This window comes from Thioclava sp. DLFJ4-1 (assembly GCF_002020145.1).
Classification (GTDB): domain Bacteria; phylum Pseudomonadota; class Alphaproteobacteria; order Rhodobacterales; family Rhodobacteraceae; genus Thioclava; species Thioclava sediminum.
Window position 1 is genome coordinate 222310 of record NZ_MPZT01000005.1, and the last position, 57294, is coordinate 279603.

The 57294-nt window shown below is 63.6% G+C and carries 52 protein-coding genes (1 of these 52 only partly in view); 24 read left to right on the plus strand and 28 right to left on the minus strand.

Annotation, left to right across the window (positions count from 1 at the left end; all coding sequences use genetic code 11):
• Positions 1-336 precede the first annotated feature (336 nt).
• Positions 337-1350 carry an NAD-dependent epimerase/dehydratase family protein gene (locus BMI85_RS16455; protein WP_078602048.1) on the plus strand — a complete coding sequence of 338 codons (1014 nt, stop codon included), beginning with the start codon at positions 337-339 and terminating at the stop codon, positions 1348-1350.
• Positions 1351-1434: 84 nt separating this feature from the next.
• Entirely contained in the window at positions 1435-2613 is a 1179-nt protein-coding gene (locus tag BMI85_RS16460; RefSeq protein ID WP_078602049.1) for an MFS transporter, read from the plus strand.
• On the opposite strand, the gene BMI85_RS16465 is transcribed toward BMI85_RS16460, so the two are convergent.
• The 7 genes from BMI85_RS16465 to ectA all read right to left on the minus strand — a co-directional run bounded on the left by BMI85_RS16465 (position 2610) and on the right by ectA (position 11434).
• A complete protein-coding gene (locus tag BMI85_RS16465) occupies positions 2610-4892 on the minus strand; it encodes an FdhF/YdeP family oxidoreductase (protein WP_078602050.1) in 2283 nt (760 codons plus the stop codon). The genes BMI85_RS16460 and BMI85_RS16465 overlap by 4 nt on opposite strands.
• Before the next feature lie 186 nt (positions 4893-5078).
• Complete coding sequence (cydB, locus tag BMI85_RS16470) at positions 5079-6092, minus strand: cytochrome d ubiquinol oxidase subunit II (protein ID WP_078571393.1); 1014 nt, start codon at positions 6090-6092, stop codon at positions 5079-5081.
• Positions 6089-7501: a cytochrome ubiquinol oxidase subunit I gene (locus BMI85_RS16475; protein ID WP_210402377.1), complete on the minus strand. Its 1413-nt coding sequence runs from the start codon at positions 7499-7501 to the stop codon at positions 6089-6091. The genes cydB and BMI85_RS16475 overlap by 4 nt, the downstream gene beginning before the upstream one ends.
• Before the next feature lie 171 nt (positions 7502-7672).
• Positions 7673-9103, minus strand: coding sequence for an aspartate kinase (locus BMI85_RS16480; protein WP_281481441.1), 1431 nt, complete (start codon positions 9101-9103; stop codon positions 7673-7675).
• A gap of 10 nt (positions 9104-9113) precedes the next feature.
• The gene (locus BMI85_RS16485) at positions 9114-9515 is read right to left on the minus strand and encodes an ectoine synthase (protein ID WP_075775937.1); all 402 of its coding nucleotides are present in this window, start codon (positions 9513-9515) and stop codon (positions 9114-9116) included.
• A gap of 53 nt (positions 9516-9568) precedes the next feature.
• The gene (ectB, locus tag BMI85_RS16490; protein ID WP_143595143.1) at positions 9569-10855 is read right to left on the minus strand and encodes a diaminobutyrate--2-oxoglutarate transaminase; all 1287 of its coding nucleotides are present in this window, start codon (positions 10853-10855) and stop codon (positions 9569-9571) included.
• A 48-nt stretch (positions 10856-10903) separates the two neighbouring features.
• Positions 10904-11434: a diaminobutyrate acetyltransferase gene (gene ectA, locus BMI85_RS16495; RefSeq protein WP_232621702.1), complete on the minus strand. Its 531-nt coding sequence runs from the start codon at positions 11432-11434 to the stop codon at positions 10904-10906.
• Between the two features lie 253 nt (positions 11435-11687).
• On the opposite strand from ectA, the gene BMI85_RS16500 reads away from it, so the two are divergent.
• Positions 11688-12167, plus strand: coding sequence for a MarR family transcriptional regulator (locus tag BMI85_RS16500; protein WP_078522117.1), 480 nt, complete (start codon positions 11688-11690; stop codon positions 12165-12167).
• On the opposite strand, the gene BMI85_RS16505 is transcribed toward BMI85_RS16500, so the two are convergent.
• Together BMI85_RS16505 and BMI85_RS16510 are read right to left on the minus strand one after the other, a co-directional pair.
• Positions 12168-12953: a metallophosphoesterase family protein gene (locus BMI85_RS16505; RefSeq protein ID WP_078602054.1), complete on the minus strand. Its 786-nt coding sequence runs from the start codon at positions 12951-12953 to the stop codon at positions 12168-12170. It abuts the gene before it with no gap.
• The gene (locus BMI85_RS16510) at positions 12950-14035 is read right to left on the minus strand and encodes a diacylglycerol kinase family protein (protein ID WP_078602055.1); all 1086 of its coding nucleotides are present in this window, start codon (positions 14033-14035) and stop codon (positions 12950-12952) included. Before BMI85_RS16510 ends, BMI85_RS16505 begins: the two co-directional genes overlap by 4 nt.
• A 249-nt stretch (positions 14036-14284) precedes the next feature.
• On the opposite strand from BMI85_RS16510, the gene BMI85_RS16515 reads away from it, so the two are divergent.
• From BMI85_RS16515 to BMI85_RS16525, 3 genes are all read left to right on the plus strand, one after another.
• Positions 14285-15292 carry an ABC transporter substrate-binding protein gene (locus BMI85_RS16515; RefSeq protein ID WP_078602056.1) on the plus strand — a complete coding sequence of 336 codons (1008 nt, stop codon included), beginning with the start codon at positions 14285-14287 and terminating at the stop codon, positions 15290-15292.
• A gap of 92 nt (positions 15293-15384) precedes the next feature.
• Entirely contained in the window at positions 15385-16296 is a 912-nt protein-coding gene (locus tag BMI85_RS16520; RefSeq protein ID WP_078602057.1) for a proline/glycine betaine ABC transporter permease, read from the plus strand.
• A complete protein-coding gene (locus BMI85_RS16525; protein ID WP_078602058.1) occupies positions 16289-17389 on the plus strand; it encodes a glycine betaine/L-proline ABC transporter ATP-binding protein in 1101 nt (366 codons plus the stop codon). Before BMI85_RS16520 ends, BMI85_RS16525 begins: the two co-directional genes overlap by 8 nt.
• Before the next feature lie 50 nt (positions 17390-17439).
• Here BMI85_RS16525 and BMI85_RS16530 read toward each other — a convergent pair whose 3' ends face one another.
• Positions 17440-17742: a hypothetical protein gene (locus BMI85_RS16530; protein ID WP_078545282.1), complete on the minus strand. Its 303-nt coding sequence runs from the start codon at positions 17740-17742 to the stop codon at positions 17440-17442.
• 318 nt (positions 17743-18060) lie between these two features.
• Between BMI85_RS16530 and BMI85_RS16535 the strand changes: the two genes are divergently transcribed.
• Positions 18061-19317 (plus strand): efflux RND transporter periplasmic adaptor subunit, encoded by a 1257-nt coding sequence (locus BMI85_RS16535; protein ID WP_078602059.1) that lies wholly within the window; start codon positions 18061-18063, stop codon positions 19315-19317.
• Between the two features lie 10 nt (positions 19318-19327).
• Positions 19328-22396 (plus strand): efflux RND transporter permease subunit, encoded by a 3069-nt coding sequence (locus tag BMI85_RS16540; RefSeq protein WP_078602060.1) that lies wholly within the window; start codon positions 19328-19330, stop codon positions 22394-22396.
• A gap of 143 nt (positions 22397-22539) precedes the next feature.
• Here BMI85_RS16540 and ptsP read toward each other — a convergent pair whose 3' ends face one another.
• The 4 genes from ptsP to BMI85_RS16560 all read right to left on the minus strand — a co-directional run bounded on the left by ptsP (position 22540) and on the right by BMI85_RS16560 (position 27944).
• Positions 22540-24783 (minus strand): phosphoenolpyruvate--protein phosphotransferase, encoded by a 2244-nt coding sequence (gene ptsP / locus BMI85_RS16545; RefSeq protein WP_078571412.1) that lies wholly within the window; start codon positions 24781-24783, stop codon positions 22540-22542.
• Between the two features lie 40 nt (positions 24784-24823).
• The gene (locus BMI85_RS16550; protein WP_078521836.1) at positions 24824-26077 is read right to left on the minus strand and encodes an aspartate kinase; all 1254 of its coding nucleotides are present in this window, start codon (positions 26075-26077) and stop codon (positions 24824-24826) included.
• Positions 26078-26233: 156 nt separating this feature from the next.
• Positions 26234-26668, minus strand: a complete 435-nt coding sequence (locus BMI85_RS16555; RefSeq protein ID WP_078602061.1) for a DUF1178 family protein — start codon at positions 26666-26668, stop codon at positions 26234-26236.
• 67 nt (positions 26669-26735) lie between these two features.
• Complete coding sequence (locus tag BMI85_RS16560) at positions 26736-27944, minus strand: glycosyltransferase N-terminal domain-containing protein (RefSeq protein ID WP_078602207.1); 1209 nt, start codon at positions 27942-27944, stop codon at positions 26736-26738.
• 168 nt (positions 27945-28112) lie between these two features.
• Between BMI85_RS16560 and BMI85_RS16565 the strand changes: the two genes are divergently transcribed.
• The gene (locus tag BMI85_RS16565; protein ID WP_078602062.1) at positions 28113-29708 is read left to right on the plus strand and encodes an FAD-dependent oxidoreductase; all 1596 of its coding nucleotides are present in this window, start codon (positions 28113-28115) and stop codon (positions 29706-29708) included.
• Positions 29709-29847: 139 nt separating this feature from the next.
• Here BMI85_RS16565 and BMI85_RS16570 read toward each other — a convergent pair whose 3' ends face one another.
• Positions 29848-30603: an EcsC family protein gene (locus tag BMI85_RS16570; RefSeq protein ID WP_078545270.1), complete on the minus strand. Its 756-nt coding sequence runs from the start codon at positions 30601-30603 to the stop codon at positions 29848-29850.
• Between the two features lie 48 nt (positions 30604-30651).
• Positions 30652-31134 carry an N-acetyltransferase gene (locus BMI85_RS16575; RefSeq protein WP_078545268.1) on the minus strand — a complete coding sequence of 161 codons (483 nt, stop codon included), beginning with the start codon at positions 31132-31134 and terminating at the stop codon, positions 30652-30654.
• A gap of 77 nt (positions 31135-31211) precedes the next feature.
• On the opposite strand from BMI85_RS16575, the gene BMI85_RS16580 reads away from it, so the two are divergent.
• The gene (locus tag BMI85_RS16580; RefSeq protein WP_078602063.1) at positions 31212-31811 is read left to right on the plus strand and encodes a flavin reductase family protein; all 600 of its coding nucleotides are present in this window, start codon (positions 31212-31214) and stop codon (positions 31809-31811) included.
• Here BMI85_RS16580 and BMI85_RS16585 read toward each other — a convergent pair.
• A complete protein-coding gene (locus BMI85_RS16585) occupies positions 31801-32679 on the minus strand; it encodes a DMT family transporter (protein ID WP_078602064.1) in 879 nt (292 codons plus the stop codon). The two genes, BMI85_RS16580 and BMI85_RS16585, sit on opposite strands and share 11 nt — an antisense overlap.
• A gap of 137 nt (positions 32680-32816) precedes the next feature.
• Between BMI85_RS16585 and BMI85_RS16590 the strand changes: the two genes are divergently transcribed.
• Genes BMI85_RS16590 through BMI85_RS16600 form a run of 3 tightly spaced genes read left to right on the plus strand, consistent with a single transcriptional unit; the run spans position 32817 to position 34646 of the window.
• Positions 32817-33689, plus strand: coding sequence for an S-methyl-5'-thioadenosine phosphorylase (locus BMI85_RS16590; protein WP_078602065.1), 873 nt, complete (start codon positions 32817-32819; stop codon positions 33687-33689).
• A 7-nt stretch (positions 33690-33696) separates the two neighbouring features.
• Positions 33697-34227, plus strand: coding sequence for an adenine phosphoribosyltransferase (locus BMI85_RS16595; protein ID WP_078521850.1), 531 nt, complete (start codon positions 33697-33699; stop codon positions 34225-34227).
• Positions 34224-34646: an NUDIX hydrolase gene (locus tag BMI85_RS16600; RefSeq protein WP_078602066.1), complete on the plus strand. Its 423-nt coding sequence runs from the start codon at positions 34224-34226 to the stop codon at positions 34644-34646. The genes BMI85_RS16595 and BMI85_RS16600 overlap by 4 nt, the downstream gene beginning before the upstream one ends.
• A 123-nt stretch (positions 34647-34769) precedes the next feature.
• Here the strand turns inward: BMI85_RS16600 and BMI85_RS16605 are convergent, their stop codons facing one another.
• From BMI85_RS16605 to coxB, 10 genes are all read right to left on the minus strand, one after another.
• The gene (locus BMI85_RS16605; protein ID WP_078602067.1) at positions 34770-36173 is read right to left on the minus strand and encodes an FAD-binding oxidoreductase; all 1404 of its coding nucleotides are present in this window, start codon (positions 36171-36173) and stop codon (positions 34770-34772) included.
• 134 nt (positions 36174-36307) lie between these two features.
• Complete coding sequence (locus tag BMI85_RS16610; protein ID WP_078521856.1) at positions 36308-36892, minus strand: GNAT family protein; 585 nt, start codon at positions 36890-36892, stop codon at positions 36308-36310.
• Complete coding sequence (locus BMI85_RS16615; protein WP_078602068.1) at positions 36892-38151, minus strand: pitrilysin family protein; 1260 nt, start codon at positions 38149-38151, stop codon at positions 36892-36894. Before BMI85_RS16615 ends, BMI85_RS16610 begins: the two co-directional genes overlap by 1 nt.
• Positions 38148-39545 carry a threonine synthase gene (gene thrC / locus BMI85_RS16620; protein WP_078602069.1) on the minus strand — a complete coding sequence of 466 codons (1398 nt, stop codon included), beginning with the start codon at positions 39543-39545 and terminating at the stop codon, positions 38148-38150. Before thrC ends, BMI85_RS16615 begins: the two co-directional genes overlap by 4 nt.
• A 9-nt stretch (positions 39546-39554) precedes the next feature.
• On the minus strand, positions 39555-40235 hold the full coding sequence (locus BMI85_RS16625) for an SURF1 family protein (RefSeq protein WP_078602070.1): 681 nt from the start codon (positions 40233-40235) through the stop codon (positions 39555-39557).
• A 72-nt stretch (positions 40236-40307) separates the two neighbouring features.
• A complete protein-coding gene (locus BMI85_RS16630) occupies positions 40308-41111 on the minus strand; it encodes a cytochrome c oxidase subunit 3 (protein WP_078602071.1) in 804 nt (267 codons plus the stop codon).
• Between the two features lie 17 nt (positions 41112-41128).
• Complete coding sequence (locus BMI85_RS16635; RefSeq protein WP_078521866.1) at positions 41129-41722, minus strand: cytochrome c oxidase assembly protein; 594 nt, start codon at positions 41720-41722, stop codon at positions 41129-41131.
• Positions 41719-41913 carry a hypothetical protein gene (locus BMI85_RS16640; protein WP_078540229.1) on the minus strand — a complete coding sequence of 65 codons (195 nt, stop codon included), beginning with the start codon at positions 41911-41913 and terminating at the stop codon, positions 41719-41721. The genes BMI85_RS16635 and BMI85_RS16640 overlap by 4 nt, the downstream gene beginning before the upstream one ends.
• Before the next feature lie 3 nt (positions 41914-41916).
• A complete protein-coding gene (gene cyoE / locus BMI85_RS16645) occupies positions 41917-42852 on the minus strand; it encodes a heme o synthase (protein ID WP_078545244.1) in 936 nt (311 codons plus the stop codon).
• A 34-nt stretch (positions 42853-42886) separates the two neighbouring features.
• Complete coding sequence (gene coxB, locus BMI85_RS16650) at positions 42887-43765, minus strand: cytochrome c oxidase subunit II (protein ID WP_093476891.1); 879 nt, start codon at positions 43763-43765, stop codon at positions 42887-42889.
• A 168-nt stretch (positions 43766-43933) separates the two neighbouring features.
• Between coxB and tldD the strand changes: the two genes are divergently transcribed.
• From tldD to BMI85_RS16675, 5 genes are all read left to right on the plus strand, one after another.
• Positions 43934-45358: a metalloprotease TldD gene (gene tldD / locus BMI85_RS16655; protein ID WP_078540231.1), complete on the plus strand. Its 1425-nt coding sequence runs from the start codon at positions 43934-43936 to the stop codon at positions 45356-45358.
• A 195-nt stretch (positions 45359-45553) separates the two neighbouring features.
• Positions 45554-46684 carry a DNA-processing protein DprA gene (gene dprA / locus BMI85_RS16660; protein WP_078602072.1) on the plus strand — a complete coding sequence of 377 codons (1131 nt, stop codon included), beginning with the start codon at positions 45554-45556 and terminating at the stop codon, positions 46682-46684.
• 102 nt (positions 46685-46786) lie between these two features.
• Positions 46787-49390, plus strand: coding sequence for a type I DNA topoisomerase (gene topA, locus BMI85_RS16665; protein ID WP_078602073.1), 2604 nt, complete (start codon positions 46787-46789; stop codon positions 49388-49390).
• Positions 49391-49626: 236 nt separating this feature from the next.
• Positions 49627-50331: a CoA transferase subunit A gene (locus BMI85_RS16670; RefSeq protein ID WP_078521876.1), complete on the plus strand. Its 705-nt coding sequence runs from the start codon at positions 49627-49629 to the stop codon at positions 50329-50331.
• 3 nt (positions 50332-50334) lie between these two features.
• Positions 50335-50964: a CoA transferase subunit B gene (locus BMI85_RS16675; RefSeq protein WP_078602074.1), complete on the plus strand. Its 630-nt coding sequence runs from the start codon at positions 50335-50337 to the stop codon at positions 50962-50964.
• Between the two features lie 36 nt (positions 50965-51000).
• Here BMI85_RS16675 and BMI85_RS16680 read toward each other — a convergent pair whose 3' ends face one another.
• The gene (locus BMI85_RS16680) at positions 51001-51891 is read right to left on the minus strand and encodes a lytic transglycosylase domain-containing protein (RefSeq protein WP_078602075.1); all 891 of its coding nucleotides are present in this window, start codon (positions 51889-51891) and stop codon (positions 51001-51003) included.
• 354 nt (positions 51892-52245) lie between these two features.
• Here BMI85_RS16680 and BMI85_RS16685 point away from each other — a divergent pair, with 354 nt between their 5' ends.
• The 6 genes from BMI85_RS16685 to BMI85_RS16710 all read left to right on the plus strand — a co-directional run.
• Positions 52246-52515, plus strand: a complete 270-nt coding sequence (locus BMI85_RS16685; RefSeq protein WP_078602076.1) for a hypothetical protein — start codon at positions 52246-52248, stop codon at positions 52513-52515.
• A gap of 194 nt (positions 52516-52709) precedes the next feature.
• Entirely contained in the window at positions 52710-52931 is a 222-nt protein-coding gene (locus BMI85_RS16690) for a hypothetical protein (RefSeq protein ID WP_143595147.1), read from the plus strand.
• Between the two features lie 115 nt (positions 52932-53046).
• Positions 53047-53916: a Flp pilus assembly protein CpaB gene (gene cpaB / locus BMI85_RS16695; protein WP_078602077.1), complete on the plus strand. Its 870-nt coding sequence runs from the start codon at positions 53047-53049 to the stop codon at positions 53914-53916.
• Between the two features lie 210 nt (positions 53917-54126).
• Positions 54127-55518, plus strand: a complete 1392-nt coding sequence (locus BMI85_RS16700; protein ID WP_078545230.1) for a type II and III secretion system protein family protein — start codon at positions 54127-54129, stop codon at positions 55516-55518.
• 17 nt (positions 55519-55535) lie between these two features.
• Positions 55536-56165: an OmpA family protein gene (locus tag BMI85_RS16705; protein ID WP_078545228.1), complete on the plus strand. Its 630-nt coding sequence runs from the start codon at positions 55536-55538 to the stop codon at positions 56163-56165.
• A 261-nt stretch (positions 56166-56426) separates the two neighbouring features.
• Positions 56427-57294: the 5' portion of an AAA family ATPase gene (locus tag BMI85_RS16710; RefSeq protein ID WP_078521890.1), read on the plus strand. 401 nt of this gene lie beyond the right edge of the window; only the first 868 of its 1269 coding nucleotides appear in the window; its start codon is at positions 56427-56429; its stop codon lies off the right edge, out of view.

Genomic DNA, 57294 nt, shown 5'->3' on the forward strand with positions numbered 1-57294 from the left:
CCACCGGGGGCGTATAGTGCGTTTGCCTCGCGCACGCAACTCCCGCGTTTTCGCGCAATCGGGGCGGTGTCACGGCTAGCGCGCGCCCTGCCCCACCGGGCCGGTCGCCCGAAGGTTACGCACCTCAGGCGTGGTATGGCGCCTCCGATCTCTCGCCGCCCCATCACGATGCCGCGATGAGCCAGCCGCTGGTCTAGATTGACGCCAACGCGCCGGTCGGCGAGCCCGAGCAGACGAGGCTGTCCACACGGCCGGGGCGTTCTCTTATCCCGCGCGGCGCTTGACCTTCCCGCCCCCCGCTCGCTACTGCAGATGCAGCATTTGCGAGGGACATTCATGACGCGCATCCTGATCACCGGCACCGCAGGTTTCATCGGCTACCATCTGGCGAAGCTGCTGCTCGACGAGGGCTATCGGGTGCATGGCTATGACGGGATGACCGACTACTATGATGTCGCCCTGAAACAGCGCCGCCATGCGATGCTGCTGCAGAACCCGAATTTCTCCGCGACCGAGGGGATGCTCGAAGATCTCGAAACCTTCGACGCGATGGCGGATGAGTTCGAACCGGAGATCATCGTCCATCTCGCAGCGCAGGCCGGCGTGCGCTACAGCCTTGAACAACCCCGCGCCTATATCGACGCGAACATCGTCGGCACCTTCAACGTGATGGAGGCCGCGCGCCGCCACGAGGTACAGCACCTTCTGATGGCGTCGACCTCGTCGGTCTACGGGGCGAACGAGGACATGCCATATGCCGAGACCGACAAGGCCGACACGCAGCTGACGATCTATGCGGCGACGAAGAAGGCGACCGAGTCGATGGGCCATTCCTATGCTCATCTGTGGAACCTGCCGACGACGATGTTCCGCTTCTTCACGGTCTACGGGCCGTGGGGCCGTCCCGACATGGCGCTGTTCAAGTTCACCGATGCGATCCTGAACGACCGCCCCATCGACATCTATAATCACGGCGAGATGTATCGCGACTTCACCTATGTCGAAGACCTCGTGCGCGGCATCCGCCTGTTGATCGACGCAGTCCCCGAGCGCCCCGCCTCGCGCGACGAGATCGCCGAGGGCGACAGCCTCTCGCCCGTGGCCCCCTACCGGATCGTCAATATCGGCAATTCGGACAAGGTGAAGCTTCTGGACTTCGTCGATGCGCTGGAGGCCGAGCTGGGCCGCCCCGCGCAGCGCAATTACATGGAGATGCAGAAAGGCGACGTGCCCGCGACCTGGGCCGATGCCTCGCTTCTGCAATCCCTCACCGGATACCGTCCGCAGACCGATGTGCGCGAGGGGATCGCGAAATTCGTGGCATGGTTCCGCGACTATTACGGGAAATAACCCCTCCTCCCCTTGCCGCAGCGCAGCAATCGCCTAAGTCACGGGGCTGATACTCGGCGCTACACCTATTTTCGGAGACTACCCATGACGCTCGAACCCCGCCACGCGCGGGCCGTGATCCTGTCGCTGGCCCTCGGCACTTTCGGTATCGGCGTGATCGAGTTCGCGTCCATGGGGCTGCTGCCCTATTACGCGGCCGATTTCGGGATCTCCGAGGCGCGGGCGGGTCATGCGATCTCGGCCTATGCGCTTGGCGTTGTGATCGGCGCGCCGCTTCTGGCGGTAATCGGGGCGAAAATCCCGCGCAAGCAGTTCCTGATCGGGTTGATGGGCTTCTATGCGGTGGCGAACCTTCTGGCCGGGTTCGCGCCGAACATGGATAGCTTCATGGCGGCGCGCTTCGCCTCGGGCCTGCCGCATGGCGCCTATTTCGGGATGGCGATGCTGTTCGCCGCCGATCTGATGCCCGTGGGCAAACGGGCGCAGGGCATCGCGATGGTGATCACCGGGCTGACCATCGCGAATATCGTGGGCGTGCCGCTCGCAGGTGCGATCGGGCAGAATTTCGGCTGGCGCTGGGGCTTTGCCATCGTCGCGGTGATCTGCGCGGCCTCAGCATTGATGATCGCGCGCGTCGCTCCCGCGACACCGCGCGACCCGAATGCCAGCCCGATGCGCGAGCTGGGCGCGCTGGCCAATCGCTCGGTCTGGCTGACGCTGCTGGTGGGTTCGATCGGCTTCGGCGGCATCTTCGCGGTCTATTCCTATCTGTCGGCGGCGATGATCGACACGCAGGCGGGCCCCGCCTGGACGATCCCCGTGGCGCTTTCCGCCTTTGGCGTGGGCGGCACGCTGGGCAACTGGATTTCGGGCAAGCTGTCGGATTGGTCGCGCTTCGGCGCAGGCGTGATCCTGCTTTGCGGGATGATCGTGATGTCGATCCTCTACACCTTCACGATCGGCAACTGGGTCGCGATGTCGGTGGCGATGATCGCACTCGGGTCGACCGCCGGGATGGTGATCCCGATGCAGATGCGGCTGATGGAGGTCGCGGGCGAGGCCCAGACACTCGCCGCCGCCCTCAACCACGCGGCTTTCAACCTCGCCAATGCGATCGGGCCGTTCCTTGCCGGGATCGCGCTTGCGAACGGCTATGGCTGGACGGCTACCGGCTATGTCGGCGCGGGGCTGGCGGCGGCTGGGCTCGTCTTCCTTGCCATCGCATGGCTCGATAGCCGCCGCCCCGCCGCCGTTCCTGCTTAGGCCTTCTCGATGCGGACCGGGACGCCCTTGGAGCCGGGGGTCTTCGACAGCTCGTCATTGAGCCCCACCGGCACCAGCACGTTGCATTCCGGGTAATAGCCTCCGACCGTGCCGCGCGGCAGCTCGAAGGTGATGACGCTCAGCCCGGTCTTGCGACGCGCGACGCCGTCATCCATGTCGCCGTGGACCACGACCGGATCGCCGTGCTCGAGCCCCAGATCGGCCATGTCGATCTTGTTCATCAGCAGCACGTCGCGCGTCCCTTCGATGCCGCGGAACCGGTCCGAATAGCCATAGATCGTGGTATTGAACTGATCGTTCGAGCGCATGGTGATCATCCGGAAACGGCCCGGCTTGTCCTCGAAGCCAAGCGCGTTGAGCTTGGAAGGCGTGGTGAATTCCAGCTTGCCGCTTTCCGTCTTCCAGATGCGATCATGCGCCGGGTTGCCGCGCCAGAACCCGCCCGGTTCGTTCATCCGCTCGTTGAAGCCGCGGAAGTCGTCCGGATACGTCGCTTCGATCAGATCGCGGACGACGGAATAATCCTTCACCCATTCGTCCCATTGCAGCTTCGGGTTCGGATCGCAGGCGGCTTTCGCAATGCCGCAGGTGATGGCCAGTTCGGATTTCAGCTTGTCCGAGGCGGGCGCGCTTTTGCCAAGCGAGCCGTGGATCTTCGAAAAGCTGTCCTCGACCGAGACATATTGATTGCCGCTCTCCTGCTCGTCCTTCTCGGACCGGCTGAGACACGGCAGAATATAGGCCACCTCGCCCGGATAGAGATGCGAGCGGTTGAGCTTGGTCGAGATCATCACCGTCAGCTTCTGCTTCGGCCACGCCTCTTCGATCCGCTCGCTATCGGGCAGCGCGCGCACGAGGTTGCCGCCAAGCGAGAACATGGCAGAGACCTTGCCCTCCATCATCGCCTGCGCCGCGTCGACGATGTGGTAGCCGTCTTCCTGCGGCGGCTCGAAGCCGTAAAGCTCGCGGAGCTTATCCATCGGGATCAGCTTGGCCTTCTCGGCAATGCCGACGGTCCGCTGGCCCTGCACGTTGGAGTGTCCGCGCACCGGACAGCAGCCCGCGCCCTTGCGCCCGATATTACCGCGCAGCGCGAGGAAGTTCACCAGCATCCCGATATTGGTCGCGCCATGGGCGTGCTGGGTCAGCCCCATCCCATAGACGCCGATGACCTTCTCGGCATGGATATAGACATCCGCCGCCTGACGCAGTTCGGCCTCGGACAGCCCGCATTCCTCGGTGATCTTGTCCCACGGCGTCGTGCGGCAGAAGGTCAGAAACCCGTCATAATTGACCGCGTGTTCCTTCAGGAAGTCCCAGTCGATGATCGCCGAGCGGCCCTGTGCCTGCGCTTTTTCGTCCTCTTCGATGACCGCCTTGCACAGGCCGGTCAGCGCCGCGATATCCGAGCCCGCTTTGAGCTGGTGATATTGATCGGAGATGATCGTCTCACGCCCCGTCGCCATGTCACGGATGTTCTGCGGATCGACGAAGCTGACGAGCCCCTGCTCTTTCACCGGGTTGAAGGTGACGATCTTCGCGCCCCGATCCTTCGCCGCCTTCAGCGGATGCAGGAAGCGCGGCGAGTTGGTGCCGGGGTTCTGGCCGAAGAAGAAGTAGCAATCGGTCTCTTCAAGGTCTTCCCAAAGCACCGTGCCCACCGACGAGCCGATCACCTTCTTCAGGCCGACCGACGTCGTCTCGTGACACATATTCGAACTTTGCGGCAGGTTGTTGTTGCCATAGGCGCGGGCCATCAGCGCCCAGAGATAGCTGGCCTCCAGACCCGCATGGCCCGATGAGTAGAACACGACTTCCTTCTTCGGCAGACCTTTCAGGATCGACCCGATCTCCGAGAAGGCCTCGTCCCAGCTCACCTCGACATAGCGATCGGTGGCGCGGTCGTAGCGCATCGGCGCGGTCAGACGGCCGGTCTTCTCCAGCTCGTGGTCGGACCAGTCCATCAGGTCAGCAACCGTGTGGTCGTCCCAGAATTCCGGCGTGTGACGCGACTTGGTCATCTCCCACAGCGTCGCCTTCGCCCCGTTCTCGCAGAATTCGAACGGGTGGTAATTGGCGGGTTTCGGGAAAGCACAGGACGAGCACATGAGACCGCCCGGTTTGTTCTGACGCTCCAGCTCGCGCAGCACATCCGGCGAGGGCCAGGAGTCGCCAAAGACCCGGGCAATGCCCCGCATCGAGCCCCAACCACCGGAGGGGCCGCTTTCTTCGGGTAGTTTATCAAGCTTGTCAGACATGGCGCGTCGCTCCTCCGGGGTCGATCCGCGCATATGAAATTGCGCGCGCCCCGAGGGGCGCGCGCAGGCCAGCCGACCGGCTGAGGACCGCAGAGGGAAAGGCTCTGCATATGATGCGCGGGATGTGGGTCACATCGTTCCAACCCTGCCTGCGCCCGGTCGGTTCCGGCCGTCCCGTAGCCTCACTCAGTAGTGATGCTCATGCTCCGATGTCTTGCCGCGGAACACCCAATAGGCATAGGCCGTATAAGCGAGAATGATCGGCAGGAAGATCGCCGCGCCGACCAGAATGAAGCCCTGCGACATCGCCGTGGTCGACGCCTCGCGGATCGTGATCGAGGCGGGCACGATATAGGGGAAGATCGACAGACCGAGCCCCATGAAGCACAGGATGAAGATCGCAATCCCCGAAAGATAGGCGACCACGCCGCGATCCGATCGAATGGCAGTCCAGTAGCCGAAGCCCGCCACCATCAGCAACAGCGGCACCACGGCGCTCCAGATGACGCCCGGCCACTGGAACCAGCGGTGATAATATTCGGGATGCAGGAACGGCGTCGCGAGCGAGGCGAGAGCGATAAACCCGAGTGTCACGATCAGCGACACCTGCCCGACGCGCCGCGCCAGATCGTAAAGCCCGTGCGAGGTCTTGATGACGAGCCAGGCCGAACCCAGCATCACATAGCCCGCGACCAGCGCCAGCGCCGTGCCGAGCGAGAACCAACTCACCCAGTCGAACGGGCCGCCGGTGAAGGTGCGCCCGGTCACTTCGGGGCCGCGCAGCAGCCCACCGAGGATCGCGCCCTGCGCCAGTGTCGCGATCAGCGAGCCGCCGAAGAACGCCTTGTCCCAGAGCTTCTGCCAGCGCCTGGTCTTGCCGCGAAATTCGAAGGCCACGCCACGAAAGGCGAGCGAGAGCAGCATGATGATGATCGGCACATAAAGCGCGTTGAGGATGATCCCGTAAGCCAGCGGGAAAACGGCGAGCAGACCGCCGCCCCCCATCACCAACCATGTCTCGTTACCGTCCCAGACCGGCGCGACCGAATTCATCGCGCGGGTGCGGTTCTCCTCGGAGCCGAGGAAGGGAAAGAGGATGCCAATGCCGAGGTCGAACCCGTCGAGCACCACATAGGTCAGGATCGCGAAGGCGATGATCGCGGCCCAGATGTCGGGCAGATAATGGGCGAAGCCGCTCATACGTGGGCCTCCTCTTTCTCGGTCGTCACATCATTGGCGAGCATCGCGCCCGCCACGCCGCCGGCGCGCTGGGGTGTGTTCTCGACGGGCTCCGCCGACTCCGGCCCGCGCCGCATCAGTCGCAGCAGGTAGAAAGTGCCCGAACCGAACAGGAAGGCGTAAACGACCACGAAGCCGATCAGCGCCGCCCAGGCTGCGCCATGGCTGAGGTTCGACACCGATTCCGCGGTCGTGAAGTGGCCATAGACCGTATAGGGCTGGCGGCCGAATTCGGTGGTGAACCAGCCCATGATGATCGCGAGGAACCCGCCCGGCGCGAAGACCAGCGCCACTTTGTGGAACAGCCCCGGCTCGTGCAGGCGCTTGCGCCACATCAGCCAGCCGCCCCAGAGCCCGATCGCCGCGAAGGCGAAGCCGAGCCCCACCATGATGCGGAAAGTGAAGAAGACGATCGTCATCGGCGGGCGTTCATTCGGCGGGAAGTCCCCGAGGCCGGGCACCTCGCCGTCGAGCGAGTGTGTCAGGATCAGCGAGGACGCATAGGGCACCTCGATCTTGTAATCGGTGCGCTCCTGGCTCGGGTTCGGAATGCCGAACAGGATCAGGCCCGCGCCCTTGCTGGTTTCCCAATGCCCTTCCACCGCCGCGATCTTGGCGGGCTGGTGTTCGAGCGTGTTGAGCCCGTGCTGGTCGCCTGCGAAAATCTGGATCGGCGCGGTCACGAGGATCATCGCCACCGCCATGCGGAACATCGTGCGCACCGCGTCATCCGCCGTGCCCTTGATGTGGTGCCAAGCCCCGACCCCGGCCACGACGAGCGCCGTGGTCAGGTAGGCCGCCAGCACCATATGCACGAAGCGATAGGGCAGCGAGGGGTTGAAGATCACCTCCCACCAGTTCTGCGGGATGAATTGGCCGACATCGTTCATCGCGAAGCCCGCGGGCGTCTGCATCCAGCTGTTGACCGAGAGGATCCAGAAGGCCGAGAGCAACGTGCCGAAGGCCACCATCGTCACGGCGAACATGTAGATCCACTTGTTCACGCGGTTGCGTCCGAAGAGCATGATCCCGAGGAAACCGGCCTCGAGGAAGAAGGCGGTCATCACCTCGTAGCCCATCAACGGCCCGATCACCGGTCCCGCCTTGTCGGAGAAATGCGCGAAGTTCAGGCCGAACTCGTAGGACATCACGACGCCAGAGACGACGCCCATCCCGAAGACCACTGCAAAGATATGTTTCCAGAACTCGAAGATCCTCAGGAAGACCTCCTTGCCGGTAATCATCCGCAGGGCTTCCAGCACCATCAGGTAACTTGCCGTCCCGATGGAGAAGGCTGGAAAGACGATATGCGCCGAGACGACGAAGGCGAATTGCGCCCGCGCCAGATCGAGTGTCGGTATGTCGAAAATGCTCATGGCCGTCCGCGTTTCTGCACGTTGCGTGATAAGAACTAGACTTGCCCGAGGATACGGCAACCGCCGGAACGTGGTTCAAAGCCCAACTGGGACGGGTTGTCGCAGCCAAAGAAAAAAGCCCGCACGGAGATCCGCACGGGCTTCATCAGTTCAATGTCGCTTATTTCAGGCGACTTGTTTGAGGGCGCTTTCTTCCGGGATGAACTCCTCATGGAGCGCCTTGATAACGGGTTTCAGATCACCGCGTTCGAGCACGAATTGCACATCGACATTGCGCGGACCCTGAGTCGCGCCGAGGCTTTCCATGCCGTCCTTGGCGATTGCCTGCAGACCTCGGGTCAGAACCGAGAGGCCCTTCAGGTCACGCCCGATGACCGAAGCCATCGACAGCATCCGCGCCGAGATTTCCGCCGACGGGTAAATCTCGCAGAGGTCTTTCTCGACCTTCTGGAGCACTTCGATCGGCGCGTCGACATAGTGCGTGATCGTGTTGGCGTTCGACGCTTTCGACACGATGCGCACGCCATGACGCGTCAGCACTTCGAGTATCTTGGCGTCGTAACCCTTCACGCCGACCATGTCCTGTTCGAACACTTCCAGCGCGATGATATCGAGCCCGGTCACCATCTCGACCGCCGCTTCCTTGGCAGGCTTGTCGTCGATCAGCGTGCCCGGATCGCCCGGGTCGAACGCGTTGGTGACGCGCAGCGGAACATCCGCCTGGCGCAGGGTTTTGGCGGCTTTCGGGTGGATCGCCTCCATGCCCATGTTCGACATCTGGTCGGCCACGTCATAGTTGGTGTGGCCTAGCTTGCGCACCTTGCCTTCGCCCACCAGCTTCGGGTCGGCAGAGGACAGATGGAATTCCTTATGGATGATTGCCTCGCGCGCGCCGGTGAGGGCTGCGAGCATTGAGAAGGTCACCTCGGAATAGCCACGGTCGAATTCCCGCATCAGGCCTTCGGCGCATTGCGCATATCCCGTCACGATCGGCATTTCGGACGCCGGGTCGACATCCTTCATCGCCCCCATGATCCGGCCTTCGAGGTCGTGATCGGTCTCGTCGCGCCAACCGGAGAGGTCGACGAGACGTGCGTTCACGCCGTTGCGCTGCAGCAGGAGCGTGGTGACGAAGGCCGAATGCGCCTCGCCCAGACCCGACAGCAATTCGCGGATCTGCAGCATGTGCTGCGAGAGGCGGAAGTGCCCGTAGGAGCACAGGCGCTGCAGGTCGATCAGGCAGTTGCGCGCGCCTTCGATACGCTCACGCACGAATTCGGTGGCCTGCGAGATGTCGCCCGGATGCGTCAGCACGCTCTCATGGGCTTCGACCATCGCCGACGAGACGCGGCTCAGCGCCTCGTGCCAGCCATGTTCGCTGTCGGCTTTTGCGAATTGCGCATAGACGCCCGCCTCGCCCGACTTCTTATGTTCGAGCAGCAGATTGGTGATGCCACCAAACGCCGAGACGACGAAAATGCGGTTGTAAAGATCGGCGCCCTTGCGGTCTCCGATGAACAGCGTGTCGAGCAGTTCGTCCACGCGGCTCATCGAGGTGCCGCCGATCTTTTCGACTGTGTGATTCTGGTGGGTCAATTTGGCCCCCTTACGAATTTTCCAGTTCTTCGGCCGGCGCATAAGAGCCGTCCTCACGGTGAACTTCGTTGCCGGTCACCGGCGGGTTGAAGCAGCAGGCCATGACGAGGTCTTCGTCCCCTGCTACCAGACGATGGTGGTCATGCAGGTTCAGCGCATACATGACACCCGGCTTGATTTCGTGGCGCGTGCCGTTGTCGAGCTCGGTGATGTGGCCGTTGCCCGAGATGCAGTAGACGCTCTCGAAATGGTGCTTGTAGTGGAACGTGTGGTCCGAACCGGCCTTCAGCGTCGTGATGTGGAAGCTGAAGCCCATCTTGTCGTCGGCGAGCAGCATGCGCACGCTGCTCCAATCGGCGTCGGACACGTCGCGGTCGGTGTTTTTAAGCTTGTTGAAATCACGAACGATCATGTGATGTGTCTCCGTATCTGAATTTCTTGGTCGCTGGGGGAGGCAGCGACGGATTACTCCGCCGCGATGTCCGTGCGCTCGCCGGTCACCTCGGTGGCGGCTTCGCGCAGGATTTCCAGCCCCTTGCGGAATTGTTCCATCGGCGTGGTCAGCGGTGCGAGGACCTTCACGACCTGGTCGTCATTGCCCGAGGTTTCGATCACGAGACCTTTTTCGAAGCAGCGACCGCAGATCGCCGAAGCCAGCTCGCCGGTGCCGACATCGACACCCTGCATCAGACCACGGCCCTTGAGGAAGGCACCCGGCACGAGATCGGCCACGGCGGCCAGACCTTCACGCAGCACGTCCGATTTCACGGCCAGTTCCTTCTGGAACTTGTCGTCGGCCCAGAACTTCTCGATCGCCACAGTGGCGGTCACGAAGGCATGGGTGTTGCCGCGGAAGGTACCGTTATGCTCGGCCGGGCCGAACACGTCGTAGTCGGGACGCACCAGAACCATCGCCATCGGCATGCCGAAGCCCGAGATCGACTTCGCCTGGGTCACGACGTCCGGCATCACGTCCATCTCCTCGAAGGAGAAGAAGGTGCCGGTGCGGCCGCAGCCTGCCTGAATGTCGTCGATGATGAACAGCGCACCGTGCTTGCGGGCGACTTGCTCGACGCCTTTCACGAATTCCGGGCTTGCGGCGTTGAGGCCGCCCTCGCCCTGAACCGTCTCCAGCATGATCGCCGCCGGAGCGTCGATACCGCCCGAGGCGTCCGAGAGCATCTGGTCGAGCAGCGCGACCGAATCCACACCATCGGCATAGGCGTCGTACGGCATGCGGGTCACGCCATGCGTGTCCATGCCGGCGCCACCGCGGTGGTAGCCGTTACCGGTCGCCGCCAGCGCACCCATGGTCACGCCATGGAAGCCGTTGGTGAAGGCAATGATGTTGGTGCGGCCGGTCGCCTTGCGCGCGATTTTCATCGCGGCTTCGACGGCATTCGCACCGGTCGGGCCGATGAACATCAGCTTATGGTCCATGCCGCGCGGCGCGAGGATGTGCTCCTCGAACGCGCTCAGGAACTTGGCCTTGCTGTCGGTGTGCAGGTCGAGCGCGTGACCCATCTTGTTTTCGGTCAGGTGCTCAATCAGCGCCTGCTTCATGTCCGGGTCGTTGTGCCCGTAGTTCAGCGACGAGCAACCGGCGAGGAAGTCGATATAGGTGTTGCCCTCGGCGTCGGTCAGCTCCGAGCCTTGCGCGCTGGTGAAAACGGTATCGAAGCCACGGCAGTAGGAGCGGGCCTCAGATTCGCGTTGGGTAAAGATCGTTTTATCCGTCGAATGAACGGTCATGGGGGACTCCATAGAATTGGGGGAATGAGGAGGGTGCGCGGCCTGAGATCAGGCGGCGGCACGCGCCTCCTCGGGGAAGGTGATGGTGACCATATGCTCGGTCGAGGCATGGCCGTCGAAATGGTCTTCTTCGTGGAAGTGCGCCTCATCGGTCAACTCGCCGCCCATCGAACGTGCGAAGGAGCGGAAGAGCGCCCAGCTCGCTTCGTTGCTTTCGGTGATGGTCGTCTTCAGCTTGGTGCAGTCTTCGGCGACGTCGCGCTGGATGAGGTGGCGCAGCATGCGCTTACCAAGGCCAAGACCGCGTGCGTCGGGGGAAACAGCCACTTGCCACACGAAGAACGTGTCGGGCTCGGACGGGGCGATGTAGCCCGAAATCCAGCCGACGACTTCGCCTTCGCGCTCGACGAGGACACAGGTGTCCCCGAAGTGATCGCACTGCAGAAGGTTGCAATACATCGAATTTTCATCAAGCGGCTTGCAGCGGCGGATCAGCTTCCAGATTTCGCTGCCGTCTTCGGACTCCGGCTTACGGAAGACCAGTTTAGAACCCTTCTTGATCGACTCGACTTGCGGCACGGCTCTTTCCTCTCGTTTGCTTCGGTAGCCTAAGTAGTTCATGTGGTCGAAAATTTCAACCACCTAACTAATGGAACCCGGAAAAGTTCCGCTCATAGCCTTATATTCTTGCTTATAAGCCCTAAATACCATTAGCATGACAAAGCAAATGAGTAAAAACGAACACGATAAACTTAGCAAAGCCAAGCAATTGCAGAGCACGGAACTCTCTGCGATACTGGGTCGTCTTGATAAAAAAGGGGCCCGCCGCCTGATGGAGCGTGTCGATACGAGCCTGATCGCTTTGCGTAGAATCCTGCGCGCGACCGAAATGTTCGGCCGCGACCTGGCCAAGGCTGCCGGGCTGACGCCTGCGCAGTTCCGCGTGCTGCAGGTGATTTCCGAAAAAGGTTGGTCCACACCGAAGGCGATCGCACAGCGCATGGGCGTGAGTCAGGCAACGATGACGGCGCTGATCGACAAGCTCGAGCGCAAGGGCATGGTGACCCGTCAGCGCTCCGAGCGCGACCGCCGTCAGACCGATATCGTGATTACCGAACTTGGCGCGAGCGCGATCGACGAGGCCCCCGATGCGCTGCAACAGATCTTCGTGCGCCGCTTCGAGGCGCTGGAAGACTGGGAGCAGGCGCAGATCATTGCCTCGCTCGAGCGCGTGGCCTCGATGCTCGACGCGCATGACATCGACGCGGCGCCGGTTCTGGATTGGGGCGACATTTCGGGCAAGCCGAACTGATCAGCCTTTGACCCAAGCCCCATCGGGGCCCCGCGTGAACTCGTCGGCCCCGATTGGCTCGAAGCTCATGTCGCGCGCGCCATAGAGCGTGATCGACAGAGCGTCGCGCCCCCCTTCAATCACGTTGAACGTATTGGGCTCGCCGCGCAGCCGCGAGGACAGGCCCGTCCCCGCCTGCACGAACAGAATGCCAGGCACCGCCGAGAAAGGCGCCACCGATCCGGTGTGCAGATGCCCCGAGAGCACGAGATCCGCGCCGCAGTCCGACATCCCCTCCAGCGCATCCCCTGCCCCGTCCATGAGCGCCTTGTCGACTTCGGGCCCATGTTCGAGCGGATGGTGCATCACCGCGATTCGCAGCCTCTCGCCCGCCTCGCCGAATTCCCGACACAGGCGGGAGATCGTCCGCTCGGGCACCTTGCCGCGCTGCCAGGCGAAGCGGTTCACGGTGTTCACGCCGACCGCCTTGAGGTGATCGGTCTCGAAAACTGGCTCCAGATTATGATTGATCGCGGATTTGTAGCGCCCGAAGGGTTTGAGCATCCGCAGGAAGAGATTGTCGAGCGGTGTGTCGTGGTTCCCGGGCACCGAAAGGGTCTCGCTTTCGATCTGCTCCACGAACAGCCGCGCCTGCGCGAACTGGCCGCGCCGGGCGCGCTGCGTGAAGTCCCCGGAGATCACCGTCAGGTCCGGCGCGAGCCGGTTCACCGCTGTCAGCAGCGGCGCCTCGAGCTCGGGCAGGCTGCGCCCGAAATGCAGATCGGAAAGGTGAACGATACGGGTCATGCGGTCGTGTCTTGGGTCTCGTTTTCTGTGTCCTTGGCCGGCAGCACGATCCAGAGCGGCGCGTCGGACATCTTGAAGCGGAACGGGCTTTCTTCGCGGCACTTCTCACCGTCGAAGGCCAGCAGGCCGCGCCCGCGGGCGGTTTCGATCTCGAAGGATTTTGCGCGGATCAATTCGTAATCCTCGCCCTGCTTGGTCTTGCGGCGCACCAGCCGCGCCGACAGGCGGAAGAGGTCGCGACGGCTCTGCGCCTTCGCCACCAGCACCGCGAAGGCGTCGTCACTGATGACCGTCGCCCCGTCGAGCCCGAAGAAATCGAGCTGATAGGCTGAGCGCGCGATGAAGACGAGCGCGGTGCGACGGTTCCTGGTCTCCCCGTCCGCCGTAATTTTCAGCCGCATCGGGCGCTGGAAGCGCAGGAAGGTCTTGACGACCGACCAATGCGCAACGATCCGGCGACGGCCCCAGCGGGCGTAAATATCTTCGCGCGCCTTGAGGATCGACGGGTAGATCCCAAGCGACGCGTTGTTCAGGAACACCTGCCCGTTCACCTCGCCGACCCGGATCGGATGTGCATTGCCTTCGCGGATCGCGCGCGCCGCCTCCTCCGGATCCTCGGAGAGTCGCAGCCCGCGCGCGAAGAAGTTGAACGTGCCGAGCGGCAGCACCGCCATCGGCACCTCCTGCCCCACCAGCGCACCCGCGACGGCCATTGCAGTGCCGTCGCCGCCGGCTGCGACGATCATCTCCGCACCGTCGTCGAGCGCCTTGCGCACGGTCGCCACAATGTCGCTTTCCGGGGACCAGCGGTAAAGGGACGCACCGTCACCAAGCGCATCCATCGCGCGGCGGATCGCCTCTTCATCTTTTGCGTTGCCGCCCGAAGAGGGGTTCGCAATCAACGCGACCGCTTGTCGGCGCAATGCGACGCTCGGCTCCGGCGGGGTGCCATTCGTCAATTTTTCATCGCCTTTTTCGTCCTTCAACCCGGACTGGAGCGCGGATTTCGCGTCTCGATCCACGAGGCTTTCAGGCCCCGTATCATTCTCCGGTTTGACGGAATCCTTTGGCTCGGCAGTCATGATGTCACCTCTTCGTCGCGGCTGTAACGCCGCAGGGAGGTGGAAAGGTCCGTGAAAAGGTTGCGCCTCGGGACTTGGTTATTTACGACATAGAGTGTCGGAATTTGGCAAGTCTTGCGACCGTTATCGCGTGAGCGTGACTGTGCGAAGATTCCAACCTGGGGAAAAACGGGGACTTAACGCGACCGATATCACGGCGGCAGCCCGCGCGGATCGCTTCAATCAAAGCTGCCACAACAGGAGAACTGTATGAACAAGAAAGCGCTTGCTGCGTTACTGACGGCACTGCCGCTGGCGACCTTCTCGGCGCCCGCCTTCGCCGCCGATGGCGAATGTGGTTCCGTTACCGAAGCCGAAATGAACTGGGCTTCGGCCGGGGTCGCTGCTTGGGTCGACAAGATCATTCTCGAAAACGGCTACGGCTGTGACGTGACGCTGGTGACCGGCGACACGATGCCCACCTTCACCTCGATGAACGAGAAGGGCGAGCCCGACATCGCACCCGAGCTTTGGGTGAACGCGGTGAAAGTCGCGCTCGACAAGGCCGTCAGCGAAGATCGCCTCGTGATCGCTGCCGAAATCCTCAAGGATGGCGGCGAAGAAGGCTGGTGGATCCCGAAATACGTCGCCGACGAGCACCCCGAGATCAAGACGGTCGACGATGCGCTGGCGCATCCCGATCTGTTCCCCGATCCCGAAGAGCCGTCCATCGGTGGCGTCTACAACTGCCCGTCGGGATGGAACTGCCAGATCTCGACCGCGAACCGCTTCAAGGCTCACAAGGCCGAGGAGAAGGGCTTCAAGCTGGTCGACACCGGTTCGGCTGCGGGCCTCGACGGCTCGATCGCCAATGCCTACGAGTCCAAGAAGGGCTGGCTGGGTTACTACTGGGCCCCGACCGCGATCCTCGGCAAATACCCGATGGTCAAGCTCGACGCGGGCGTCGAGGGCGACAAGGAAGCCTGGGACAAGTGCAACTCGCAGGCCGATTGCGTCGATCCCAAGCCCAACGCCTACCCGACCTCGGACGTGTACACGGTCGTGACCAAGGAATTCGCCGAGAACAACGCAGTTGCGATGGACTACCTTGGCAAGCGTGAATGGTCGAACAAGACCGTGGGCGAATTCCTCGCATGGCAGGCCGACAACCAAGGCACCAACGAGGACACCGCTTACTACTTCCTCGAGAACTATCCGGACGTCTGGAAGGCATGGCTTTCTGACGACGTGATCAAGAAGGTCGAGGACGCGCTCTGAGCGGGCGATCCGAGATTTTGGCGCGCGTGAGGGGAGCCTCGCGCGCGTTTTCTTTTAACCGGCGCAAATAATCGACCGGAGGACATAACAAGATGGCATCTTCATGCTGGGGCTTGCCGGAACTGATGTGTGAGTTCCCTTCCCTTCCCAACTCCACCCTGCGCCACATGCGCATGGGCATCGACGACGGGTTTCGCGGCATCGTCCGCGCCTATTCCGATCAAATCGACGCGGCCACCCGGCCGCTTCAATGGTTTCTCAACACCCTCGAACACGCCTTCGTGGACACGCCTTGGTTCGTCATCTTCGCGTTGATCCTCGTCGTGGTGTGGTTCGCCTCGCGCAATGTGAAGATCGTGATCGGCTCCTCCCTGGGCCTTGCCTTCATCGGTATCTTCGGACTGTGGGAAGACACGATGACCACCCTCGCGATGGTCACGGTAGCGACGCTGATCGCGATCATCCTCGGCCTGCCGATCGGCATCCTGATGGCGCGCTCGGACCGGATGCAGAAAATCCTGACGCCGGTGCTCGATGTCATGCAGACCATGCCATCCTTCGTCTACCTGATCCCGGTCGTCGTGATCTTCGGTATCGGCAAGGTGCCCGGCGTGATCGCCGTTGTGATCTACGCGATTCCGCCGATGATCCGCCTGACCAATCTGGGCATCCGCCTCGTGGACAAGGAAGTCATCGAAGCCGCGGACGCCTTCGGCGCCAATCCCCGTCAGAAGCTCTGGGGCGTGCAGCTCCCGCTGTCGCTGCCGACGATCATGGCGGGCGTCAACCAGACCATCATGATGGCGCTGGCGATGGTCGTCGTGGCCTCGATGGTCGGCGTTGGTGGCCTCGGTAAAAACGTGCTGCAGGCGATTAACAACCAGTTCTTCACCATCGGCTTCCTGAACGGTTTCGCACTCGTTGCGATCGCGATCATCTTCGACCGCGCGAGCCAGGCGTTCGGCAAGCGGCTGCAGAAACATTCGGAGGCCGGCCATGACTGATGCCACGACCAACACCGATACCGGCAACCGCTCGGGCATCGAGATCCGCAATCTCTACAAGATCTTCGGGGCGCGCCCCAAGGATTACGTGGAGAAGGTGCAGGCCGGCATGGGCAAGGAAGAGCTTAACGACAAGCACAAGCACGTTCTGGGCCTGCAGGACATCAACCTTACCCTGCCGCCGGGCAAGATCTCGGTGATCATGGGCCTGTCGGGCTCGGGCAAGTCGACGCTCATCCGCCACATCAACGGGCTGATCATGCCCACGGCCGGGGAGATCCTCTATAACGGCCGCGACGTGGTGAAGATGAACGAAGAGGAACTGCGGGAATTCCGTCGCCATGAGACGGCGATGGTGTTCCAGAAGTTCGCGCTTCTGCCGCACCGGACCGTGCTGGAAAACACCTGCTACGGGCTGGATATCCAAGGGGTCGACCGGTCGAAATCGGAACCGATCGCGAAGAAATGGATCGAGCGCGTCGGGCTCGCGGGCTACGAGGATAACTATCCGAACCAGCTCTCGGGCGGGATGCAGCAGCGGGTGGGCCTCGCCCGCGCGCTGGCCAACGACGCGGACATCCTGTTGATGGACGAAGCGTTCTCGGCACTCGATCCGCTGATCCGGATGGATATGCAGAAGGTGCTTCTGGACCTGCAGGCCGAGCTGAAGAAGACCATCGTCTTCATCACCCACGACCTCGACGAGGCGCTGCGCCTTGGCGACAAGATCGCGATCCTGCGTGACGGCGCGCTCAATCAGGTCGGCACGGGGCAGGAAATCGTGCTGCGCCCGGCGAACGAGTACATCGCCGAGTTCGTGCGCGAGGTGAACCGTGGCCGGGTTATCCGTGCCGAGACCATCGCCTTGCCTCTGCCCGAGGGCGAGTTGCCGAAGATGAAGGTGAAAGCCAGCTCGGTGCTCGAAAAGATCGCGCGCCGGATGGCCGATGCCGAGGTGCGTACGGCGACGGTTGTCGACGCGGCCAACAAGCCGATCGGCATGGTCGACATGACGACGATCCTGACCGCCATGGTGACGCCCGCAAGCGTCGAAGAAGGCGATGACGAGGTCGAGGAAGACAGCGCCGCCTGAAGACTACTGGGTCGCCGCGTAAGCGTGGCGGCCCTGCCCGGCCAGTGCCGTCAGAGCCAGCTGGGTCCACGGCGCGACAATCGCGTCATATTGGCGCTGGTGTGGTTTCCGATCTGCGTGATCGACGCCGAAATCGCCCGATCCGCCGTTTGCCCCCGCAAAAGCGCAAATGCCGCAGCCTCCGCCGCAGCTACGACCGCCACGGGTTTTTCCTGCACCATCTGGAGCGATTCGAGCGGGGAGACATCCCAGAGCCCCATCATTCCCGCGACGCGCATCGAAATCACCGCTTGGGCCTCAAAGCCGATCCGCGCGGCCTCGAAGCCGATGCGCATAAAAGACAGGGGATCCATATAAACTCCTAAAACCAGACATCGCTGCAAAGCGACGTCAGGTCGTCAGGATCGCAGGTACAGGTTGAGATAATGCACTCTTCTTCACCGTCGAGCACAGAAAAATCAGATTTTCGCGAGGTGAGCATTCGTGAAGCCCTGTAATTGCTCTCACGCACAGACTTTCCGCCTTGCCTTCACGGCACTGTGACCCATCCTTTTAACGTCACTCGCGTATTGACATGACAAGGACGTGAACCAAATGGTTCAGAAATCGCGCGCAGCTCGGCCGGCGGGGTCGTATTTGCGTGCAAACAGGGATTTTGACGGGACAGCCAAATGATCAAACGCCTCCTCATCGCCCTCGTCGCGCTCATCCTCGTGGTGGGTGGCGTCGTCGGCTACAATCTTTTCCGCTCGAAGATGATCGCGCAGTTCTTCGCAAACATGACGCAGCCCCCCGTGGCGGTTTCGGTCAGCGAAGTGAAGCCGATCACCTGGCAGCCGGGCCTCGAGGCGATCGGCACCGCCGCCGCCGTGCGCGGCACCGAACTGGCCGTCGAAATGGGCGGCACCGTGCAGGAGATCCATTTCAAGGCGAATGACAAGGTCGAGAAGGGCCAGGTCCTCATGCAGATCGACGACAGCTCCGAGCGCGCCGATCTGGCCTCGGCCAAGGCCGCGCAGGATCTGGCGGAGACCAATCTCAAGCGCGCACGCCAGCTTGCCGACCGGGGCGTGTCCGCCACGTCCAATCTCGATCAGGCTGAAGCCAGCGCGCAGGAAGCGCGCGCAAGCGTCGCGAAGCTGCAGGCCGTGCTCGAGAAGAAGCGCCTGACCGCGCCCTTCGCAGGCATCATCGGCATCCCGCAGGTGGAGGTCGGTCAGTATGTCGGCACCGGCACCACCTATGCGACGCTGCAGGATCGCGACCACATGCGCGTCGATTTCACCCTGTCCGAACAGCAGGCGCGTCACGCCGAAGCGGGCCAGACCGTCAAGGTGAAGACCGAGGACGGCTCGGTCGATCTGGAAGGCAAGATCACCGGCATCGAGCCCAAGATCGACCCGAATTCGCGGCTCGTGACCCTGCGCGCCGAGGTGCCCAATGGCGAAGGAAAGCTGACGCCCGGCCAGTTCGTCCATGTCACGGTCGTGCTGCCCTCCGAGGACAACGTGATCGCGCTGCCGCAAACGGTGGTGAGCTCCAACCTCTACGGCGACTCGGTCTTCGTGGTGCGCAAGCAAACGCCCGAAGGCGCGGACCAGCCGCAACTGGTGGCCAAGCAGGTCTTCATCACGCTCGGACGCCGCTCGGGCACGCTCGTCGAAGTGACGAAGGGGCTGAAGGCGGGCGACATGGTCGTCAACGCGGGCCAGAACAAGCTGAACTCCGGCGCGACGGTGAGCATCGACAACGCGATTTCGCCCGATCCCGACGCGCCTTCCACCGAAGAGGTGATGAAAGCCTTCGGCATGGAGGGCAACGCGCAGGCAAACTCCGACGCGACGTCGGACGCTTCCGCGGATAGCGCTTCGGACGCCGCCTCTGACGGGGCATCGGACACGACATCAGACGGCGCGAAGGCGCAGTAAGGCCAAGCCCATGAACATCTCCGAGATCTTCATCCGCCGCCCCGTCCTGTCGATGGTGCTGGGCGCGTTCATGCTCCTGCTGGGCGCACAGGCGTATTTCAACCTGCCCGTCCGCCAATATCCGGAAGTCGAGGAAACGGTGGTCACGATCACCACCGCCTATCCCGGCGCCTCGCCCGAACTGATTCAGGGCTTCATCACCTCGCCGCTGGCCGCCGCCGTGGCGACTACTGAGAACGTCGATTACGTCACCACCCAGTCGCGGCCCTCGGCCTCGGTCATTTCGGTCCACATGAAGCTCGGGTCGAACTCCGACGCGGCGATGACCGAGGTGCTCTCGAAGGTGCAGCAGGTCAAAGGCCAGCTGCCCTCGGCGGCGAAGGATCCGGTGATCCAGAAGGGCACCGGCCAGACCTTCGCGCTGATGTATCTCGCGGCGCTCAACCCCAACATGACACCCGAGCAGCTGACCGAATATCTGCGCCGGGTGATCCGTCCGCGCATGTCCACGATTCCGGGCGTGGCCCAGACCCAGATCATCGGCGCTTCCGATTACGCGATGCGGGTCTGGATCGATCCGGACAAGCTCGCCGCGCGCGGCGTCACGGCATCGGAAGTCGTGGGTGCGATTCAGGCGTCGAATTTCCTCTCGGCCCCGGGCAAGACGAAGAACGAGTACGTCGCCCAGTCGATCACGCTGCAATCCACGCTGCAAACGCCCGAAGCCTTCGGCAAGCTGCCGATCTCGGGCAAGGGCGATGACGTGGTGCGGCTGCGCGATGTCGCGAAGATCGAACTCGCCAAGGCCTCCGAGAACGAGATCGTCACTTTCGAGGGCAAGGAGGGCACGTTCCTCGGCGTCTACCCGACGCCCGCCGCCAACCCGCTCGATACGGCGGCGGCAGTGCGCAAGGCGCTGCCCGACATCAACGCCTCGCTCCCCGAAGGGATGAAAATCCAGCTGGTCTACGACTCGACCGAGACGATCTCGGCCTCGATCCACGAGGTATTCAAGACCATCGGCGAAGCGGTCGCGATCGTGACCGTGGTGATCTTGCTGTTCCTCGGCTCGCTGCGCTCCGTCGCGATGCCCATCGTGACCATTCCGCTCTCGCTGATCGGGGTGCTCGCGGTGCTCTTGGCGCTGGGATACTCGATCAACCTTCTCACATTGCTGGCAATGGTGCTGGCGATCGGGCTCGTTGTCGATGACGCGATCGTGGTGGTGGAGAATATCCACCGACATATTGAAGAGGGAATGAAACCGATCCCGGCGGCCGTGCAGGGCATGAAAGAGATCACCGGGCCGGTCATCGCGATGACGATCACGCTGGCCGCGGTGCTCGCGCCTCTGGGCTTCACCGGCGGGCTGACGGGGCAGTTGTTCCGGGAATTCGCCTTCGCGCTGGCGGGGTCGGTGATCCTGTCGGGGATCATCGCACTGACGATCACGCCGATGATGTCGGGCCGCCTGCTGAGACATGGCGAGTCCAAGGGCTTCCAGGCCTTCGTCGACCGCAATTTCGACCGGCTCTCGGGTTGGTACGGGCGGCGCGTCGATGGCTCGCTCGATCTGCGGGGGATCACCCTTCTCATCGTCGCCTCGCTCGTGGGCGTGACCGGGTTCATGCTGATGAACACCAATTCCGAGCTTGCCCCGGATGAGGATAACGGTGCGCTCTTCGCGATCCTGAACGGGCCGCGCTACGCGACCAGCGAGTACACCCAGAAATATATCGACCAGGTCGGGCGCGACACGGCCGATATTCCCGAAGTGCGCACCGATTTCTCGATCGCGGGCTTCGGCGGGGACAGCTCTCAGGGCATCTATATCTGGGCGCTAAAAGACTGGGCGGACCGCACCCGTAGCCAGAAGGAAATCCAGCAGGAAATTCAGGGCGATCTCGGCAAATCGACCGGGTTGAAAGGCTTTGCCTTCGCCCCGCCGTCGCTGCCGGGCACCGGGGGCGGCCTGCCGATCTCGGTGGTGATCCAGTCGATCCACTCCGCGAAACGCGTCGCCGAGGTGGCCGAGGAGATCAAGAACAAGGCGCAGGCCTCGGGCAAATTCATCGTCGTGCAGAACTCGCTCAACTTCGACAGCCCGCAGGTCAATGTCACGATCGACCGCGACCGGGCGGCGGCGCTGAACGTGCCGGTCTCGGATATCGGCTCGACCTTGGGCTTGCTGGTGGGCGAGGCGTCGGTGGCGCAGTTCGACCGCGACTCCAACAGCTACGACATCATCCCGCAGGTGCCGCAGCGGTTCCGCGCGAATCCCGAAGAGCTGGGCCGTTACTTCGTGCGCTCGTCCTCGGGGGCGATGATCCCGCTGTCGTCGCTCGTGAAGATCGACACCGGGGTGAACGCGTCTTCGATCGAACAGTTCGACCAGTTGAACGCGGCCACGATCACGGCACTGCCGCTGCCCGGTGGCTCCACCGGCGAGGGCGTGCAGACCATCGTCGACATCGCCAAGCAGGTGATGCCCGAAGGTTTCTATGTGAACTATTCGGGCCAGTCGCGGATCGAGACGCAGCAGGGCAACACCATCCTGATCGCCTTCGCGGCGGCCGTGCTGGTGATCTACCTCGTGCTCGCCGCCCAGTTCGAGAGCTTCCGCGACCCCTTCATCATCATGATGACGGTGCCGCTGACGATCTTCGGGGCCGTGCTGCCGCTGAACCTCGGGTTGGGCACGCTCAACATCTATTCCGAGGTGGGGCTGATCACGCTGGTCGGTCTGATCACGAAACACGGTATCCTGATGGTCGAGTTCGCCAATCAGCAGCGCGAGCAATCGGGCCTCACCCGCAGGCAGGCCATCGTGAAGGCCGCGCAGACCCGTCTGCGTCCGATCCTGATGACCACCGCCGCAATGGCGCTGGCCGTGGTGCCGCTGATCCTCGCGCAAGGCGCGGGCGCAGAGGCGCGCAAGGCGATGGGCCTCGTGATCTTCTCGGGGATCCTGATCGGGACGATGTTCACGCTGTTCGTGGTGCCGATGTTCTACACGTTCATCGCGCCCTCGGATAAATCCTTCAAGGAAGCGGAAGCGAAACGTCTGGCCGCAGGCTGACGCATGAAAACAAGGCTGGGGGCTTCGCGCCCCCAGACCCCCGCGGGATATTTGGGCCAAGGCGAAGTGTCAGAGCTTCGCCGTGGCCCAAAATCATTCCGGGGGTGAGATTTCGTGGATAGGAGCGGCAGCCCCTGCCCCGCTCAGAGATGGGCGAGGTAACTCGTCACGGCAGGGCGCACGCTGGATTGGCCGGCATTGCGCGCCTGCTGGATCACCTGCCGCAGCTCGCCCAGATCGGCGCGGCGGATCAGGTGTTTGACCGGGCCGATCGAGGCGGGCCGCATCGAGAGCGTACGGATGCCGAGCGCCGCGAAGGTCAGCGACTCGATCGGGCGGCCCGCATCCTCGCCGCAGAAGCTGAGTTGGGTGTCCGAGACCGCACAGCGCGCGATGATCCGTTCTAGGAAGTTCAGGAACGACCCGTCGAGCGTATCGTAGCGGCGGCGCACGCGTTCGTTCTCGCGGTCGGCGGCGAAGAAGAACTGCTTCAGGTCGTTGCCGCCGATGGAGATGAAATCGCAATCGCGGTAGAAGCTGTCGGGCGCGAAGCCGAGGCTCGGGGTTTCCAGCATCGCGCCGATGCGCAGCTCTTCGGGCACGGGGCGGCCCATCTGCGCCTCGCGGTCGCGGACCCGCAGCAGCGTGTCGCGCGCGGCGTAGAATTCCTCTGGCAGCGCGATGAAAGGGAACATGATCGAGGTCGGGCGGCCGTCGGCTGCGCGCAGCAGCGCCTGCAGCTGCATCCGCAGGATCCCCGGCTTGTCGAGCCCCACCCTCAGCGCGCGCCAGCCCATCGCGGGGTTCGGCTCGTCCTGCGGCTTCATGTAGGGCACGACCTTGTCGGAGCCGATATCGAGCGTCCGGAAATTCACCCGCTTGCCGTCGGCGGCATCCATCACCCGCTTGTAGAGCTGCACGAGTTCGTTGCGGCGCGGCACCTTGGTGCGGGTCAGGAATTGCAGCTCGGTGCGGAACAGGCCCACCCCGTCAGCGCCGGAGCCCTTCAGTGAAGGCAAGTCCGCCATCAGCCCCGCATTCATCATCAGCGAGACGGTCTGGCCCGATTTGTCTATCGCGGGCTGATCGCGCAACGAGGCGTAGCGTTTCTGGGCCTCCGCCTGCATCGCGATCTTGTCGCGGAACGCATGGGCCACGCTTTCCTCGGGCCGCAGATGCACCACGCCCTGATCGCCGTCGACGAGGATCGGGTCGCCGTTCAGCGCCTCGGCGGTGATCCGGCCCGCATGGATCACCAGCGGGATCGAGAGCGCGCGGGTGACGATCGCGGCATGCGAGCCGACCGAGCCTTCCTCCAGCACCACGCCCTTGAGCTTGCGGTCGTAATCGAGCAGTTCCGCCGGGCCGATATTGCGCGCCACCAGCACCGGGTTTTCCGGCATCTCGGCGCCGGTATCGCTGCCTTGCCCCGTCAGCTGGCGCAGCAAGCGGTTCGACAGGTCGTCGAGATCGTTGAGCCGTTCGCGCAGGTAAGGATCGGGCGCCTTGCGCATCCGGTCGCGCGCGGCGTTCTGTTCTTTCTCGACTGCGGCTTCGGCAGAAAGACCAGCGGTGATGTCTTCGAGCATCCGCCGCTTCCAGCCCTTCGAAGCCGCGAGCATCTTGAAGGTCTCCAGCACCTGCCGCTGATCCTTGTCGATCAGGGTCGGGCTGGCCAGCATCTCGTCGATCTTGCCGCGCAGTTCGGTGATCGCCTCTTCGAGCCGCGCGGCCTCGGCCTCGGGGTCTTCGGCCACCGGGTTCGTCACGACGACGCGCGGCTCGTGCAGCCAGACGCGGCCTTCGGCGGCGCCCTCCTGCCCCGTCGCGCCGCGGAACATGACCGGGAAGCGATGCGTCGCGCCGATTTCGGAATTCTCGCCACCGGTGAAAGCGCCGAGTTCGGTCATTTCGGCCAGCACCATCGCGACGACCTCGAGCCCGTAAAGCTCGTCATCCGAGAAGCTGCGCTCGTCCTTCGACTGCACGACCAGAACGCCCAGCTTCTCGCCCACGCGCTGGATCGGCACGCCGACGAAGCTGGAATAGATCTCTTCGCCCGTCTCCGGCATGTAGCGGAAGCCCGGCTCGGAAGGCGCATCGGCGGAGTTGATCGGACGGCCCGACCGCGCCACGCGGCCCACGAGACCCTCGCCCAGCCGCATCCGCGTGTGGTGGACAGCCTCGGCTTTCAGACCTTCGGTCGCGCAAAGCTCGAGCGTTTCGGGATCGCGGAACAGGTAGATCGAGCACACTTCGGTGCCCATCGAATCCGCAATGATCTGCGTGATGTGATTGAGCCGGTCCTGCCCGTCGCCCTCCGTGGCCAGCGTATCGCGCAGGCGTCGCAACAGCGTGCGACTATCACTTTCGCTCAGTTCCACCATCCGCGCAGGTTGCCCCTGTTGCTGCGGCCCTTCGGGTTACTCAGGCCTTGTCGAGTTCGAAGGCATCATGCAGGGCCTGAACCGCCAGTTCCAGATATTTGCGGTCGACCAGCACCGAAATCTTGATTTCCGACGTAGCGATAACCTTGATGTTGACGTTTTCAGCGGCCAGCGCCTTGAACATCTTCGCCGCGACCCCCGCGTGGGAGCGCATACCAATGCCCACGACGGAAATCTTTGCCACGTCTTCGTCGGCGACCAGTTCGTCGAACTTTATCAGCCCGGCGTCGCGGGCGTCCTCCATCGCCTTGCGGGCGCGGGCGACCTGATTGACCGGGCAGGAGAAGGTCATGTCGGTGACCTTGACCTCATGTTCGGCCTGACGCTCGGAGATGTTCTGCACGATCATGTCGACATTCACCCCCGCATCCGCGAGCGGCCCGAAGATCGCGCTGGCGATGCCGGGGCGGTCTTCGACCGTCACGAGGGTCATTTTCGCTTCGTCGCGAGAAAAGGCGACGCCGGAGACAACTTTCGATTCCATGATTTTATCCTCGTCGCAGACCAGAGTGCCCGAATTCTCCGTGGTTTCCTCGAAGGAGCTTAGCACGCGCAGCGGCACCTTGTAGCGCATCGCGAGCTCGACCGAGCGGGTTTGCAGAACCTTCGCCCCGAGGCTCGCGAGTTCCAGCATCTCCTCGAAGGCGATGCGGTCGAGCTTGCGCGCCTTGGAGGAGACGCGCGGGTCGGTGGTGTAGATGCCGTCGACATCGGTGTAGATGTCGCAACGCTCCGCGCCGAATGCGGCGGCGAAGGCCACGGCGGTCGTGTCGGAGCCGCCCCGGCCGAGCGTGGTGATCCGGTTCTCCGGCGAAAGCCCCTGGAAGCCTGCGATCACCGCGACCTTGAAGCCCTCGGAGAATTTCTGGTCGAGATTTTCGCGCGGGATCGACACGAAGCGCGCCGCGCCATGCGCCGAGGTCGTGTTGATTGGCACCTGCCAGCCCTGCCAGCTGCGCGCGGAGACACCCATCTCCTGCAGGCGCAGCGACATCAGACCGGCTGTGATATTCTCGCCCGAGGCGACCACGGCGTCATATTCGCGCGCGTCATAGAGCGGCGAGGTCGTCTCGACCCAGTTGACGAGTTCATTGGTCTTGCCCGACATCGCCGAGACAATCACGATGACATCGTAACCGCGTTCGACTTCGCGCTTCACCTTTTCGGCGGCGTTGGCGATCCGGTCGAGATCGGCGACGGAAGTGCCGCCGAATTTCATCACCAGAATGGGCATGGAAATCCCCCTTGGGCAGAGTCGGGCCTCTGCTAGCTCAAGCCGTTGGGCCGCGCAAGAGATTTGGCGTTTCGAGGGTCTCAGATCGGCGCTGGGGCGCTGCCCCTCTTCGCTCGCGCGAATTCACCCCGGGATATTTGGAAAGAGCGAAAAGGGTCAGTTCGTCTTGCGAGTCGACAGGAAGGGCAGCGGCAGAACCGGCAGCCCGTCCTCCAGCATCTTGCGCGCCTCTTCGGGTTTCGCCTCGCCGTGGATCGCGCGTTTCTTGGCGGTGCCTTCGTGCATGGCGCGCGCTTCGGTGGCGAAGTTCATGCCGACGTAATCGGAATTCTTCTCGATCTCGCGACGCATCGCGGCGAGGGCCTGTTCGGCCTCGGATTGCGGCTGCGAAAGGGGGCGTTCGGCGGCGGGCTCGCCCGTCTTGCGCGTCTGTGCGACAGGCGGCGCCATCAGCGATTTCCCGACCTTTTTCGAACCGCAGATCGCACATTCCAACTGGCCTGCGGATTTGAGCGCCTCGAACCCGGAGGCCGAGGGGAACCAACTGTCGAAGCGGTGCTCATTCTCGCATTGCAGCGTATAACGGATCATGTCTGCATCTCCCGGATGCATATGGAAATAAGCGTTTTAGGCCGCAATGCAAGCGCGTCGCCGTCGCTCAGAGCCGTGCGAGGAGCGCCTTTGCAAGGCTTTCGACATCGGCAGGCGGACCGAGAGCCCCCCGTGCGGCGCTAGCCATTTCGGCCTGCGCGTCGGCGTCAATCGTGGTGAAAGCGGTCGCAAGATCGGCTTCGGTTTCGCAAAGCTGTGCCCCGCCTGCCGCGTCGAGTGCCGCAAAGGCCTCAGCGAAATTCGCGACATCGGGACCGTGCAGCAAGGCACAGCCGAAGCCTGCGGGCTCATAGGGGGTATGGCCGCCCTTTTCGACGAGCGAGCCGCCTACGAAACACAGGCCTGCGCTCGCATACCAGCGGCCCATCTCGCCCAGCGTATCGGCCAGATAGACCTCCGCCGTCGGAGGCTCGTCCTTCGAGCGAGTGGTATGGCGCAGCCCGGCCTTGGCGATCAGCGCCGCGATCTCGGGCGCGCGGCGCGGATGGCGCGGGGCGAGGATCAGGCGCAGGCCGGGGCGGCGCGCGCGCGCCTTCGCGAAGGCGGCAAGGATCGGCGCGTCTTCCCCCTCATGGGTCGAGGCGGCCAGAACCGTGTCGCTGCGCGGCCAGTCGAGCGGCGTGCCGGGCGCGACGGTGATCGCCGTCTTGAGATTGGCGGGCGGCAAAAGCCGATCGCGCGGCAGTCCGAGATCGAGGAACCGCGCCTCGGACCCCGCATCCTGCGCCGAAAGCGCGGTGATCTGCGCGATCATCGGCTGCGCCATCCCGATCTTGGCCCAGCGCGCCGCAGAGCGGGCTGACATCCGTGCCCCGATCACGAAGATCGGCTGCTTCGCATCGGCCATCAGCGCCATACGGTTCGGCCAGAGCTCATTTTCGATCACGACCAGCGCGCGGGGATCATGCCGCGACAGAAACCGTCGCAGCGCGGCGCGATGATCGAGCGGGGCCATGCGGATCGCGATGCGCGGATCGGCCCAGCCCTGTCCCAGCTCGCGCGCCGTCACCGTGTTCACCGTCACCAACAGGTGCACCGCGGGTTCTGCGGCCAGCAGCGCATCGATCAAAGGCTTTGCGGAGGTCAACTCGCCGTTCGAAGCCGCGTGCAGCCATAGACGGTGCGGCGCGGCTTCCCCGCCGCCCAACCGCTCCGCCAGGGCAGTCCGGCTTTCCCGCCCGCGCAGAACGCGCCAGAGCAGCGCCGCCAGAACGAGCAGGCTCGCGATACTGACGAGAAGGCGGTAAAGGACCATGAAAGGCTCCGGCGAGATTTGCGCCATAGAACGGATCCCCCCCCTCACAGGCAAGCCCCTCCTTGCGTTTTCGCAAAGCGACTTTGCGCGAATGAACGGGTCATGGCCTTGTTTCCCGGGCGGCAGCTTGCGAAAGTCTTGCCCGGAGGCGCAGTTCGGGAGGGGCTCATGGAGCAATACGATTACATCGTGGTCGGCGGTGGCAGCGCAGGCTGCGTTCTGGCGAACCGTCTGTCGGAAGATCCGAAAAACAAGGTGCTGCTGCTGGAAGCAGGCGGGCGCGACAATTACCACTGGGTGCATATCCCGGTGGGCTACCTGTACTGCATCGGCAATCCGCGCACCGACTGGGGCTACAAGTCGAAAGCCGATGCCGGGTTGAACGGGCGCGAGCTGCTCTATCCGCGCGGGCGTATCCTCGGCGGCTGCTCCTCGATCAACGGCATGATCTACATGCGCGGTCAGGCGCGCGATTACGATATGTGGGCGCAGTCGGGCAATCCCGGCTGGAGCTGGGACGACGTGCTGCCGCTGTTCAAGAAGCAGGAAGATTTCTATCGCGGCGAGAGCGACCTGCATGGCGCGGGCGGCGAATTGCGGGTGGAAGAAGCCCGCGTGCGCTGGGAGATGCTCGACACCTTCCTCGAGGCTGCCGAAGAGGCAGGCTTCCCGCGCACCGACGATTTCAACACCGGCACCAATGAGGGCGGCGGCTATTTCCACGTCACGCAGAAATCCGGCTGGCGCTGGAGCGCGGTGAAAGCCTTCCTGAAACCGGCAATGCAGCGCCAGAACCTGCGGATCGAAACCAATGCGCAGGTCGAGAAGCTGTTGATCGAGGATGGCCGCGTCATCGGCATCCGCTACAATCAGAACGGCCAGAGCCATGACGTGAAGGCGGGCGAAACGGTGCTCTCGGCAGGCTCGATCGGCTCGGTGCAGATCCTCGAGCTGTCGGGGATCGGGCGCGGTGACGTGCTGTCCGAGCATGGCATCACCCCGGTGGCCGAGGTCGATGGCGTGGGCGAGAACCTGCAGGACCACCTGCAACTGCGCCTCATCTACAAGGTCTCGGGCGTCAAAAGCCTCAACACCATGTCCTCAACCCTCTGGGGCAAGGCGAAGATCGGCATGGAATATGCGTTGTTCCGCTCGGGTCCGATGTCGATGTCGCCCTCGCAGGTGGGCATCTTCACCCGCAGCTTCCCCGAGAAGGAAACGCCCGATCTGGAATATCACGTCCAGCCGGTCAGCCTCGACAAGTTCGGCGATGCGGTCCACCCCTTCCCCGGCATGACGGCGAGCGTGTGCAACCTGCGCCCCGAAAGCCGCGGCCATGTGCATATCACCTCGCCCGATTTCCGCGCCCATCCCGAGATCGCGCCGAATTACCTCTCGACCGAAGGCGACCGCCGCGTCGCCGCCGAAGCGATCCGGCAGGTCCGCCGCGTGGCCTCGCAACCGGCGTTCTCGAAATACAAACCCGAGGAATACAAGCCCGGCCCGGACTATCAGACCGAGGCGGATCTCGTGAAAGCGGCGGGCGATATCGGCACCACGATCTTCCACCCCGTCGGCACCTGCCGGATGGGCTCGGATGACGGCGCGGTGGTGGACTCGCGGCTGCGGTTGAAAGCGCTGAAAGGGCTGCGCATCGCGGATGCCTCGGTGATGCCGACGATCACCTCGGGCAACACCAACGCGCCGACGATGATGATCGCCGAGAAGGCGGCGCAGATGATCCTCGAGGACGCGAAGGGCTGAGAGTTCGGAGGGGGCGCTGCCCCCGCTCCTTTGGAGCCCCCCGGGATATTTTCGCCAAGAGGAAGAGGGGCGTTCTTCCTCTTGGTCTAAATATCCCCGCCGGAGGCATCCGACCGCGACCAAAGGCGCGACGCTTCGATCACTTGGCGATGCGGGCGACAAGCTCCTCGCGCAGCACGCCCTCATCGGTGCCGGTGTCGCGGGCAAGGCGCTTGAGGCCGAAATGGACGCGAGCGATTTCCTGATAATAGCTGGTGAAGGCGTAGTTGACGGCCGCACCTGCGACCGCGCCAAGAACCGGGGCCGCCTGAGCCGCAAGCTTCTGACCCAGCACGATCGACAGGCGTGGCGCGACCTTGGCGATCAGCGATTTCAGGCTCGGCCCGGTGATCGTAGCCCTCGCGGCGAGGAAGCTCAGATCCATCCCGTCATCATCCTCGAGCGGCCCGGCAGAGGCGAAGACCCGCAGACATTCCAGCCGCACTTCCTCGGACGCCGGGTCGAAGCCATGTTCGGCAGCGATACCCTGTATGGCGCGCAGGAGCATGGTGACCGTGAAGGGCAATTCGGCGAGCGAACTGCCCAGACCCCCGACGCCGCCCGCAGCCCCCATCGCGGTGGTCAGCGTGCGATTCATCCAATCGGGCCGGTCCGAGACGATCCCGCGCGAACGCTCAGCAGCGGTCATCGCCCCTGACAACGCGCGTTCGGTCGCCCCGTCGAGCCCATTGCGGACCGGGGTGGGCAATTTGCCCAGCAGCCCCTCGGCAGAGCCTCCGATATAGCCGATCACCTGCATCACCACGCCGCCTGCCGCGCGGTGGCGTTTCGCGAGCGAGTCGAGCTGACCCAGAATCGCCGGGTCGCTCACGGGGGGAAGAATATCTGCCATCATCGCCTCCTTGCCTTTCCCTGATATGGGGCGGCGGAGGCGCTTCGGCAATCAGTCGTCTTTCTCGACTTGGCCTTTGACGCCGTCCCAGGCGCCGGGCACCAGTTCGAGGCCCAGAACGCGGTCGGGGTTGGTGGGCGGCGGCATCTCGACATCGTCGAGCTTCTCGAAGCCGAAGCGTTGGTAATAGGGCGCGTCGCCCACCAGCAGCACCCGCTCCCAGCCCAGATCGGCGGCGCGGGAAAGACTTTCATGCATCAGGATTCCACCCAAACCTTCGCCCTGCCGCGTCGGGTGGACCGCGATCGGCCCCAGCAGCAGCACACGCTTGCCGCCCACCCTGACCGGCCAGAAGCGGATCACCGCAGCCAGGATGCCGTCCTGGCGCAGCGTGAGGCAAAGCGGGCGCACCGGATCGACCCCGTCACGCAGCCGGTAGGAGGACAGCGCCGTGCGACCCGGCGCGAAGCAGAGGTCATAGAGCGCCTCGACTTCCCACCAGTCTTCCGCCGTCTCTTGTTCGAGCTGATACATACGCCCGCCGCCCCTTTCAGGCTGCCCCTTTCCTGCGCGGTAGCATGCGCTAAGTTCGGGATCAAACAGGAGAAAGCATGTTCTATCGCACTTCGGATGGCCACCCTCTCGCCCACAACCCGTTCAATTCCATCGTCGCCCCGCGACCGATCGGCTGGATTTCGACGCGCAGCGAGATGGGCGACAACCTTGCGCCCTACTCCTTCTTCAACGCGGTCGCCTATACGCCGCCGCAGGTGATCTTCTCCTCGACCGGGGTGAAGCCCGACCGCGACGGCACGAAGGACAGCGTCTCGCAGCTGCGCGAAGCGGGCGTGTTCTGCGCCAATCTCGTGACCTATGCGCTGAAGGATCAGATGAACGCCTCCTGCGCGAATTATCCTGCAGGCACCGATGAGTTCGCCGAATGCGGGATCGAGAAGGCGGAATGCGAGACCATCGATTGCCCGCGCGTGGCGGCGGCGCCTGCCTCGCTCGAATGTCGCGTGGTGCAGGTGATCAAGATTCTGGGCGAGGGGAATTACCTCGTGCATGGTGAGGTGACGGGCATCCATATCGCCGACGATTGCCTGAAGGACGGACTCTATTCCCCGCCCGACCGTCTCGTGCGGCTTGGCAATCGCGGCGATTACGCGGCCGTGTCGGAAACCTTCGAGATGCTGCGGCCTAAGCTCTGATCCGGGCGCGCGCCCGGCTGCGGCGGCCTTCAATCAGCGTGTAGAGGCCGCTCGCCACGATTAGTGCCGCACCCACGATCATCGCCGCATCGGGCCGCTCGCCGAACACCACCGCACCGAGGATCAGCGCGAAGATCAGGCGGGTGTAGCGGAAGGGCGTGATGACCGAGACCTCGCCCATCCGCATCGCCTTGGTCAGCGACCAATAGGCGAGGCTGCCGAAGGCCACCGCACCGGCCACGTCGCGCAGCGCAAAGAGATCGGGCGTCGTCACACCGCCGAAGATCAGCAGGATCAGCACGCCGGTCGGGATCAGCATCATGAAACCGTAGAAGCTGAGCTGGAAATTCGACAGGACCGGCGGGCAGGCGCGCGTCGCCAGATCGCGCCCCGCGAAGCCCAGCATCCCCAGCACGGTCCAAAGGGCAGCCGGGACGAAGCCGTCGAGGCCGGGGCGCAGCACGATCAGCACGCCGATGAACCCGATCCCCACCGCGACCCAGCGGCGGATGCCGACGCGTTCGGAAAACACCACCGCCGCGCCTGCGACGACGACCAACGGCGTCGCCTGGAGGATCGCGGAGGCATTGGACAGCGGCGTCAGCGCGATCCCCAGCGTGTAGCCGAGGCGCCCCACCACTTCGAGCGCGAGCTTTATCAGGAGCGGTTTCGACGCGAGCGCCGGATGCAGCAACCGCTGACCGCGCGCGGTGATGAGCACGCCGAAAACCACCATCCCGCCGAGGCCGAACAGCATCAGCACCACGCCCACCGCGAGATGGGTCGAGGCGGATTTGACGAACATGTCTTCCATCGCGAAGGCCGCCATCGCGACGACCATCAGCACCGAGCCGCGGATATTTTCCATAGATCCTCCCGTGGGGACTCCCATATCCCCCTGCGCCGATAGACCGCGCGGCAAGTGGCTGCAATCCCTCTTTCCTCCCGGGGCCGTGGCGCTTAGGCTCGCCGCGACGCGGAAAAGACAGGCGAAGGATGCGCAGAATGGACAGAATGATCGGGGTGATCGGCGGCTCGGGCGTCTATCAGATCAACGGGCTCGAAGGGGCCGAATGGATCACCATCGAGACGCCGTTCGGCGCGCCCTCCGATCAGGTACTGACCGGCACGCTGGACGGTGTGAAGATGGCCTTTCTGCCCCGCCACGGGCGCGGCCATGTCGAGACGCCGACCACCGTCCCCTACCGCGCCAATATCGCCGCGATGAAACAGCTGGGCGTAACCGATCTGATCGCCGTCTCCGCCGTGGGCTCGCTGAAAGAGGCCTATGCGCCGGGCGATTTCCTGATCGTGGACCAGTATATCGACCGCACCTTCGCGCGTGAGAAAACCTTCTTCGGCCCCGGCATGGTGGGCCATGTCTCGGTCGCGCATCCTGTTTGCTCCGACCTCTCGGCCGCCTGCGCCGAGGCCGCGCGCAAGACCGGCGTGAGCGTCCATGAGGGCGGCACCTATGTCGCGATGGAGGGGCCGCAATTCTCGACCAAGGCCGAGAGCGAGCTTTACCGCCAATGGGGGGCCGACGTGATCGGCATGACCGGCATGCCCGAAGCCAAGCTCGCCCGCGAGGCGGAGCTGCATTACGCCTGCGTTGCGATGATCACCGATTACGACTGCTGGCACCCCGATCATGATGCCGTGGATGTGGCGCAGGTCGTTGCCGTCGCGATGAAGAACGCCGATAAGGCGCGCGCTCTGGTCGCGGCTCTGCCCGGTCTGCTGAAGGGCGCGGCGGGCGATTGCGCCACCGGCTGCACACACGCCCTCGACAGCGCGATCATGACCGCCCCCGACAAGCGCGACCCCGAGATGGCGCGCAAACTCAAGACCATCGCGGGCCGCGTGCTCGACCTCTGAGGATCCCATGACCAACGTCAAAGACTATATCCGCACCATCGCCGATTTCCCCCATGAAGGGATCATGTTCCGCGATGTGACGACGCTCTTCGCCGATCCGCGCGGCTTCCGCATGGCGATCGATCAGTTGCTGCACCCGTGGGCGGGCCAGCAGATCGACAAGGTCGTGGGGCTGGAAGCGCGCGGCTTCATCATCGGCGGCGCGATCGCGCATCAGCTGTCGAAAGGCTTCGTGCCGATCCGCAAGAAGGGCAAGCTGCCCGGCCAGACGATCAGCCAGGCCTACCAGCTGGAATATGGCGAGGCGGTGATGGAGATGCATGAAGATGCGATCAAGCCCGGCGAGAAGGTTCTGGTCGTCGACGATCTTCTGGCCACCGGCGGCACCGCGCAGGCGGGCATCCAGCTGATCGAGCGCGTCGGCGGCGAGATCGTGGGCCTGTCCTTCATCGTCGATCTGCCGGAACTGGGCGGGCGCAAACTGCTCGAAGATCGCGGCATGAATGTCAGCGTTCTGTGCGAATTCGAGGGGGCGTGAGCCCCCGTCCCGTCCCCGCCATTCTTGCCGTCGTGATCCGCGACGGGCAGGCGCTGCTGGTGCAGCGGGCGAACCCGCCAGATGCCGGGCTCTGGGGCTTTCCCGGCGGCAAGGTCGAGTTCGGCGAGACGCTTCTTGCGGCGGCAGAGCGCGAATTGCTTGAAGAGACCGGCGTGCAGGCGCGGGCCACCCATGCCTTCAATGCGCTCGACGTCCTCGCCGAGGATGGAAAGGGCACGCTGGAGCATCACTTCGTGCTGGTCGCAGTCGAATGCCAATGGCAGGCCGGAGAGCCGGTCGCGGACGACGACGCGCTGGATGCACGCTGGGTCGCTATCGACCGGATGGAGGGAGACCTTCCCCTCAGCCGCGACGTGGCGCGGATCGCGCGGCAAGCCGCCGCGCTGGGACGGCGTTAACGTCTTTCTTACGCGAATCGACCTAACCTGAGTGGGCCTGATGGTTCGGCTGCTTGCAATGACACGTGAACCAGAACGCCGCGCTCCGCCTGCTCTCCTGGCGGGGCGCGTTTCTCTTGGCCCTCAGCGCTCCGCCAGCACCGCGCCGGGGTTCAGAATGCCTTTCGGGTCCAGCGCCGCCTTGATCGTGCGCATCGCGGCCAGTTTGCCCGGATCGCCGTAGCGCTCCAGATCGCCCACCTTCAGCCGCCCGATCCCATGTTCGGCCGAGATCGAGCCGCCGAAACGATCGACCAGATTGTAAACCGTTTCGGGGATCGCACGACGCAGGTTCTCGTATTCCTTGCGGTCGCGCCCCTCGGCGGGGAAGGCGTTGAAATGCAGATTGCCGTCGCCGACATGGCCGAAGCAGTTGATCCGGATATTGCCGAGGTCGAGAAGCGCATCACGCGCCTCTTCGATGAAAGCGGCCAGTTTCGGCAGCGGCAACGAGATGTCATGGCTCGAGATCGATCCGATCCGCTTGTTCGCCTCCGGCAGGCTCTCGCGCAGGGTCCACATCTGGGCGCGCTGACTTTCGGAACTTGCGATCACCCCGTCGCTGACCAGTCCCTCGGCCGCTTCGAACAGCTCTGCCAGCGCCTCCTCCGGCGCCAGCCCTTCGGGCAGACCGATCTCGATCAGCACCGACCAGTCGGGGCGCGCCTCAAAAGGCTGATGCACCTCCGGGCCGACCTCGTCGAGAAAGCGCAGCCCCTGCCCCGAGATCATCTCGAAGGCCGACACGCACCCGGGCATCCGGGCCTCGGCCAGTTCCAGCAGTTCCAGCGCGGCGGCGGGGCTTTCGACCACCATCATCGCCGTCCCGACCGCCGCCGGGCGCGGGAACAGTCGCAGGGTCGCGGCGGTGATGATCCCGAGCGTGCCCTCGGAGCCGATCAGCAGATCCTTCAGATCGTAGCCGGTATTGTCCTTGCGCAGATGCTTGAGGCCCGAAATCACCGTGCCATCGGCCAGCACCGCCTCGACGCCCAGACACAGCTCGCGCGCATTGCCATAGCGCAGCACGTTCACCCCGCCCGCATTGGTCGCCAGCACACCGCCGATCCGGGCAGAGCCCTGGCTCGCGATGCTCAGCGGGAACAGCCGCCCCGCGCCTTCCGCCGCCTGCTGGGCCTCGAACAGCGTCGCCCCCGCCTCGATCTCCAGCACATGGCCAGTGACCGCACGGACGGCATTCATTTTCTCGAGGCTCAGGATGACCGGCGCGGGACCGTCTTCGGTGATCTGGCCGCCGACCAGACCGGTGCCCCCGCCATAGGGCAACACGGCGACGCCCGCCGCGTGACAGTGCTTCAGAACCGCTGCGACCTCTTCGGTCGACGTCGGCTTGACCAGAACTCCACCCAGACCGTGATACCGCCCGCGCGGCTCTTCGAGGTAAGACGCGCCCGGCGCCCCGAGGCTCAGGCCCGGCACCGCGTCCCGCAGCGTCTCGACGAAACTTTCATCAGCGGCGGTACGCATCTCTGCCTCCTTCGGCTTGGCTGAAATATCCTGGGGGGTGAGCCGGGATCAGCGGCCTTCCAGTGGAAGGACGCCCCGGCGAACGCCCGAAGCGCAAGCGAAGGGCCGGACGTCCGTCGCCAGCATATCCGTTCCTATCGGACATCCGTCCGTCCCCGGCGATCCGAGCGCAGGTTGGAATAGAGGACGTGATTGCGCCAGCGCCCGTTGATCTGCAGGTAGCTCTGCGCGACGCCCTCATATTTGAAGCCGGATTTCTCCAGCACCCCGCGCGAGGCCGCGTTCTCGGGCAGACAAGCTGCCTCAATGCGGCTCAGATCGAGCTTGGTGAAAGCGTAATGAACCACCGCCTCGATCGCCTCGCGCATATAGCCATGACGCGCGTGGCGTTGGCCGATCCAATAGCCCAGCGTACCCGCCTGAGCAGGTCCGCGCCGGATATTGTCGAGCGTGATCGCCCCCAGAAAAATGTCATCGCGGCGCGAGAACAGAAATACGGGAACGGCGGTGCCGTTCGCGATCGCGCGCGCCGCCCAATAGACCCGGTTCGAGAACGCCTTGCGGCTGAGGTGATCGGAGGACCAACTCGGCTCCCAGGGCGTCAGGAAGTCACGGCTATCCTCGCGCAGGCTGGCCCACGGACGATAATCCCCATGCTGCGGCGGACGCAGGATCATTCGATCCGTATCGATCCGCAGCTGACGACGACGCGCGAACATCAGGCGGCGAGCCTTTCGCGCAGCTCCCCAAGCTCGGGCGCATCCTTGACCGGGCCGTAAAGCGCCATGGCCGTGCGCCCGCCAGTGGCGAGCCGTTCCCCGAAGTCGCGCACCGCATCGCGGGTGACGCTGTCGATCCGCGCCGAGGCCTCGTCGATCCCGGGCACCCTGCCCCAGATATAGAGGCTGCGCGCCATGCGTTCGGCACGCGCCGAGGCGCTTTCCAGCCCCATCAGAAGCCCCGCCTTGATCTGGACGCGGGCGCGGGCGATCTCGACCTCGGTCATGTCTTCGGCGGCACGTTTCAACTCGTCGATGGTCAGTTCGGCCAGACCGCGGACCTCGTCGCCGGAGGTGCCCGCATAGACGGTGAACATGCCGGTGTCCTCGTAGGCGCCTGCCTGCGAGAAGATCGTGTAACACAACCCGCGCTCTTCGCGGATCTTTTGGAACAGGCGCGAGGACATGCCCCCGCCCATCGCCACCGAATAGACCTGCGCGGTGTAGAGGTCGGCATCGCGATAGCTGGGCGACTCGATGCCAAGCGCGAAATGCGCCTGTTCGAGCTGTTTGATCTCGCGCCGCTCGTTGCCGATCCATTTCGCGGGATAGGGCGCGGGGTTCAGCGCGGGGCGCAGGTCGCCGAAGATATCTTCGGCGCGTTTCACGATCTCCGCGTGATCGACCGCACCAGCCGCCGAGAGGATCATCTGATCGGGGCCGTAATGTTCGGTCACGAAAGCCGAGAGATCGTCGCGCGCGAAGCTGCGGACCTTCTCCGCCGGGCCGAGGATCGTGCGGCCCATCGGCTGATCGGGATACGCGGCCTCCTGCAGCCAGTCGAAGATCACATCGTCGGGCGTGTCGAGCGACTGGCCGATTTCCTGCAGGATCACGCCGCGCTCCACCTCGATCTCGCGCTGATCGAAGACCGGGTTCAAGAGGATGTCCGAAATCACGTCGAGCGCGAGCGGCACGTCCTCGGCCAGCACGCGGGCGTAATAGGCGGTCATCTCGCGCGAGGTATAGGCGTTGATATAGCCGCCCACGTCCTCGATGGCTTCCGCGATCTGCAGCGCCGAGCGCGTCTTCGTGCCCTTGAACGCCATATGTTCGAGGAAATGAGCGATGCCGTTCTGTTCGGGGCGCTCGTGGCGGCCACCGGCCGTGATCCAGACGCCGATCGCGGCAGAGGCGAGGCCCGGCATCGACTCGGTGATGATGCGCAGACCGTTCTTCAGGGTGGTCATTTCGATCATGTGCGGCGGCGCTCCCGGATCAGGGCTTCAAGGTCTGCAAGGTCATTCGGCACGCGGGTCACGCGCTCCTCGCGGGTGAACAGATCCGCCATGCGCGGCGGCAGGTCGGGACGGATGCCCGTCGCCTCTTCCACCGCATCGGGGAATTTCGCGGGATGCGCGGTGGCGAGCGTGATCATCGGCGTGGCCGGGTCGCGCGCGACCGCCGTTTTGCCCACGTTCACGCCGACCGCGGAATGCGGGCAGAGCAGTTCGCCGGTTTCCTTGAGCGTGTCGCCGATCTCTTCCATCGTGCGCGCCTCGCCGACCGAGCCGCTGTCGTAGATATCGCGCAAGCTCCCGATGGCGTTTTCGGAGACGGTGAAGGAGCCTTCGGTTTTCAGCTCGTCCATCAGCTTCTCGATCGCGGCCCCGTCCTTGCCATAGGCCCAGAACAGCGCGCGTTCGAAGTTCGAGCTCACTTCGATATCCATCGACGGCGAGATCGAGGGCGTGACGCCCTGCTTGGTATAGTCGCCCTTCTCGAGGCAACGATGCAGAATGTCGTTCTGGTTCGTCGCGATCACCAGACGCTCGACCGGCAGGCCCATTTCCTTCGCAAGGAAGCCCGCGAAGATATCGCCGAAATTGCCGGTGGGCACGGTGAAGGACACTTTGCGATGCGGCGCACCGAGCGCCACGGCGGAGGAGAAGAAATACACGATCTGCGCCAGCACGCGGGCGAAGTTGATCGAGTTCACACCCGCCAGCCCGACCTCGTCGCGGAAGTCAAAGTCGTTGAACATGTCCTTCAGCTTGCCCTGGCAATCGTCGAAATCGCCATCGAGCGCGAGCGCGTGGACATTGCTCTCGATGGGCGTCGTCATCTGGCGGCGCTGCACTTCGGACACCCGGCCATGCGGGAAGAGGATGAACACATCGACATTGTCGAGCCCGCGGAAGGCCTCGATCGCCGCCGAGCCGGTATCGCCCGAGGTGGCGCCGACGATGGTGATCTTCTGGTTGCGTTTTTGCAGTTCGATCTGGAACAGCTGCCCGATCACCTGCATCGCGAAATCCTTGAACGCGAGCGTGGGGCCGTGGAACAGCTCCAGCAGGAAATGGTTCGGTGCCAGCTGCACCATCGGCGCGCGGGCGACATGGCCGAAACCGGAATAGGCGCGCGTGATGGCGCCGCGCAGTTCCTCGTCCGAGAAAGTCTCGGAGACGAAGGGCTTCATCACACGGAACGCGACTTCCTCGTAGGGCTGCCCTGCGAGCGCGGCGATCTCATCGGCGGAGAACTGCGGCACGGTCTCGGGCACGTAAAGCCCGCCGTCGCGGGCAAGCCCCGTCAGCATCGCATCGCCGAAATTCAGAACCGGGGCTTTGCCCCGAGTGGAAACATAACGCATCGTCAATCCTCAGGCCTGTTGCCGCCTGATACGCCAGAGAAGAAAGATTGTCATCCCAGCCCAGACGATTGCGAGCAAAAACCAGGTGATCGCGTAACCGAGGTGGTCATTCGGGATGCCAGTGATGGTCACGGGGACCGGCGTTATGCCCTGCGCGGCCCCTTGAGCGGTGCGAGCGACGATCAGGATCGGCTCGGTCCCGAGCTTGGCGGCCATCGCGGGCACGTCGCGGGCAAACCAGATGCCGGTCTTGGCGTCGGGCTCGGGGGTGTAGCTGTCGGTCTCTTCGGGCCAGTGCAGGTTGCCGGTGACGGTGAGCTCCGTGGCGGGGCGGTCGGAGCCCTTTTCGCCCTCGGGAATGAAGCCGCGATCGAGCAGGATCTTGCGGCCCTGATCGGTCTCGAAGGCGTCGATGACCCGGTAGCCCGCGCCGACGCCCTTCTGACCCGAGAGCACGAGGATCTCCTGCCCCGTCGTGCGCCCGCTTACCGTGACAGGTTCGTATTTCAGCGGCTTGGTGTCGGTGCCTTCTGGCGGCAGCGCCTGCGGCTGGCCTTCGATCTTGGCGGAAATCTCGGCCAGCATCGCCTCTTTCCAGCCCAGCCGCTGCACCTGCCAGATACCGAGCGAGATCAGGATCGCGCAGCCGACGATGCCCAGCAGCAGCGGAAAGATGTAGCGTTTCATCAAGCCTCCAACAAAGCGGCGCGAGGGTCGCCCCCCGCGCCGATCTGCGCATTTGCGTGTTAATGCCGGGGGCGCTTACGCGCTGCCCCAGATATAGATCGATGCGAACAGGAAGAGCCAGACCACATCGACGAAGTGCCAGTACCAAGCGGCGGCCTCGAAGCCGACATGCTCGTCCTGGGTCATCTGGCCGCGCATGATCCGCAGCAGGCAGACCAGCAGGAAGATCGTCCCGATGATGACATGCGCCCCGTGGAAGCCCGTCGCCATGAAGAAGTTGGCGCCGTAGATGTTGCCCGCCAGACCGAAGGCCGCGTGGCTGTACTCGTAGGCCTGCAGGACCGTGAAGGACGCGCCTAGGATCACTGTCAGGATCAGGCCCTGCTTGACCTGGCTGCGGTCGTTTTCATGCACCAGCGCATGGTGGGCCCAGGTGAGGGTCACCCCCGACAGGAGCAGGATCACGGTGTTGATCAGCGGCAGGTGCCACGGATCGAAGGTCACGATGCCCTCGGGCGGCCAGACGCCGTCCTGAATGGGGCTCATCGGGCCCATCGGGTACATGGCGTGCTTGAAGAAGCTCCAGAACCAGGCCGCGAAGAACATCACTTCGGACATGATGAACAGGATGAAGCCATAGCGCAGGCCGATCCGCACCACCGGGGTGTGATCGCCGGTCTCGCCCTCGTGGACTACGTCCGACCACCAGCCATACATGGTGTAGAGCACCACGAGCAGGCCGCCGAAGAAGACGTAATGGGTAATGCTCTGCATCCAGAGCACCGCCCCGAAGAGCATGATGAAGCCACCAACGGCCCCGAGGAGGGGCCAGATCGAGGGCGGTAGTATGTGGTAGTCGTGGTTCTTTGCGTGGGCCATGCGTCTCCCTCCGATGGCTAGTTGACCGTCTCCGTCTCCCTTTGACGGACCGAGGCAGTTTCCTCCGGCTCGGGAAGGTCGGTTTCATAGAAAGTATAGCTCAACGTGATCGCGTGAATCCGCTTCGCATCGGCATCCTCGACGATGTCGGGATCGACGAAGAAGCTCACCGGCATCTGCACCCTCTCCCCGGGTTGCAGCACCTGTTCGGTGAAGCAGAAACACTGGATCTTGTCGAAATAGTAGCCAGCCACGTCGGGCGAGACATTGTAGCTCGCCGTGCCCGCGATCGGATGATCGGTCGGGTTGTAGGCCTCGTAGAAGGCGAGCCCGTTCTGCCCGATCTTCAGTTTCATCTCGGTCTGGACCGGCTTGAACTCCCACGGCATGCCGCGCGCGACATTGGCGTCGAAACGCACGAGGATCTCGCGGTCGAGCACTTTGTCGGGCAGCACCTCGGCGGTGTTGGTCGTACCGCCATAGCCGGTCGTCTTGCAGAACCAGTTGTAGAACGGCACCGCAGCCCAGGCCCCTGCCCCCATCACGACGATCACCGCGAGCAGCGAGAGCAGCACGCGCGTGTTCGACCGATCTGCGGGGCGTTGGGTCATTGCGAAGCCCCTTCCGCCGGCAGCACGGAGGCGCGCGGCTGGTGGTCGTAGGCTTCCATCTTCGAGCCGTTCTCGACCTTGACCACGGTCAGACCGAAGACGATTGCGACAAACCCGAGAAGAACCGCGCCCAGCCCCGCATTGCGCGAGAACCGACGGATATGAAGGTCACTGTCCCGGGTGATTGCCATCGCTTACCAGACTCCCAAACCGATATAGCTCAGCCCCGCTTCGGCCAGCAAAGCCGCGAAATGCGCGAAGAGGTAGATGAGCGAGAAATAGAAGAAGCGCTTCTCGACCGCGTATTTGTCGGCCTCCGCCTGCGCTTCGGTGCGGGCGTGGATGTCGATCGCGCCCTTGATGAACAGCGCATTCATGATCAGCGCCGTCGCGAAATAGACCGGGCCACCGATCGAGGTGAAACCCGTGCCGACCGCGATGGGAGCGAGGATGAAAGCGTAGAACAGGATGTTCTTGCGCGTGACCAGACGACCATGGGTCGAGGTCAGCATCGGCACTTTCGCCTCGTCGTAATCGGCCTTCATGAACAGCGCGAGCGACCAGAAATGCGGCGGCGTCCAGAGGAAGACCAGCAGGAACATCGCCACGGATTCGATCGAGATGCCGCCCGTCGACACGGCCCAGCCGATCATCGGAGGGAAGGCGCCCGCCGCGCCGCCGATCACGATGTTCTGCGGCGTCGCGCGCTTGAGCCACATCGTGTAGACGACGACGTAGAAGAAGATGGTGAAGGCGAGGAACAGGCCCGAGAAGATATTCGTGGCCAGCGCCAGCATCACGCAGGAGATACCCGACAGCGCGAGGCCGAAGCCCAGCGCCTCGCGCTCCGAGATGCGGCCCGCCGGGATCGGACGGTTCCGGGTGCGGCGCATGATGCGGTCGATATCCGCGTCATACCACATGTTCAGCGCGCCCGAGGCACCGCCGCCTAGCGCGATGAACAGGATCGCGACGAAGCCAACGAAGGGATGCACCGGATTCGGCGCAACCACGAGGCCGACGAAGGCGGTGAAGACCACCAGCGACATCACGCGCGGCTTCAGAAGCGCGATGTAGTCGCCGAACCGCGCCTCGTTGTCCTGTTGGCGGATATAGCTGATGTCACTCATGAAAGCGTCCCTCGGGTGTTATCGCACAATGAATTCAGTTCTGTGCGACCCGAACCGCGCCATCCGTCTCGACCGAGGCGAAGTCATTCTTCGCACGCTCAAGCCAGTTAGCGTAAACTTCCGGTGAGACAACTTTGACCACGATGGGCATGTAAGCGTGATTGGTGCCGCAAAGCTCCGAACACTGGCCGAAATACACACCTTCTTGATCGGCCTTAAACCACAATTGCGCGATCCGGCCCGGCACGGCGTCCTGCTTCACGGCGAAGGCGGGCACGGTCCAGCTGTGAATCACGTCTGCGCCAGTGACTTGCACGACGATCGTCTTGCCCGCGGGCACCACCATCGCGTTGTCGGCGGCCAGCAGATATTCGTCGGGCGCATAGCCATGATCTGCGAGCTCGTCTTTCGCCAGCATCAGCGAATCGAACGCCACGCCCTCATCGGGGTATTCGTAGCCCCAGTACCACTGGTAGCCGGTCACCTTCACGGTGATGTCGCCTTCCGGGATTTCCTGCTGATTCCACAGCGCGGGCAGCGAGAAGGCCCCGATCGCCACGAGAATCACGATCGGCACGAAGGTCCAGGTGATCTCGAGCGGCGTGTTATGCGTGAAGCTGCGCGGCGTCGGATTTGCGCGGCTGTTGAAGCGCAGGATCGCGTAGATGATCAGCGCGAACACGAAAACGCAGATCGCAGCGATGATCACCAGCAGCATATGGTCGAGCCATTGCTGATCTTCCGCGAGGTTCGAGGACGCGGGCTGGAACCCCGTGCCGCCCAGATGCGGCTTACCGATCACCGGCAGCCCCTTGATCATGTCCTGAGCCGAGGCCTGCCCGGCGACGAGCGTCAACATAACAGCCGACGTGACAGCGGCCGCGATGCCGCGGCCCTTGCTTGCAAAGCGCATAAGTCCCATGTCTCCCTTTTGGCGGCGTTTCTCCCTGCCGCCCGACGGCGTTCGGATCTCCCAAACCGTTCACCGTTGCGTGTTCTCACTTTAAAATCATATTGGGAGGGTGGCGCAAGCAAAAGCTGCGACATTTTGTCAAAATTGATCGCCTTAGCAGGAGTCCAGATGACCAAGCCCGACCGTTTCGCCCCTTTCGAGGACAAGCTCGACCAGGATCGCGCGCTGCATCTGCTGCGTGAAGCGACCGCAGGGGCCGAGGATGGCGAGCTGTTTCTCGAACAGCGCCGGTCCGAGGCGCTGGTCTTCGACGATGGCCGGGTGAAAACCGCCTCTTACGACGCCTCCGAAGGATTCGGCCTGCGCGCGGTGAAGGGCGATGTGGCGGGCTATGCCCATTCGACCGAGATTTCCGAAGCCGCGCTGAAGCGGGCGACAGAGACCGCGCGCCTCGCCGTAGGCGATGGCGGCGGCACGATGGCGCCCCCGCCCAAGGGCACGAACCTGCATCTTTATAGTGATACCGATCCCGTCTCGGACACGCCCTTCGCCGCGAAGATCGACATCCTGCGCGAGATCGACGCGTTCGCCCGCGACCTCGACCCGCGCGTCGTGCAGGTCTCGGCCTCGATGGCGGCGAGCCTACAGGAAGTGTTCATCCTGCGCCCCGAGGGTGGGCTGGTCTCGGATATCCGCCCGATGGCACGGATCAACATCTCGGTCATCGTGGAAGAGAACGGACGCCGCGAATCCGGCGGCCATGGCGGCGGCGGGCGGTTCGGCCTGTCGGGCCTGATTGAGCCCGCGCATTGGCAGCCGGTCGCGCGCGAGGCGCTGCGCATCGCGCTGGTGAACCTGCGCGCCGAGCCCGCGCCTGCGGGTGTGATGGATGTGGTGCTTGGCCCGGGCTGGCCGGGCGTGTTGCTGCACGAGGCGGTGGGCCATGGTCTGGAAGGCGACTTCAACCGCAAGAAATCCTCGGCCTTCGCCGGGCTGATGGGTCAGCAGGTGGCGGCGAAAGGCGTGACCGTGCTCGATGATGGCACGATCCCCGACCGGCGCGGTTCGATCACGATCGACGACGAGGGCACCCCCTCGGGCAAGAACGTGCTGATCGAGGATGGCGTGCTCGTGGGCTACATGCAGGACCGCCAGAACGCGCGCCTGATGGGCGTGGAGGCTACCGGCAACGGGCGGCGCGAGAGCTTTGCCCATGCCCCGATGCCGCGCATGACCAACACCTATATGCTGGGTGGCGATGCCGATCCGGGCGAAATTCTCGCCGATCTGAAGGACGGCATCTATGCGGTCGGCTTCGGCGGCGGTCAGGTCGATATCACCAATGGCAAGTTCGTCTTCAACTGCACCGAAGCCTATCGCGTGAAGAACGGCGTCGTCGGCGCACCGGTGCGCGGAGCGACCCTGATCGGCGACGGGCCGACCGCGATGCAGCATATCCGCGCCATCGGCAACGACCTCGCGCTCGATCCCGGCATCGGCAATTGCGGCAAGGCGGGCCAATGGGTGCCGGTGGGTGTCGGTCAGCCGACCCTGATGATCGGCGGCCTGACCGTGGGCGGCTCGGCCGCGTAGACGATTCGCCGGCGGGCGTGGGGGGAGATGATCCGGCCAGACCGCCCCCGCGGCCCTAAGCTGCAAATCGTGGCGCCGAAAATCTGCAACCAAAACGTGAAAAATTTATCCCAAACCCGTCGCGATACGGGGTTTGGTAACGAGTTATTAAGAATAACGCGGCAGAAAGGGTAAGCGATTGAGGCGGAGGGTCGGATGGAAACAGATTTGTTTTCTTACCCCACCCCCTTCACCCCACCCACCACGGAAGAAGATGAACTGCCGGTTCTTCGCCTCATTCGTTCCCGACGTGTCGGGCCCACAACCTTCCACAGATTGATCGGTGAACATGGCTCCGCGGCGGCAGCGCTCGCGGCTCTGCCCGAAGTCGCCCGCGCGGCGGGCGTCGCCGATTACATCCCCTGCCCCGAGAAACAGGCACACGCCGAGATCAAGGCGGGCAAGGCGGCCGGCGCGCGGCTGTTGATCCATGGCGGGCCGGGCTATCCCGCCGCCCTTGCGGAGATTGACGACGCGCCGCCCGTGCTCTGGGCGCTCGGTCAGCTGGAATTGCTCACCCGCCCGATGATCGCGCTGGTCGGCGCGCGCAATGCCTCTTCGCTGGGGCTGCGCATGGCGAAGCGGCTGAGCGAAGGTCTGGGCGCGGCGGGCATCTGCGCCGTCTCCGGGCTGGCGCGCGGGATCGACGCCGCCGCCCATGAGGCCGCCCTGCCCACGGGGACAATCGCGGTGCAGGCGGGCGGAATCGATGTGATCTATCCGCAGGAGAATACGGCGCTTGCCCGGCAAATGGCCGAGACCGGGCTGCGGCTGACCGAAGCTCCGCCCGGCACCCAGCCGCAGGCGCGCCACTTCCCTGCGCGCAACCGGATCATCTCAGGGCTAAGCGCAGGCGTCGTCGTGGTCGAGGCGGCGCTGAAATCGGGCAGCCTGATCACCGCACGCGACGCCCTCGATCAGGGGCGGGAGGTCATGGCCGTGCCGGGCCATCCGATGGACGGGCGCGCAGGCGGCTGCAATGCGCTGATCCGCGACGGGGCGACCTTGGTGCGCGGGTCCGAGGATGTGCTGGCCGCGCTAGACGCCCGCGCGGCGCCACCCGAACCGCGCCCTGCGCCAAACCCTCCGCCAACGCGCCGCGCCGTGAAAAGCGGCGATCTCGGCGCGAAGATCCTCGAACGTCTCGGCCCCTCCCCCACCGCCGAGGATCAGGTGATCCGCGATCTCGACGTGGCTGCGGCGGCCTTCTCGCAAGCCCTCACTGCGCTCGAAATCGAAGGCCGGATAGAGCGGCATCGGGGCGGCCTAATCAGTCGTCCGCTCTAAGGGGGAAGGGATTACCTCAGGGTCAGGACGCATTGACAATTCGCCCCAAACGCCCACATGTTCCGCGCCCAGACCCTTTTTGCACTGAATAGTGAGGACCTTATGGCTGTTGTTGTCGTCGAATCCCCTGCCAAGGCCAAGACGATCAACAAGTATCTAGGGTCTGACTACACCGTGCTCGCCTCCTTCGGCCACGTCCGTGACCTGCCTCCGAAGGATGGCTCGGTCGATCCCGAGCACGATTTCGAGATGAAATGGGAAGTCGCGAGCGACTCGAAAAAGCACATCAAGGCGATCACCGACGCGCTGAAAGATGACGACACACTGATCCTCGCAACAGACCCCGATCGCGAAGGCGAAGCGATCTCGTGGCACCTGCAGGAAGCGCTGGAGAAGAAGCTCAAGGGCAAGAACGTCTCGCGCGTCACCTTCAACGCGATCACCAAGACCGCAATCCTCGAGGCGATGAAGCATCCGCGCGATGTCGATGCGCCGCTGGTCGAGGCCTATCTGGCCCGCCGCGCGCTCGACTACCTCGTGGGCTTCAACCTCTCGCCGGTCCTGTGGCGCAAGCTGCCCGGCGCGAAATCGGCGGGCCGCGTGCAGTCCGTCTGCCTGCGTCTCATCGTCGAGCGCGAGATGGAGATCGAAGCCTTTAAGCCGCGCGAATACTGGACGGTGAAGGTGATCCTGACGACGCCGCGCGGTCAGGAATACGAGGCGCGCCTGTCGGTTCTGGGCGGCAAGAAGCTCGAGAAATACGACCTCGAGAACGAGACCGCGGCCGAGATGGCGGTGCAGGCGATCACGTCGCGCGATCTCAGCGTGACCTCGGTCGAGGCGAAACCCGCCAACCGCAACCCCTATCCGCCCTTCATGACCTCGACGCTGCAGCAGGAAGCCAGCCGCAAGTTCGGCTTCGGCGCGCGGGCCACGATGTCGGCGGCGCAGCGTCTCTATGAAGCGGGTCACATCACCTATATGCGGACCGACGGCATCGACATGGCCCCCGAGGCCGTGATGCAGGCCCGCGATGCGATCAAGGACAAGTTCGGCGACAGCTACGTTCCGAAGTCCCCGCGGATGTACAAGAACAAGGCGAAGAACGCGCAAGAAGCGCACGAATGTATCCGCCCGACGGATATGTCGAAATCGCCCGACAAGCTGAAGCTCTCCGACGATCAGTGGAAGCTGTATGATCTGATCTGGAAGCGCACGATCGCGTCGCAGATGGAAGCGGCCCGGTTCGAGCGTACGACCGTTCTCGTCGGCTCCGGCGACGAGCAGGTCGAGCTGCGCGCGACCGGCTCCGTCGTCGTGTTCGACGGCTTCCTGAAAGTCTACGATCAGGGCCGCGACGATGACGAGGGCGAAGACAGCAACCGCCTGCCGCAGATTCACGAGGGCGAAGAGGCCAAGAAGGGCGACATCACGCCCGAGCAGCACTTCACCCAACCGCCGCCGCGCTACACCGAGGCGACGCTGGTCAAGCGGATGGAAGAGCTCGGCATCGGGCGCCCGTCCACCTATGCCTCGATCGTCACGACGATTCAGGACCGCGGCTATGTGCGCAAGGACAAGAACCGCCTTATGCCCGAGGATACCGGGCGGCTGGTGACGGCCTTCCTGTCGAATTACTTCAAGCGCTACGTCGAATACGATTTCACCGCCGATCTGGAAGACCAGCTCGACGATATCTCGGCCGGCGATCGCGACTATAAGGAAGTGCTCAAGCGGTTCTGGCGCGATTTCTCGGCGGCTCTGGAAGAGACGTCGGAGCTGCGTATCTCGGAAGTGCTCGACAAGATCGACGAGGTGCTCAGCCCTCATCTCTATCCGCCGCGTCCCGACGGGTCCGACCCGCGCATCTGCCCGCTTTGCGGCAGTGGCAAGCTGCACCTGAAGACCGCGCGCTCCGGCGGGGCCTTCATCGGCTGCGGCAACTACCCCGAATGCCGCTTCACCCGGCCCCTCTCCGCGCCCGATGGCGATGACGAGGTGCAGGCACTCGACGGCAAGGTACTGGGCTATGACGAGGATCAGGCGATCACGCTGCGCGTCGGTCGTTTCGGCCCCTACGTCCAGAAGGGCGAGCCGACCGAGGATGTGCCCAAGCCGCCGCGGGCCTCGCTGCCCAAGGGCTGGAAGCCCGAAGAGATCGACCTCGAGAAAGCGCTGCTGCTCTTGAGCCTGCCGCGCGAGATCGGCCCGCACCCGGAAGATGGCGAGCTGGTCGAAGCCGGGATCGGGCGCTACGGGCCCTACGTCAAGAAGGGCCGGATCTACGCGAACCTGCCCGAGGTCGACGAAGTCTTCACCATCGGCATGAACCGCGCCGTGGAAGTGATCGCCCAGAAGGCTGCCAAAGGCGGGCGCGGCGCGGCTGCGAAGCCGCTCAAGGAGCTGGGCGAACACCCCGAGGGCGGCCCGATCGCGGTCATGCCGGGGCGCTACGGGCCTTACGTCAAATGGGGCAAGATCAACGCGACCCTGCCGAAAGAGCTGGAACCGGAATCCGTCACGCTCGAAGACGCGCTTCCGCTGATCGAGGCGAAAGCGGCGAAGAAGGGCGGCACGAAGAAGAAAGCCGCGCCGAAGAAGACGGCCGCGAAAAAGCCCGCTGCAAAGAAACCGGCCGCCAAGAAGACCGCCGCCAAGAAACCCGCGGCGAAAAAGACGGCGACCAAGAAGACCGACGAGGAGTGAGGCGCCCGCGCGCCCCTTCCTCTTGGAAAAAAATATCCCGGGGGAGCTCGCATCGCGAGCGGGGGTGGAGCCCCCTCTCACTTAAGCCTTGTCGCCCTACGGCGACGGGGGCAGAGCCCCTCCCCCGGTCTATTTACGCGTGAAGTTGATTCTGGCACTAGCCTTCGCCGCATCGCAGCAATTGACTCCCCCCCGCCCCGGCGTCATCTTCACGCGCACATGAGCGGAGGATATCCATGAACAAGATTTACGGTTCCGCGGAAGAGGCCCTGGACGGGCTTCTTTTCGACGGAATGCTGATCGCGGCCGGGGGCTTCGGGCTTTGCGGCATCCCCGAAATGCTGATCGACGCGCTGGTCGAGAGCAAGGTCAAGGACATTACGGTCGCGTCGAACAACTGCGGCGTGGACGGGTTTGGCCTCGGCAAGCTGCTCGATACCAAGCAGATCAAGAAGATGATGTCGTCCTACGTGGGCGAGAACGCGGAATTCATGCGCCAGTATCTGAGCGGCGAACTCGAGCTGGAATTCAACCCGCAGGGCACGCTGGCAGAGCGCATGCGCGCCGCCGGCCACGGCATCCCCGGCTTCTACACCAAGACCGGCTACGGCACGCAGATCGCCGAGGGTAAAGAGGTGAAGGTGTTCAACGGCGAGCACTACATCCTCGAAGAGGGCATCTTCGCCGACGTCTCCATCGTGAAGGCGTGGAAAGCCGACGAGACCGGCAATGCGATCTTCCGCAAGACGGCGCGCAACTTCAATCCGCCGGCGGCGATGTGCGGCAAGGTCTGCGTGATGGAAGTCGAAGAGATCGTGCCCGTGGGCTCGCTCGACCCCGACTGTATCCACCTGCCCGGCATCTACGTGCACCGCCTGATTCAGGGCGAGCACGAGAAGCGCATCGAGAAAGTCACCACCCGCGAAAAGAAGGAGGCCTGACCCATGGCATGGGATAGAAATCAGATGGCCGCCCGCGCGGCGCAGGAGCTTGAAGACGGCACCTATGTAAACCTCGGCATCGGCATCCCGACGCTGGTCCCGAACTTCATCCCCGAGGGCGTGCACGTCACGCTGCAATCGGAGAACGGTATGCTCGGCATGGGCCCCTTCCCCTATGAGGGCGAAGAGGATCCCGACCTGATCAACGCTGGCAAGCAGACGATCACCGAACTGCCCAACACGGTCTATTTCGACAGCTCGATGAGCTTCGGCATGATCCGCGGCGGCAAGATCGCAATGGCGATCCTCGGCGCGATGGAAGTGGCCGAGAATGGCGATCTGGCGAACTGGATGATCCCCGGCAAGCTGGTGAAGGGCATGGGCGGCGCGATGGACCTCGTGGCGGGCGTGAAGCGCGTCATCGTCGTGATGGACCACACCAACAAGCATGGCGACAGCAAGCTGCTGAAGGAATGCACCCTGCCGCTGACCGGCACCGGCGTCGTCAACCGCATCATCACCAATCTCGGTGTGCTCGATGTGGTCGAGGGCGGGCTGAAGATCGTCGAATGCGCCGAGGGCGTCACCGAGGACGAGATCCGTGCCGCGACCGAGGCGACGATCATCAACTGATCGCCCTATGTAGGCTAGAGACGTGAAGAGCGGCCCTCAGGGGTCGCTCTTTGCCATTTGGGTGACCTGGAAAACGCAGCCGTCGCTCACAAGCTGCGGACGCGTCGCACAGAGCCCCCGCGCCACGTTCCACGCCGCCAGCACCTTAGGCACATAGTCGCGCGTCTCCGCATAGGGCGGCACACCGTCATTGCGCTTCACCGCGTTCTCGCCCGCATTATAGGCCGCGATCACCATCAGCGGATCGCGGTCGAATTCCTTCATCAGCCAGTCGAGATAGCTCACCCCGCCCGCGATGTTCTGCGCGGGGTCCTTGCTGTCTTCGACGTCGAACCGCTCGGCGGTGGCCGGGATCAGCTGCATCAGCCCCACGGCCCCTGCATGGCTTTGCACGTCATGCCGTCCGCCCGATTCCACCGCAATCATCGCCAGCACCAGCGCAGGCGAGACCTCTGTCCCGATGGTGGAGCGCAGAATATCGGTGCCATGAGCGCGCGCGATCTTCGCCAGATCGTTGAGCCGCGGCTCGCGCACCCGCGTGCCTTTCGGCCCCTGCGACAGCGCGGAGATCGCCTGATCGAACCGCCCCGCCCGCTCTCCAAGGCGCGGCGAGACCTTCTTCCAATACCAAGCATAATGCGCAGGCGCGCGCGGCGTGGGCGTAGAGGCCGGAGCATCGCCCGTCGCGCTGTCCTCTTTGGCAGGCGCTGTTTCCGGCTCCCAAGGCTGCTTGGCCATCGCGGCAAGCTGGCGCTTCTGTTCCTCGGGATCGATCTGGATCGTGATGAAGCGCTTGGTGCCCGGCGCAGGCGGCTTGACCGTCTTGGGCTTCACGCTCTTGAAGACGGGGGCTGCAGGCTCGGCCCCCACGGGCGCGACCACGGCCACCATCGCACTGCAGAGAATCCCTGCGAAAACCTTGCGCATCTGCGCCACCTGCTCACTGCCTCGCGCGGCTCTCGAGGGCCGCTTTGGCCCGACTATCCCCGAAAACCCGGAAAAATTCCAGAAAATCCGCCGTTTTCAGGCCGACGAATCGTGGTTTGACGGCCGAAACTCGGACGCAAAATGCAAATCTCACAAAAATTCAGTTTTTTGTTTCTTTAATTAACAATGACTTAGCGCCTTCGTCAGGCAGGATTTTCATTTTCGCGAAATCGCCTGCGATGCGCCCAAATCGCGCCACGTTCCGGGGGCCATATGTCCCCATACCGCGAGACGGAAACCGGCACGGACGCCAACCGAGACCGCGGGGCAGAGACAAACCTTAGGAGAGACACCATGATGAAGTTTTTCAAAATCAAGAAGTTCCACGACGAAGAAGACGGCGCTGTGACCGTTGACTGGGTTGTGCTGACCGCTGCTGTCGTCGGCCTCGGCGCTGCTGCGCTGGCCCTGGTCCGCACCCAGACCGCTGGCCTGTCGGGCAAAATCGCCCAATACCTCGACGGCGCGGAAGTCACCCAGTCGTTCGACGGTAGCGAAGTGTCCGGCGGCATGGCGGATGGCTTCCTGCCGACCACCACCACGACCGACTCGACCGGCGGCTAATCGCCAGACTTGAGATTGACGTTACGGGCCGCCTTCGAGCGGCCCGTTGCATTTCGAAAGAGCCCAATGCTTCGGGGGCACGCGGGTGCGTCGCTGACGCGTTCGTGAAAAATCCCTCCGGCCGCCGCAATTCGGACATGACGTTTGGGTACCCATTTGAACGCAACGCTCTTAGCACGCAGAGAGGGGATTACATGAGCAACCGGTTTTGGAAATTAAAGCCCATGCTGCGCGACGAAGACGGCGCGGTCACGATCGATTGGGTCGTGCTAACATCGTCTCTCGTTGCCCTGGGCTTCATGGCGACTGCATTGATTTGGCAGGAGACCGCCGGCGCATCCGGCAAAATCTCGAAATTCATCGACGAGCAAGAGGTCGTCCCGGCCTTCGCGGTTGAAGAACTCAGCGACGGCTAGGCCGGCTAATTCCACGCCGAGACCGTTCATACGACAACGTTTCGCCATTTTTCTCTGCAATTAAACGACTCTCGTCGCGGTATTGTCGCCGTTCAGAAAACAGAAGGATGAACCAATGCGACTGATCTTTGTTCTCTTCCTTGTCGCAGGCGTCGGCCTCGCGGGAGTGGCAGTCATGATGGCGCGGGGGCAAATTGCACAGTTTCAAGCCGAACGCGATCAGCTGGCCGCGCTTCAAAAAGACGCGCCGAAACTTGCCGATGTAGTCGTGGTCCGCAAGCCGCTGAGATACGGCGAGCAATTCGGACCGAAGGATCTGGCCGTGATCAAGATGCAGGCCAATGCGGTCCCGCAAAATGCCTTCACCGTCATCGCGGCAAAGGAAGGCACGCCGGAAGCAGCACGTGCCGCGTTCTTCGAAGGTGACACCCGCGAACGCGCGTCGATGCGCGCACTGACACCCGGCGAAGTACTTCTGGCCTCGCGCGTGACGCAACCCGGTCAGAATGCCGGTATCATGGCGAGCCTTCCTGACGGACGCCGCGCCTTTACGATCCAGGTGTCCTCGACCTCGGCTGTCTCGGGCTTCCTGCGCCCGGGCGATCTGGTCGATGTCTATTGGTCCGGCCAGATCGGCAGTGAGCCGGTGACCAAGCTGATCGACCGCAACCTTAAACTGATCGCGATCGATCAGAGCACCGATCCTGACCGCACGAAAGCCACCCAAATCGCCCGCTCGGTCACCGCCGAAGTCAGCCCCGAGCAGGTCGCGGCCCTGACACTCGCGCAGAACACCGGGCGCCTGACCCTCTCGCTCGTCGGCCTCGACAACAGCGCACAGCTTGGCCAGATCGAAATCAACCGTGACGAGCTGCTTGGCATCCAGAAAGACGAGGTCAAAAAGGTCGAGAAGGCTGAGGTCTGCACGATCAAGACCCGCAAGGGCACGGAAGTCATCGAGACGCCGATCCCCTGCACCAACTAAATAAATGACAAATATCAGTCATTTGCGCGGGGTCCTTCGGGGCCCCGCTTTTACATGTGACCGTTTATCCACATCAAGAACGGCGCTCAATCCATTGATTCTTGCAAAAAAACAGGTCTTGGCGCATTCTCCTTTGCAATAACGGACCAAAACAGTCCCTAAGCAGACAAAAGATTTGCGAGTGGCGTGATCGGAGAGGCAGGGTCACAGATGAAATTGAAAACCTTAATGCAGGCCTGCCTATGCGGCATGGCGCTGAGCGTCGCGGTAATGAGCCCGGCGCAAGCAGACACGTTGCGGATTCTGTCCGGGGCAACTCAAGCTCCGCTGACGGTTCCGTTGAACCGCGCGGTGGTCGTGGAAAGTGACACGCCGTTTTCGGAACTCTCGATCGCCAATCCCGGCATCGCGGACATCCAGACCCTTTCGGATCGCTCGATCTACGTGCTGGGCAAGGTGCCGGGCCGGACGACGCTGACGATCCTTGGTGCCGATGGCAAGCTGGTTTCGAATGTCGACGTTCAGGTGACCCCGGACCTCGCGGAGTTCAAGGAACGCCTCAAACAGATTCTGCCGGGCGAGAACATCCAGGTCCGCACTGCGAATGACGGGATCGTCCTTTCGGGTACGGTCTCCTCGGCGCAGAAACTCAGCCGCGCGCTGGAACTGGCCAATCGCTACGCGCCGGACCGGGTGTCGAACCTGATGATGGTTGGCGGTACGCAGCAGGTGATGCTGAAAGTGCGCTTCGCAGAGATGCAGCGCTCGGTCGCGAAAAGCCTCAGCTCCTCGATCAATGCCAGCGTTGGGCCGAACGGAACCTTGGGCGCGGGTGCGGGCTTCGGCGGCACGAGGACCACCACCGCAACCGCACCCGCGCAGACCTACGACAACGGGATCGGCATTGGCATCGGCCGCGGCACGTTCCAGCTGGGCGTTCTCATCCAAGCGCTGGAAAACAAAGGCGTGGTGCGCACCCTCGCGGAACCGAACCTGACGGCGCTTTCCGGCCAGTCCGCAGACTTCCTCGCCGGTGGCGAATATCCGATCCCGGTGCTCAACAACGGCGATGTCTCGATCCAGTACAAACCCTTCGGCGTCGAGATGTCCTTTACGCCGCGCGTGGTGGACGGTGACGTGATCAACCTCGAAATCGCCGCCTCGGTCTCCTCGATCGACACGGCGAACGGCTATACGAGCGGTACGTTCAACGTCAGCGCCTTCAAGAAACGCTCGACCTCGACCACGGTCGAGATGCGCGACGGCGAAAGCTTCGCGATCGCGGGCCTCCTTCAGGACGACTTCAACGATTCCGTGGGCCAGATCCCGTGGCTCGGCGATGTTCCGGTGCTCGGCGCGCTGTTCCGCTCGACCGAATTCGAACGCAAGCAATCCGAACTGGTGATCATCGTGACGCCGCATCTTGTCTCGCCCGTCAAGGGTGACACGCTGGCGCTGCCGACGGATCGCCTGAAGCCGCCAACCGAGTCCGAGCTGTTCCTCAACGGCAGAACCTCGGGCGGCAAAGCGCCGCAAAAAGGCCCTGCCGCGGAAGTCGCCAAGCAGGACTTCTCCGGCTCCTATGGCTATGTGATGGAGTGAGCGAGATGGCTGGAAACATGAAACTACGCACTCTCGCGATCACCGTCGGCACCATGGCTGTGCTGGCTGGCTGTTCGGAAGGCACCAAGACCTTCAACTCGGAGGTCGGCTCGACCACGGAAGGGTCGCTGGGCTTCGGCTCCGCCATCGCGCAGAATCAGGCGATGATGAGCGGCAGCCAAAGCTACGTCATCAACATGACGCGCAAATTCGCCGCTGACGTGCCCAACACGGTGCATTTCGCCTTTAACTCTTCGGTGCTCGATGCGCAGGCGCGCAATGCGCTGCTGATGCAGGCGAACTGGATCCGGCAGAACCCGGAAGTGCGCTTCCGCGTCTACGGACATACCGACCTTGTCGGCTCCAACGCTTATAACAAGGCTCTGGGGCTGCGCCGCGCGCGGGCCGTGGTGAATTTCCTCGTCGCGCAGGGCATCTCCCGCTCGCGGCTCGAGGCGCTCGTGTCCTACGGCGAAACGCATCCGCTGGTCTACACGCAGGCTCCGAACGAACAGAATCGCCGCACCGTCACCGAGGTCTCGGGTTTCGTGACCAAGGGCAAACCGATGCTGCTCGACGGCAAGTACGCGGCGGTGATCTATCGCGACTACATCGCCTCGGCGAGCGCCGGGGGCGAAGGCAACTAAGGCTCTGGATTCACCTATTTGTCTCGCTGCGGCGAGACGACACAGTACCGAACGGCGGGCGCTTTCAACAAAGCCCGCCGTTTTTCTTTATCGTCTCTCTTTATCCCACAATTGAAACAGTCTGGCCCCAATGTCGCCCAGATTGGAAACGAGATTGATCCTCGACGGAATAGGCGCGTCCAGCGAGTCGCGTCCGGTCTGCGGCGTAGCAACAGAGTTAACCGAACCCCGCCGCGGGTCACGAAAAAGAGGACAGAGGCAATGACTGCAGCAGCTATCATGACTTCGGAGCCGGCCCCGATTCAGGCGTGCACCGTGTCACGCGATGTGTCGAATTTCGACCTGTTGATCGAGGATATGGAGACCGAGCTTGGTGAAAGCTGGGGCGATCTTACCTTTGACGAAGCGGCAATCTTCCTGAGCCAACCCGATGCGGAGCAGCTCGAGTTCATCGCGATCGCCGTGGACGGCGAAGACGAGGATGAGCTGACCAAGATCTCCGGCATCATCACCGAGGCCAAGGACCGAAATATTCGCGTCATCCTGATCGCCGACGAGGTCAGCCCGATCGCGCTGCATCAGCTGCTGCGCCTCGGGGCCGATGATTTCGTCCCCTACCCGCTTCCCGAAGGCGCGCTCCATGACGCGATCGAGCGTCTGGGCCAAGCTGCACCGCCGCCCGAGATGTCGACCCCAATGCACGCCCCGACCTTTGCGGCGACCGGCAACCATGATGGTGTCGTTCTTCCGGTCCACGGCCTTTCGGGCGGTGTCGGCGCGAGCACCTTCGCGATGAACCTCGCCTGGGAAATGGCGACGATCCACGACGGCAAAAAGAAGAAGAAAGCGCCGTCGACCTCGCCGAAGGTCTGCCTGCTCGATCTCGACCTGCAATTCGGCGCTGCGGCGACCTATCTCGACCTGCCGCGTCGCGAGGTGATCTACGAGATGCTCGCCGATACCGAGCATATGGATAAGGAAACCTTCCGGCAGGCGATGCTCAGCTTCAACGACAAGCTCGATGTGCTGACCGCGCCGACCGACATGCTGCCGCTCGATCTGCTGAGCGGCGAGGATCTGGAGCGCCTGATCGACATGGCGCGCGCGCATTACGATTTCGTCGTGATCG

Coding starts and splice junctions, on each gene's coding strand:
- tldD (WP_078540231.1), top strand. CDS start 43,934: ATGACCAAGCCCGACCGTTTCGCCCCTTTCGAGGACAAGCTCGACCAG.
- BMI85_RS16605 (WP_078602067.1), bottom strand. CDS start 36,173: ATGCGTACCGCCGCTGATGAAAGTTTCGTCGAGACGCTGCGGGACGCG.
- BMI85_RS16585 (WP_078602064.1), bottom strand. CDS start 32,679: ATGGAAAATATCCGCGGCTCGGTGCTGATGGTCGTCGCGATGGCGGCC.
- BMI85_RS16465 (WP_078602050.1), bottom strand. CDS start 4,892: ATGTCTGACAAGCTTGATAAACTACCCGAAGAAAGCGGCCCCTCCGGT.
- BMI85_RS16670 (WP_078521876.1), top strand. CDS start 49,627: ATGAACAAGATTTACGGTTCCGCGGAAGAGGCCCTGGACGGGCTTCTT.
- BMI85_RS16690 (WP_143595147.1), top strand. CDS start 52,710: ATGAGCAACCGGTTTTGGAAATTAAAGCCCATGCTGCGCGACGAAGAC.
- dprA (WP_078602072.1), top strand. CDS start 45,554: ATGGAAACAGATTTGTTTTCTTACCCCACCCCCTTCACCCCACCCACC.
- BMI85_RS16485 (WP_075775937.1), bottom strand. CDS start 9,515: ATGATCGTTCGTGATTTCAACAAGCTTAAAAACACCGACCGCGACGTG.
- BMI85_RS16560 (WP_078602207.1), bottom strand. CDS start 27,944: ATGGTCCTTTACCGCCTTCTCGTCAGTATCGCGAGCCTGCTCGTTCTG.
- BMI85_RS16570 (WP_078545270.1), bottom strand. CDS start 30,603: ATGATGGCAGATATTCTTCCCCCCGTGAGCGACCCGGCGATTCTGGGT.
- BMI85_RS16455 (WP_078602048.1), top strand. CDS start 337: ATGACGCGCATCCTGATCACCGGCACCGCAGGTTTCATCGGCTACCAT.
- BMI85_RS16635 (WP_078521866.1), bottom strand. CDS start 41,722: ATGACCCAACGCCCCGCAGATCGGTCGAACACGCGCGTGCTGCTCTCG.
- BMI85_RS16680 (WP_078602075.1), bottom strand. CDS start 51,891: ATGCGCAAGGTTTTCGCAGGGATTCTCTGCAGTGCGATGGTGGCCGTG.
- cyoE (WP_078545244.1), bottom strand. CDS start 42,852: ATGAGTGACATCAGCTATATCCGCCAACAGGACAACGAGGCGCGGTTC.
- BMI85_RS16575 (WP_078545268.1), bottom strand. CDS start 31,134: ATGTATCAGCTCGAACAAGAGACGGCGGAAGACTGGTGGGAAGTCGAG.
- BMI85_RS16700 (WP_078545230.1), top strand. CDS start 54,127: ATGAAATTGAAAACCTTAATGCAGGCCTGCCTATGCGGCATGGCGCTG.
- BMI85_RS16555 (WP_078602061.1), bottom strand. CDS start 26,668: ATGATCCGTTATACGCTGCAATGCGAGAATGAGCACCGCTTCGACAGT.
- BMI85_RS16460 (WP_078602049.1), top strand. CDS start 1,435: ATGACGCTCGAACCCCGCCACGCGCGGGCCGTGATCCTGTCGCTGGCC.
- BMI85_RS16705 (WP_078545228.1), top strand. CDS start 55,536: ATGAAACTACGCACTCTCGCGATCACCGTCGGCACCATGGCTGTGCTG.
- cpaB (WP_078602077.1), top strand. CDS start 53,047: ATGCGACTGATCTTTGTTCTCTTCCTTGTCGCAGGCGTCGGCCTCGCG.
- BMI85_RS16630 (WP_078602071.1), bottom strand. CDS start 41,111: ATGGCCCACGCAAAGAACCACGACTACCACATACTACCGCCCTCGATC.
- BMI85_RS16520 (WP_078602057.1), top strand. CDS start 15,385: ATGGCATCTTCATGCTGGGGCTTGCCGGAACTGATGTGTGAGTTCCCT.
- coxB (WP_093476891.1), bottom strand. CDS start 43,765: ATGCGCTTTGCAAGCAAGGGCCGCGGCATCGCGGCCGCTGTCACGTCG.
- BMI85_RS16595 (WP_078521850.1), top strand. CDS start 33,697: ATGACCAACGTCAAAGACTATATCCGCACCATCGCCGATTTCCCCCAT.
- ectB (WP_143595143.1), bottom strand. CDS start 10,855: ATGACCGTTCATTCGACGGATAAAACGATCTTTACCCAACGCGAATCT.
- ptsP (WP_078571412.1), bottom strand. CDS start 24,783: ATGGTGGAACTGAGCGAAAGTGATAGTCGCACGCTGTTGCGACGCCTG.
- BMI85_RS16510 (WP_078602055.1), bottom strand. CDS start 14,035: ATGACTGCCGAGCCAAAGGATTCCGTCAAACCGGAGAATGATACGGGG.
- BMI85_RS16550 (WP_078521836.1), bottom strand. CDS start 26,077: ATGCCCATTCTGGTGATGAAATTCGGCGGCACTTCCGTCGCCGATCTC.
- BMI85_RS16515 (WP_078602056.1), top strand. CDS start 14,285: ATGAACAAGAAAGCGCTTGCTGCGTTACTGACGGCACTGCCGCTGGCG.
- cydB (WP_078571393.1), bottom strand. CDS start 6,092: ATGAGCGGCTTCGCCCATTATCTGCCCGACATCTGGGCCGCGATCATC.
- topA (WP_078602073.1), top strand. CDS start 46,787: ATGGCTGTTGTTGTCGTCGAATCCCCTGCCAAGGCCAAGACGATCAAC.
- BMI85_RS16525 (WP_078602058.1), top strand. CDS start 16,289: ATGACTGATGCCACGACCAACACCGATACCGGCAACCGCTCGGGCATC.
- BMI85_RS16610 (WP_078521856.1), bottom strand. CDS start 36,892: ATGTTCGCGCGTCGTCGTCAGCTGCGGATCGATACGGATCGAATGATC.
- BMI85_RS16615 (WP_078602068.1), bottom strand. CDS start 38,151: ATGATCGAAATGACCACCCTGAAGAACGGTCTGCGCATCATCACCGAG.
- BMI85_RS16530 (WP_078545282.1), bottom strand. CDS start 17,742: ATGGATCCCCTGTCTTTTATGCGCATCGGCTTCGAGGCCGCGCGGATC.
- BMI85_RS16580 (WP_078602063.1), top strand. CDS start 31,212: ATGTTCTATCGCACTTCGGATGGCCACCCTCTCGCCCACAACCCGTTC.
- BMI85_RS16685 (WP_078602076.1), top strand. CDS start 52,246: ATGATGAAGTTTTTCAAAATCAAGAAGTTCCACGACGAAGAAGACGGC.
- BMI85_RS16500 (WP_078522117.1), top strand. CDS start 11,688: ATGGAGCGTGTCGATACGAGCCTGATCGCTTTGCGTAGAATCCTGCGC.
- thrC (WP_078602069.1), bottom strand. CDS start 39,545: ATGCGTTATGTTTCCACTCGGGGCAAAGCCCCGGTTCTGAATTTCGGC.
- BMI85_RS16675 (WP_078602074.1), top strand. CDS start 50,335: ATGGCATGGGATAGAAATCAGATGGCCGCCCGCGCGGCGCAGGAGCTT.
- BMI85_RS16505 (WP_078602054.1), bottom strand. CDS start 12,953: ATGACCCGTATCGTTCACCTTTCCGATCTGCATTTCGGGCGCAGCCTG.
- BMI85_RS16590 (WP_078602065.1), top strand. CDS start 32,817: ATGGACAGAATGATCGGGGTGATCGGCGGCTCGGGCGTCTATCAGATC.
- BMI85_RS16640 (WP_078540229.1), bottom strand. CDS start 41,913: ATGGCAATCACCCGGGACAGTGACCTTCATATCCGTCGGTTCTCGCGC.
- BMI85_RS16540 (WP_078602060.1), top strand. CDS start 19,328: ATGAACATCTCCGAGATCTTCATCCGCCGCCCCGTCCTGTCGATGGTG.
- BMI85_RS16535 (WP_078602059.1), top strand. CDS start 18,061: ATGATCAAACGCCTCCTCATCGCCCTCGTCGCGCTCATCCTCGTGGTG.
- BMI85_RS16565 (WP_078602062.1), top strand. CDS start 28,113: ATGGAGCAATACGATTACATCGTGGTCGGCGGTGGCAGCGCAGGCTGC.